46 protein-coding genes are annotated in these 57,509 nt (G+C 68.9%); 26 read left to right on the top strand and 20 right to left on the bottom strand.

Features of this window, described 5'->3' with window-relative positions; genetic code table 11:
- Positions 1-135: 135 nt before the first annotated feature.
- Positions 136-1,008, bottom strand: coding sequence for an aminoglycoside phosphotransferase family protein (locus tag ACX938_RS09745; RefSeq protein ID WP_459430897.1), 873 nt, complete (start codon positions 1,006-1,008; stop codon positions 136-138).
- Between the two features lie 529 nt (positions 1,009-1,537).
- On the opposite strand from ACX938_RS09745, the gene ACX938_RS09740 reads away from it, so the two are divergent.
- Entirely contained in the window at positions 1,538-1,792 is a 255-nt protein-coding gene (locus ACX938_RS09740; protein WP_232753638.1) for a hypothetical protein, read from the top strand.
- Between the two features lie 129 nt (positions 1,793-1,921).
- Here ACX938_RS09740 and ACX938_RS09735 read toward each other — a convergent pair whose 3' ends face one another.
- From ACX938_RS09735 to ACX938_RS09720, 4 genes are all read right to left on the bottom strand, one after another.
- Entirely contained in the window at positions 1,922-2,332 is a 411-nt protein-coding gene (locus ACX938_RS09735; RefSeq protein WP_459430896.1) for a hypothetical protein, read from the bottom strand.
- Between the two features lie 427 nt (positions 2,333-2,759).
- Positions 2,760-7,469, bottom strand: coding sequence for an alginate lyase family protein (locus tag ACX938_RS09730; protein ID WP_459430895.1), 4,710 nt, complete (start codon positions 7,467-7,469; stop codon positions 2,760-2,762).
- Positions 7,466-9,553, bottom strand: coding sequence for a glycosyltransferase (locus ACX938_RS09725; protein WP_459430894.1), 2,088 nt, complete (start codon positions 9,551-9,553; stop codon positions 7,466-7,468). Before ACX938_RS09725 ends, ACX938_RS09730 begins: the two co-directional genes overlap by 4 nt.
- 469 nt (positions 9,554-10,022) lie before the next feature.
- A complete protein-coding gene (locus ACX938_RS09720; protein WP_459430893.1) occupies positions 10,023-10,961 on the bottom strand; it encodes an ABC transporter ATP-binding protein in 939 nt (312 codons plus the stop codon).
- Positions 10,962-11,035: 74 nt separating this feature from the next.
- On the opposite strand from ACX938_RS09720, the gene ACX938_RS09715 reads away from it, so the two are divergent.
- From ACX938_RS09715 to polA, 3 genes are all read left to right on the top strand, one after another.
- The gene (locus tag ACX938_RS09715) at positions 11,036-11,221 is read left to right on the top strand and encodes a zinc-finger domain-containing protein (RefSeq protein ID WP_232753643.1); all 186 of its coding nucleotides are present in this window, start codon (positions 11,036-11,038) and stop codon (positions 11,219-11,221) included.
- On the top strand, positions 11,218-11,817 hold the full coding sequence (locus ACX938_RS09710) for a Pr6Pr family membrane protein (RefSeq protein ID WP_459430892.1): 600 nt from the start codon (positions 11,218-11,220) through the stop codon (positions 11,815-11,817). The genes ACX938_RS09715 and ACX938_RS09710 overlap by 4 nt, the downstream gene beginning before the upstream one ends.
- A 73-nt stretch (positions 11,818-11,890) precedes the next feature.
- Complete coding sequence (gene polA, locus ACX938_RS09705; protein WP_459430891.1) at positions 11,891-14,692, top strand: DNA polymerase I; 2,802 nt, start codon at positions 11,891-11,893, stop codon at positions 14,690-14,692.
- Between the two features lie 97 nt (positions 14,693-14,789).
- Here polA and ACX938_RS09700 read toward each other — a convergent pair whose 3' ends face one another.
- Both ACX938_RS09700 and nth read right to left on the bottom strand, forming a co-directional pair.
- Positions 14,790-15,779: an adenosine kinase gene (locus ACX938_RS09700; protein ID WP_232753646.1), complete on the bottom strand. Its 990-nt coding sequence runs from the start codon at positions 15,777-15,779 to the stop codon at positions 14,790-14,792.
- Positions 15,776-16,420: an endonuclease III gene (gene nth, locus ACX938_RS09695; RefSeq protein WP_459430890.1), complete on the bottom strand. Its 645-nt coding sequence runs from the start codon at positions 16,418-16,420 to the stop codon at positions 15,776-15,778. The genes ACX938_RS09700 and nth overlap by 4 nt, the downstream gene beginning before the upstream one ends.
- 102 nt (positions 16,421-16,522) lie before the next feature.
- Here nth and ACX938_RS09690 point away from each other — a divergent pair, with 102 nt between their 5' ends.
- From ACX938_RS09690 to ACX938_RS09680, 3 genes are all read left to right on the top strand, one after another.
- Positions 16,523-17,371: a methylated-DNA--[protein]-cysteine S-methyltransferase gene (locus ACX938_RS09690; protein WP_459430889.1), complete on the top strand. Its 849-nt coding sequence runs from the start codon at positions 16,523-16,525 to the stop codon at positions 17,369-17,371.
- Between the two features lie 117 nt (positions 17,372-17,488).
- Positions 17,489-18,151 carry an OmpA family protein gene (locus ACX938_RS09685; RefSeq protein ID WP_232753649.1) on the top strand — a complete coding sequence of 221 codons (663 nt, stop codon included), beginning with the start codon at positions 17,489-17,491 and terminating at the stop codon, positions 18,149-18,151.
- A 113-nt stretch (positions 18,152-18,264) separates the two neighbouring features.
- Positions 18,265-18,816: an NADPH-dependent FMN reductase gene (locus ACX938_RS09680; protein WP_459430888.1), complete on the top strand. Its 552-nt coding sequence runs from the start codon at positions 18,265-18,267 to the stop codon at positions 18,814-18,816.
- 99 nt (positions 18,817-18,915) lie between these two features.
- Here the strand turns inward: ACX938_RS09680 and ACX938_RS09675 are convergent, their stop codons facing one another.
- Positions 18,916-19,605, bottom strand: a complete 690-nt coding sequence (locus tag ACX938_RS09675; RefSeq protein WP_232753651.1) for a sugar transferase — start codon at positions 19,603-19,605, stop codon at positions 18,916-18,918.
- A gap of 731 nt (positions 19,606-20,336) precedes the next feature.
- Between ACX938_RS09675 and ACX938_RS09670 the strand changes: the two genes are divergently transcribed.
- From ACX938_RS09670 to ACX938_RS09645, 6 genes are all read left to right on the top strand, one after another.
- Positions 20,337-20,951 (top strand): ribonuclease D, encoded by a 615-nt coding sequence (locus ACX938_RS09670; RefSeq protein WP_459430887.1) that lies wholly within the window; start codon positions 20,337-20,339, stop codon positions 20,949-20,951.
- A 5-nt stretch (positions 20,952-20,956) separates the two neighbouring features.
- Positions 20,957-21,580 (top strand): hypothetical protein, encoded by a 624-nt coding sequence (locus ACX938_RS09665; protein WP_232753653.1) that lies wholly within the window; start codon positions 20,957-20,959, stop codon positions 21,578-21,580.
- A 16-nt stretch (positions 21,581-21,596) separates the two neighbouring features.
- A complete protein-coding gene (gene lptA, locus ACX938_RS09660; RefSeq protein WP_232753902.1) occupies positions 21,597-22,112 on the top strand; it encodes a lipopolysaccharide transport periplasmic protein LptA in 516 nt (171 codons plus the stop codon).
- Position 22,113: 1 nt separating this feature from the next.
- Positions 22,114-22,872 carry an LPS export ABC transporter ATP-binding protein gene (lptB, locus tag ACX938_RS09655; protein WP_232753654.1) on the top strand — a complete coding sequence of 253 codons (759 nt, stop codon included), beginning with the start codon at positions 22,114-22,116 and terminating at the stop codon, positions 22,870-22,872.
- Positions 22,873-23,113: 241 nt separating this feature from the next.
- Positions 23,114-23,683 (top strand): ribosome hibernation-promoting factor, HPF/YfiA family, encoded by a 570-nt coding sequence (gene hpf / locus ACX938_RS09650; protein ID WP_232753655.1) that lies wholly within the window; start codon positions 23,114-23,116, stop codon positions 23,681-23,683.
- A gap of 60 nt (positions 23,684-23,743) precedes the next feature.
- Positions 23,744-24,208, top strand: coding sequence for a PTS sugar transporter subunit IIA (locus tag ACX938_RS09645; protein WP_232753656.1), 465 nt, complete (start codon positions 23,744-23,746; stop codon positions 24,206-24,208).
- 262 nt (positions 24,209-24,470) lie between these two features.
- On the opposite strand, the gene ACX938_RS09640 is transcribed toward ACX938_RS09645, so the two are convergent.
- The 8 genes from ACX938_RS09640 to cysQ form a co-directional block, all read right to left on the bottom strand.
- Complete coding sequence (locus tag ACX938_RS09640; protein WP_459430886.1) at positions 24,471-25,892, bottom strand: sulfotransferase family 2 domain-containing protein; 1,422 nt, start codon at positions 25,890-25,892, stop codon at positions 24,471-24,473.
- A gap of 7 nt (positions 25,893-25,899) precedes the next feature.
- Positions 25,900-27,600 (bottom strand): DUF5927 domain-containing protein, encoded by a 1,701-nt coding sequence (locus tag ACX938_RS09635; protein ID WP_459430885.1) that lies wholly within the window; start codon positions 27,598-27,600, stop codon positions 25,900-25,902.
- On the bottom strand, positions 27,597-28,607 hold the full coding sequence (locus ACX938_RS09630) for a glycosyltransferase family 2 protein (RefSeq protein WP_459430884.1): 1,011 nt from the start codon (positions 28,605-28,607) through the stop codon (positions 27,597-27,599). Before ACX938_RS09630 ends, ACX938_RS09635 begins: the two co-directional genes overlap by 4 nt.
- A gap of 62 nt (positions 28,608-28,669) precedes the next feature.
- On the bottom strand, positions 28,670-29,815 hold the full coding sequence (locus tag ACX938_RS09625) for a glycosyltransferase family 4 protein (protein ID WP_459430883.1): 1,146 nt from the start codon (positions 29,813-29,815) through the stop codon (positions 28,670-28,672).
- Between the two features lie 55 nt (positions 29,816-29,870).
- Positions 29,871-30,857, bottom strand: a complete 987-nt coding sequence (gene galE, locus ACX938_RS09620; RefSeq protein ID WP_459430882.1) for a UDP-glucose 4-epimerase GalE — start codon at positions 30,855-30,857, stop codon at positions 29,871-29,873.
- 3 nt (positions 30,858-30,860) lie between these two features.
- Positions 30,861-31,748 (bottom strand): UTP--glucose-1-phosphate uridylyltransferase GalU, encoded by an 888-nt coding sequence (galU, locus tag ACX938_RS09615; RefSeq protein WP_459430881.1) that lies wholly within the window; start codon positions 31,746-31,748, stop codon positions 30,861-30,863.
- Between the two features lie 87 nt (positions 31,749-31,835).
- Positions 31,836-33,065: a glycosyltransferase family 2 protein gene (locus ACX938_RS09610; protein ID WP_459430880.1), complete on the bottom strand. Its 1,230-nt coding sequence runs from the start codon at positions 33,063-33,065 to the stop codon at positions 31,836-31,838.
- Between the two features lie 3 nt (positions 33,066-33,068).
- Complete coding sequence (cysQ, locus tag ACX938_RS09605) at positions 33,069-33,866, bottom strand: 3'(2'),5'-bisphosphate nucleotidase CysQ (RefSeq protein WP_459430879.1); 798 nt, start codon at positions 33,864-33,866, stop codon at positions 33,069-33,071.
- A 123-nt stretch (positions 33,867-33,989) separates the two neighbouring features.
- Between cysQ and ACX938_RS09600 the strand changes: the two genes are divergently transcribed.
- Positions 33,990-34,820: an ABC transporter permease gene (locus ACX938_RS09600; RefSeq protein ID WP_459430878.1), complete on the top strand. Its 831-nt coding sequence runs from the start codon at positions 33,990-33,992 to the stop codon at positions 34,818-34,820.
- Positions 34,821-35,302: 482 nt separating this feature from the next.
- Here ACX938_RS09600 and ACX938_RS09595 read toward each other — a convergent pair whose 3' ends face one another.
- Complete coding sequence (locus ACX938_RS09595; RefSeq protein ID WP_232753666.1) at positions 35,303-35,920, bottom strand: alpha-ketoglutarate-dependent dioxygenase AlkB family protein; 618 nt, start codon at positions 35,918-35,920, stop codon at positions 35,303-35,305.
- 270 nt (positions 35,921-36,190) lie between these two features.
- Between ACX938_RS09595 and dnaK the strand changes: the two genes are divergently transcribed.
- The 4 genes from dnaK to ACX938_RS09575 all read left to right on the top strand — a co-directional run bounded on the left by dnaK (position 36,191) and on the right by ACX938_RS09575 (position 43,085).
- Positions 36,191-38,113 carry a molecular chaperone DnaK gene (dnaK, locus tag ACX938_RS09590; protein WP_459430877.1) on the top strand — a complete coding sequence of 641 codons (1,923 nt, stop codon included), beginning with the start codon at positions 36,191-36,193 and terminating at the stop codon, positions 38,111-38,113.
- An 83-nt stretch (positions 38,114-38,196) separates the two neighbouring features.
- Positions 38,197-39,348 (top strand): molecular chaperone DnaJ, encoded by a 1,152-nt coding sequence (gene dnaJ / locus ACX938_RS09585; RefSeq protein ID WP_232753668.1) that lies wholly within the window; start codon positions 38,197-38,199, stop codon positions 39,346-39,348.
- Between the two features lie 112 nt (positions 39,349-39,460).
- Positions 39,461-41,485 (top strand): FAD-dependent oxidoreductase, encoded by a 2,025-nt coding sequence (locus ACX938_RS09580; RefSeq protein WP_459430876.1) that lies wholly within the window; start codon positions 39,461-39,463, stop codon positions 41,483-41,485.
- A gap of 250 nt (positions 41,486-41,735) precedes the next feature.
- Entirely contained in the window at positions 41,736-43,085 is a 1,350-nt protein-coding gene (locus tag ACX938_RS09575) for an aminotransferase class III-fold pyridoxal phosphate-dependent enzyme (RefSeq protein WP_459430875.1), read from the top strand.
- Here the strand turns inward: ACX938_RS09575 and def (ACX938_RS09570) are convergent, their stop codons facing one another.
- The gene (gene def / locus ACX938_RS09570; RefSeq protein ID WP_459430874.1) at positions 43,086-43,580 is read right to left on the bottom strand and encodes a peptide deformylase; all 495 of its coding nucleotides are present in this window, start codon (positions 43,578-43,580) and stop codon (positions 43,086-43,088) included. It abuts the gene before it with no gap.
- Positions 43,577-44,098 (bottom strand): peptide deformylase, encoded by a 522-nt coding sequence (gene def / locus ACX938_RS09565; RefSeq protein ID WP_459430873.1) that lies wholly within the window; start codon positions 44,096-44,098, stop codon positions 43,577-43,579. Before def (ACX938_RS09565) ends, def (ACX938_RS09570) begins: the two co-directional genes overlap by 4 nt.
- 1,119 nt (positions 44,099-45,217) lie before the next feature.
- Here def (ACX938_RS09565) and ACX938_RS09560 point away from each other — a divergent pair.
- The 7 genes from ACX938_RS09560 (at position 45,218) to ACX938_RS09530 (ending at position 54,179) form a co-directional block, all read left to right on the top strand.
- Entirely contained in the window at positions 45,218-46,390 is a 1,173-nt protein-coding gene (locus ACX938_RS09560; RefSeq protein ID WP_459430872.1) for a MalY/PatB family protein, read from the top strand.
- Between the two features lie 540 nt (positions 46,391-46,930).
- Positions 46,931-48,703, top strand: coding sequence for a heparinase II/III family protein (locus ACX938_RS09555; protein WP_459430871.1), 1,773 nt, complete (start codon positions 46,931-46,933; stop codon positions 48,701-48,703).
- Positions 48,700-50,289, top strand: a complete 1,590-nt coding sequence (gene purH / locus ACX938_RS09550; protein ID WP_459430870.1) for a bifunctional phosphoribosylaminoimidazolecarboxamide formyltransferase/IMP cyclohydrolase — start codon at positions 48,700-48,702, stop codon at positions 50,287-50,289. The genes ACX938_RS09555 and purH overlap by 4 nt, the downstream gene beginning before the upstream one ends.
- Before the next feature lie 25 nt (positions 50,290-50,314).
- On the top strand, positions 50,315-50,833 hold the full coding sequence (gene lspA / locus ACX938_RS09545; RefSeq protein WP_459430869.1) for a signal peptidase II: 519 nt from the start codon (positions 50,315-50,317) through the stop codon (positions 50,831-50,833).
- Positions 50,834-50,883: 50 nt separating this feature from the next.
- Positions 50,884-51,399, top strand: a complete 516-nt coding sequence (locus tag ACX938_RS09540; RefSeq protein ID WP_232753677.1) for a DUF3035 domain-containing protein — start codon at positions 50,884-50,886, stop codon at positions 51,397-51,399.
- A 93-nt stretch (positions 51,400-51,492) separates the two neighbouring features.
- A complete protein-coding gene (locus tag ACX938_RS09535) occupies positions 51,493-52,866 on the top strand; it encodes a M16 family metallopeptidase (protein WP_459430868.1) in 1,374 nt (457 codons plus the stop codon).
- A complete protein-coding gene (locus ACX938_RS09530) occupies positions 52,863-54,179 on the top strand; it encodes a M16 family metallopeptidase (RefSeq protein WP_459430867.1) in 1,317 nt (438 codons plus the stop codon). The genes ACX938_RS09535 and ACX938_RS09530 overlap by 4 nt, the downstream gene beginning before the upstream one ends.
- Positions 54,180-54,262: 83 nt before the next feature.
- Here ACX938_RS09530 and dapA read toward each other — a convergent pair whose 3' ends face one another.
- Entirely contained in the window at positions 54,263-55,138 is an 876-nt protein-coding gene (gene dapA, locus ACX938_RS09525) for a 4-hydroxy-tetrahydrodipicolinate synthase (protein ID WP_232753680.1), read from the bottom strand.
- A 143-nt stretch (positions 55,139-55,281) separates the two neighbouring features.
- Between dapA and ACX938_RS09520 the strand changes: the two genes are divergently transcribed.
- A complete protein-coding gene (locus ACX938_RS09520) occupies positions 55,282-57,231 on the top strand; it encodes a lytic transglycosylase domain-containing protein (protein ID WP_459430866.1) in 1,950 nt (649 codons plus the stop codon).
- The last annotated feature ends 278 nt before the right edge of the window (positions 57,232-57,509 follow it).

The raw sequence follows: 57,509 nt of genomic DNA, 5'->3' as shown, positions 1-57,509 counted from the left end.
CAAGCCTGGGGGTTTGGCGCGCCGGGGGTGAGGGGGCGGCGCGAATGGCGGGCCTTTGATTTTCTTGGGGGGGGAGAAGCGGGGTGCGGGCCGGGCCGCTCCGTGCCTGCGCCTGATCCGAGGCTCTGCCTTTTGTCAGCCCCTCGGCACTCTTTCGTAGGCGTCCAAAAGGCTCGACAAGCGCGTTTCGGTCTTCTGGTGCTGCTCGCTGTCCTCGGGCCGCGCGAGGATGTCCATCGCGAGCTTGTTGGCGGCGAAGGTGACGCCCCAGGAGAGGACGCGGCTTGGGTTCAGGCCGGTGCGGGCGTGGATGCGCTCCGCCATGCGGATCTGGCGGTTCGGGTCGTTCGCGATGCGCGGCATGTGGCTGGGGTTGGAGAGGGCGAGTGCGTATTCGGCCTCGGGCTCGCCGAATAGCGGCAAGGGGTCGATGGTGCACCAGTGGCGCGGCGCGCCGATGATATTGGTGTGGTGCAGGTCGCCGTGCAGCATGCCCCTGTCGCCGCGCGCGTCGCGGTCGAGCGCCGCCGTCGCGATGCCGAGCGCGGTCTTGAAGGGGGCATTCGAGAGCACCGCGCTGGCGGCCGGATCGGCCATGAACATGGCGCTGAAGCGCTTGTCGAGGCGGCGCTGCGGGGTAAAGGCCCGGCGGCGCGCGCGGATCGCCTCGGCGACGTCGATGATGATCTCGGTGGCCTCCGCATCCCCTCCGCGCTCGACGATATGGGTCAGGAGCGCGCCGTCGAGATGTTCGAGAAGCAGGGCCTTCTCGGAGGCGCGCAGGAGCCGGACGCAGCGGTGGCCCGCCATGACCGCCAGAAGCTCCGGGGCCTCGGCCTCGTAGCCCGGCGTGCCCGCGTGGTAGACCTTGAGGATCGCCGGGGCGCCGTCCGCCTGCGCGACCTCGTAGATCTGCGCCCGCGACCGCGAGGGGCCCGCGGCTTTCAACGTCAGGTCCCATTCCGCCAGAATCTGCGCAATGTTGGACTCTTCGAGATCCCTTGCCATGAGGCAAGGCTATCCGAGACCGCGTGAAATGCCAGAGAATTCGCTTTTAGGTGGTGGTGGGTGGGATGCGCAATTCAGCCGGGAATTGATGTGAGGTGATTCGCCCATTGCGAGTTTTCTGTAAAATGGGGGTCGGAGTCGCAATTGGGGCGGGAAGAGAAAGCCGGGTTGCGGAGCTCACGCGGAATCGTCCTTAAAGGCGATCAGCGCAGTCGGAAAGCACGCTTTAGGCGCTATGGGCGATATTGCGTGACATGTTTTCGCCGCAATTTGGGCGGGGGTAAAACCGCGTATTTAGCGCAGCTCTCAGAAAATCACCCCGCATATAGACAATTCACTCCCTTCACCTTCCAATTATGGCGGCGATACGGGGAAAACCGTTGAAATTTGGGCAAAAATTGGGCAAATTAATCTTTGTTACGGGACGCTGCACGGCTCGGGACAGAGACTGCCACCTGAAAACCGAACAGCGCACGTTGGAACGCCCGGTGCTCAATACGTTCATTCGGCGCCTCGGGGAGGGTGATGTATGCGTAGTAAGCTAAGCGTTGTTGCAGCTTTGGCCGCCATGTCGACAAGGATCGGCCTGCCGGACTCGGCCTTGGCCCAGGAAGCCATCGAATTGCGGGACAGATGCGAGACCTATCTCGAAATCGACGATCGCGGAATTCTCTTGAACGAGCTTGAAAACCTGCTGGAGCTCGATCCGGACGATCCCTGCATTCCCTTCCTGGTCGATCTTTTGGGTGGGAGTCCGCTGGCCCAGGCCACCTCGCCTTATTGACCTCGGGCGCACGGAACGCGCTGCGGTTCCATGTCCGGCGATATTGCGCCGGACATCTTCACGTCTTCTCAATCTTTGAGCGGTAGTCCTGATGGCAGTCGTGCGTGGCTCTGCAGTGCGGCGCGGGGCTTACGCGGTCCGGCAGGGCCGGAGGTATTGCGCGGCATAGGAATAATCCATGCGCTTCAGACGGGAGGAAAGGCCGCCCTGCTGGGAAATCCACTGACGCACCCAGGCGGGGTAGCGTTTCACGAGGTAGTCCGTGCCCCATTTGTTCATGTCGCTGCGGGCGCCGAAAGCACGGTGGAAATGAAAGGAGGCGCCGGGGGCGATGCAGGTCTGAGAGGGGCTCAGCGACAGGAACAGCGTGCAGGCCGAGGCGCAGGGGCCGTTGAAGGCGACAAGCGTCTGCTGGTTGCGCGCCCGGGCGACCCGCTGCGCGTATTCAACGACGCTGCCGCCGTTGTCGCGGCCGATCAGCAGCACCTGCCCGTTCGAGCCGGTGTTGGCAGCGGTCGTGGTGGCCGCCAGGCAAGTCAATGCAATTGCCGCAGCAATACCTTTTAGGGATAGCATGCTCGTACCTCGTTCCCGGCGACTCTGACGTTCGCCTTCCGCTTTCTTCAGCTGCCGAGACCGACCTCGGGGAGAACCCCTCTGGGCGATGGCGACACCTGTTGGGTGACGAACATGATGCGTCAGGGGACGAAATCAATACGGCATTCACGGGACCGGAGCGGGGCAAGCCCGGGGCGTCGGAGCCCGCCAAACGCGGGTCACGAGGGGTCTCACCGGGATTTCAGGGGCTTACAGAAGGCCCTCAACATGTTGTGGTTGTGGTGCCAAATCTAACCACATGGGGCGAGAGAATCGCCATCCTGACGTCAGGAGGCGGATTTTCACAACATGTTGTCCAACTGCCACGTTTTCCGCGCTGCAGCGTCCGCCGACGGTAGCGGAGACCCGCTCAGCCCGCCGGCGCGGCACGCACCGTCGAATCGACCGATACCCAGCGGCAGGGCAGCTTGAACAGGGCCTCGAGCTCGCCTTCGGTGGGCATGCGCCGCCGCCTTGGGTCGAACATCGCCTCGGAGCGCCCGGCGGCAGGGCAGAGCACCTCGAGCCCCTGGGCGGTGATCTCCGGGATGCCCTCGATCGGGATGCGCGCGAGGTAGGGATCGCAAAGCACCACGGTCTTCGCCCTGGCCTCCTGAAAGGCGCTGATCTGCTCGATCCGGCCCGCGTCGAGCAGCTCGCTGATCTGCGGGCGGAAGGTCAGGTCGGTGTCGTTCTCGTAGTCGGGCCAGTGGAAGATGCCGATCCGCCCGGCGCGGCGGCTCTCGGCCTCCACATGGGCGGCGATCCAGTCGATCCCCACCGCCTTGTTGGAGAAATCGGCGATGAAGAGGCACCTGAGCCGCGCCGGCCTGTTGTCACGCGGAAGGATAGGCCGGGGCGCCGGATAGGCGCGGCTGTCCTCGGCCTGCCAGGGCAGGGTGAGCTCCTCCGAGGGCAGCGCGGTTTGCCAGCGCCGATAGGTGCGGAAGTAATCCTTGCGCAGCCCGTGGAAGACCGTCTTCACATGCGTGACGCTTTGCTGGGTCAGCGAGTCCGGCCGCACCATGCTGAGGGCCAGCGGCAGGTCCCGGTCGGTCTCGGCCACGGCCCGCGCGCCGTAGCGCGTCTTGAAGCGCCAGATGAACTCATTGTCGCCGCCGGCGCGCACGTTGTCCCAGGGGCCGATCTCGGAGAGGACGGCCTTGGGGATCAGGAAGGAGGATTGGTTCAGGCTGATCAGCATCTCCTCCGGGCGCCAGTAGCCGACCGCGAAGAGGTCGTCGTAGACCCGCAGCCAGCGCGAGATGACGCCCACTGCCCCCTCGGCCTCGCGTAGGCGCTTGAGCTGCCATTCGATCTTCTGCGGATGCGACCAGTCGTCGGCGTCATGGACGGTCACGTAGTCCCCGCTGGCCTGCGCCATGCCGGCGTTCCGGGCCAGATAGGCGCCGCCGTTCCCGGGCATCCGGATCAGCGAGACCCGCGGGTCCTCGGCGGCGATGCGGGTCACGATCTCGCAGCTCTCGTCGCTGCTGCAATCGTCGACCACGATTATTTCCAGGTTGCTCCAGGTCTGCTCGCGCATGCTGCGGATGGCGTTGCCGATGGTCGCCGCGCCGTTGAACATCGGCATGACGACCGAGACCTTGGCTTGTTGTAGCTGGCTCTCCGGCGGGCCGTCGAGGATCGTCCCGCGGATGTTGCTCAGGCTCAGCGGCTGCTCGGCGTCGCGCTTCTCGATGCCGACCGCGCCTTTGGTCAGGAACACCCGGTTGATCCAGGCCAGCTGCTCCGCCTCGCCCTCGGCGGGCGCATCGGGCCCCGGGCCGCCATAGGTATTGGCGATCTGGAACAAGAGGTTGGGATCGTCGGGATTGCGGGCCAGCATCTGCAGCGCCAGCTCCCGCGCCGCCTCGGGCTGGCCGAGCTGGATGAGGCAGTTCGCCTCGGCCAGCACCAGCCCGCGCGAGCCCATCTTGCCCAGGGCACGCGCCTCGCGGATGAATTCGAGCGAGGTCTTGTAATCGCCAAGATAGCTGGTCCAGCGGCCGAGCCCCCAGGCCGCCAGCGCGCGCTGGCTGGCGGGCGCCTTCGGCGCGCGGAGCGCCAGTTCCAGCGCGTCCCGGGCCGGGCCGGAATACCCCCGCCAGAGCCGCCGCTCGAGCACCGCGGGCGCAGGTTTGGCCAGCGGCCCCTCGACAAGCGCGTTGCGCGCGGCGCGCTCGGCCTCGGCGATCACCTTGGTGAGCGCGCTCGGCGCCTCCTGCGCGCCGCGTGCATGCAGGCTCGCCGAGAGCATCCAGAAAGGCATGATCCCGTCGTGCGGATGGAAAATGGGCTTGCGCGCAAAACCCAGCGCCCGCTCGCTCCAGGCCTCGGGGGTGAACCGCGCCTGGGCGGCGTAGACCAGCGGCAGGATCCGGTCCTTGTCGAAGGCCGAGAGCTGCTTGTGCCCCCATTTCGGCTTCAGGTGTTCCGCCAGCAGCCAGCCGAAGGCATGGGCCAGCCCGCGCCCGTCCCGCGAGGTGAACTCCCAAAGCCGGTCGCCGCATTGCTTGGCCAGCGTCGCCAGATGCGTCCAGCACTGCAGGTTGAAATAGCAGTAGTGCCGGGTCTGGGTGCGCTGCAGCTCGTGCTTCTGGACGCCGTTGCCGTCGAACTGCCCGGCGATCCGCTCGCGGCTCCGGCGGAAGGTCTCGCAAAGCCTGGGGATGTCGCTGAGATAGGCCGCGATGGCGCCGACCTGCAGGTCGTAACAGGTGCCGTGGTTGTTGCGCGCCCGCGCCTCCTGCACGCCCTGGGGGCTTTCGAGAAGCCAGGTGAGATATTCCTCCAGCCAGAGGGTCAGCGCGGCCTTGTCCGCCTCCGGCCAGGCGCCGGCCCGTTCCAGCAGGCGGACGGCATCGAGCAGGAAGTAGAGGTCCTTCATCTCGATCAGCCCGCTCGCCGAGCGCGCCTCGCGCTGGGCCGCCGGGTTGACCTGGGCGAACTCCAGGTGCGGGGCCATGCGGGTCTCGGGGTCGATGAACCAGCACCTGAGAAGCCGGGCGGCGTGGTCGAAATAGGCGGTCTTGCCGCTCACCGTCCCGGCCAGCGCCAGCACGGTGGTGTCGTCGAAGAGCCGCTGCAGCCGCGTCCGGTCGTATTGGTCGCTCAGGGGCTCGTAGAGCACGGTGCCCGGCGCGCGCAGCCCGTCGCGGTAGGTGCCCGAGCGTCCGTCGGGGGCGTTGGGATCGGGCCACCAATAGGGCGCGGGGTGGTAATAGTCGTGCTTGTCGCCGCTGGGCGGGGTCAGCGTCTTGTCCGTGACCGAATAGGGCCCGCGCTGCAGCGCCAGCTCGGCCTCCTGCAAGAGCCGGTCGCGGATCAGCCCTTTCGAGGAGTCCTGCGGGGCCGCGCGCAGGGCAAGCAGCGTGTCTTCGTCGTAAGCGGTGAGGCGGGCGGCATCGAAGCCGCGGGCCAGCGCCTTGCGGTCGAGCTCGTCGAGGATGGCGACGATGGCCTCGGCCCGGGCGGCGCCGCGCCCGACCAGCGCCTCGGTCGACTGTTCGTCCAGATGCGCGCTCCCCGAGGAGAGCCGCGCCACCCAGCCCGCCTGACCGAAATCGCCGGCCTCCCGGGCGCGCGCCGGGCGCGGCAGGTCCCAGACGTCGTCCTGCCAGCTGTCCCAGGCACCGCGGACGCCCAGCCGCCAGAGCAGCTCGACCTTGGGGCGGCGCCCGTAGTGATAGCTTTCCTCGAATTCCTCCGAGGCGTCGCGGCGGAACAGGATCTGCGGCTCCTCGCCGGTCTCGGGGCGGTGGCCGCGCTTCAGAAGGTCGGCGTTGTCCAGCGTCCGCGCCATCGGCACGACGTGGTATTTCATGTAGGGCGCCTGCCGGACGTCGCGCAGGATCTGCGACCAGGCCGCCCGCGAGAGATAGCAGTTGCCGTCCCAGGGCAGCACCCATTTCGCCCGCGTCCGGCCATCGCGCAGCGCCGCGTTGCGCGCGCCGTTGTTGTTCATCAGGTATCGGTTCTTGTGCCGCCGCGCATGGGCCTCGGCGCGCATCTGGTCGGCCTTCTGCATGTCACCGTAGCTGCCGTTCAGGAAGAAGGTCAGCTGCGGGAAACTGTCGAGGTCCCAGTCGACCTGGGCGTAGTCCTCGAGGTCGAAGGGGATGTGCAGGTAAGGCTGCTTCTGCGCCTCCAGAAGCGCGAGGATCGCCGCCTCCTGGTCGGGGTCGGCGATCCGGTTGACCACCCAGCGCTTCTCGCAGCGGGTCAGCCGGGGTTCGTGCTCGAGGATGAACTCCAGGTTCGCCAGCGTCTGCCCGGCCTCGTGCCGGGGCGGCAGGTCGTTGCCGAGGATCCGGTAGAGGACGAAGGTGTCCGCCTCCTGGTCGAGCCCGGTGTCGAGGTATTCCGCCTTCAGCGCCGCGATGTCGGCGACCGCGGGCTCGGAGATCACCTCGGTCGGGCGGCGGGGATTGAACCGCGTGCCCGGATCGAGGTTCGCGCCCCGGAACAGGTCGTAATCCGCGAGCCGCGACCGCAGGAGACCGGGCTTGCCGAAATCGAGCATGTAGGGCGGTGCCCACTTGGCCCAGATGGTGCGGAAGCGCGCGGTCAGGCGGTCGCCCGAGGGGGCCGCGAAATAGACGCTGCGCGGGAAGAACTCGACGATGCCCTCGGGGTCGAGGCGCGCCATCTGGTCGGCGTCATCGGTCAGGAAAAGCGGCAGGATCGGCTTGGCCCCGCGCTGCATCCGGTCGATCTGCTTCAGCGCGGCGCAGAGCCCGGCGGCGTCGAGCCCGAAAAGCGCCACGGCGACCAGCGGCGGGGTGCCGCCCTGCGCCGGGGCCCGCGGCGCGAGCGGCCGGGCCTGCAACGCCTTCGCTGGCGGGCCCTCGAGGCACCAGCCGGCCTCCTCGGCCCAGCTCGGATCGGGCAGCGCGGAGGTCTCGACGCGCGGGGTTCTCTCGGTCTGCCAGGCGACGGTGATCGCGCGCGGCTCGCCCGGCGCTGCCGCTGCGACGGGCCCCGCGGCCCGCGCGGCTCCCTGGGCGGGACAGGGCACACCCGCGTCCATCTGATCCTCGTCCTCATGCGGCGGTTCTGGGGCGTCGATCTTGTTCATATCATCCGGACCACGCTTTGAATTGCCTCGGCCGCGTCCCCGGCTCCGTTGCCCTGGTACAGATCAAGGCACTGGTGACGCACGAAATCCTGCGCCGCCTTCTGCAGAAGCGCTTCGCAGACGGCGGGCAGGTGAAAAAGCTCCTCTTCCGGCAGGTCGAAGCCGGCGTTGTGGTCCTGGGCGAACTCCGCCCGCACCCCCTGGGCATCGAGCGAGGGGTGGCGGTTGGCGACGAAGATCGTCGGCAACCCGCTGGCGATGATCTCGTGGAAGGTGTTGTAGCCCGCCGCCGAGATCGAGAAGTCGAAGGCGTTGAAGTAGTGGCTGAGCGGGTATCCCTGCAGGTGCCGCGCGGTCTGCCCGGCCGAGAGCGCCAGCGCGCCGCTCTGGGCATCGGCCAGCACCACCTGCAGATCCGGGAAGCGCTTGAGGTGGTCGAGGATGTCCGAGGTCAGCCCCAGGACATCGCGGTTGCCGCTGGCCCCGAGCTGCACCAGCGCCAGGGCCTTGTCGCCTGGCAGCCCCAGCGCCTGGCGCGCGGCCTGGCGGGGCAGGAAGTCCTTCTGGTCGAGCAGCGTGACCGGCGCGACCTGCCGGGTCTCGTGGCGGCGCGTCGCCGTCGGCCCGTCGTCCCAGGCGCCCGCCACCTCGCCGGGCTCGATGATCAGGTCCATGAAGCGCGCATTGTCGAGATCCCGCGAGGGCGATTGCAGCATCCCGCGCCGCACCCAGACAAGCCGGCAGCTCCCGCGCGAGAGGACCGCCTTCACCAGGCCCGGGCTCGGGTTGTTGCCGTCATAGACCACGGCATCGGGCGCGTAGCGGTCGATCAAGCGCGCCAGCTCGACCCGCAGCCAGGCGTCCCAGGCCGCCCGGTCCGACCGGATCTTGGCCTGCGCCGGCAGGTATTCGGCGAGGTATCCGAAAGATGTGATGATCGGCACCGAGGGCGCCAGGGTCGCGAAGATCGGCTCGGCGGCCGTATCGAGGCGCCGCGCGATGGCCAGCGAGCGGGTGACATGCCCGAGCCCCGCCCCGTCCGCGGGCACGAAGAGGATGCGCTTGCCGGGCCGCTTACGCAGCCGCACCCGCCGCCTGGGGCCGCTCTCCAGGAGCGCCAGCACCCGCGCGCGGTGCGCCTCCTCCGAGAAGGAGTAGCGGCTGTGCGTCAGCGCCTCTTCGCGGGCCTGGGCCAGGGCGGTCTCGTCCTCGGCCAACTCGCGGACCCGCTGCCGGGCACTCGCCGCGCTGGCGTAGACCGGGCCCGGGCCGAAGTGCCGTTCGAGATGCTCGGGCAGGACCACGACCTTGCCCGAGGCCATGGCCGTGGCGATGGCGCTTTCGGGCAGCACCGGCACCTGGATGCCCGGGAAATACATGAAGACATCGAGCATCTCGATGAAGCGCGCGACGGAGATATCCGCGGCGTCGAAGCCGGTAAGCCCGGCGCGCGACCGGATCCCCTGCCAGACCTTGGCCGAGGGTTTGCCGAGCACGCGGAAATCCGTGCCATTGCCGATCGGATAGGTCGCCAGGATCTTCTGCGGGCTCGCCGGCCATTGCGCCGCGCCGGGCACGCTCACCCGTCCGAAGACCAGGGGCCCCGGCCGCCGCGTGCCCGGCTGCCGGACCGGCCGCGCCACCGGCCGCCAGTCCTCGGCCAGCATCGGCACCGGAAGATGCATCGCCGCCAGCGAGGCCCGCACCCAGCGGTTGGTGGGCGCCCAGTGCATCTCGCCGAGCTGGAAGCTGAACCACTTGCCGGCGTTCTCGATGGTCGATTTCTGGTCGTGCACCAGCACCACCTTGTCCGCGCGCACCGAGGTCAGATCGGCCACCGGCCAGTTCATCGTCGAGGGCGAATGGGCCACAGCGAGCTTGGCGCGGATGTCCTGGTCCGCCCTGAGCGGCTGGGCCAGCCCCTCGCGGAAGCAGGCCTGCAGGTCGGGCGAGACGAAGCGCTTCGCCGGGTCGGGCTCCACGTGGACGACGCCGACACGGCACCCCATGTCGCAATAGGTTCGGATTTCACTGGACAGCCGCAGCCCCGCGTCGCCCTGCCGCGCCAGGTCGGCAAGCAGCACGATATCCGGGGAACCAACCCTCACTGACCTAGCCGTAGTGAGACATGTCGCATGTCACTACCTCACTGATGAGGGTATATTCAGAATTTGCGATGCGGCAGTCAAGTCTCTGATTAGGCCGGAGTTTCCCTGGGGTTTTTGTGCCGCGGTTCCGGGTTCGGCCTGGGGTTGAGTCGTGGGGATTTTTGTTTAGCGGAGCGGGCGGCGGGGCCGCCCGCGCTTGGTGTCTCGTCCGGGGCCTTTCGGCCCCGGCCTCGGGTGTGCCTCCGGCGGGAGGTATTTTTGGCCCGGTCAAGCCTGGGGGTTTGGTGCGCCGGGGGTGAGGGGGCGGCGGGGATGGCGGGCCGGTTTTTTTGTGGGTTGAGTTTTTTGAGCGGGGCTTGGTGCGTCCTGGGCGGGTGGGCCTTGAGGCGCGCGGTTGCGTGGGCGCGCCGGGGTTTTGCGAGGTTTTGGCTGGCTTCCCAGCCGCTCAGCCGTGCGCACCCTTGGTGAGGGCGAGGAAGACGTCCTCGAGGTCGGGCTGTTCGGTGCGCACGTCGGAGATCCGGATCCCGGCGGCGCGGACGGCGTCGAGGACGTCCTCGGCGTGCATCTCGCGGGCGTGGTAGGTCAGCGCCAGGATGCCGCCCTCGCGGGTCTCGACCTCGCAGCCTTCGAGCTCGGGCAGGCTCGCGGGCGTCTCCTCGGGTTCGATCACCATGGTGCGGGCGTCGAGCTCGCCCAGGAGGTTGCGGGTGGTGTCGCGGGCGACCAGCGCGCCCTGGTTGATGATGGCGATCTCGTCGCACATCTCCTCGGCCTCCTCGAGGTAATGGGTGGTGAGGATGATCGTCATCCCCTCCTCGCGGTTCAGCCTGCGGACGTTCTCCCAGAGCATCTGGCGCAGCTCGATGTCGACGCCGGCGGTGGGCTCGTCGAGCACCAGGATATGCGGGCGGTGCACCAGCGCCTTGCCGAGCAGCAGCCGCCGCCGCATGCCGCCCGAGAGCGTGCGGGCATAGGCCTCGGCCTTGTCGGCGAGCCCCACCATCGAGAGGATCTCGTCGGAGCGGCGCTGGCCCTTGGGGACGCCGTAGAGCCCGGCCTGCACCTCGAGCGCGCCGCGCGGGGTGAAGAAGGGGTCGAGGTTCAGCTCCTGCGGCATCACCCCGATCGAGGCGCGCGACTGCCGCGGGTTCTTGTCCTGGTCGAAGCCCCAGATCTCGACCGTGCCGGCGGTCTTCACCACCAGCCCGGCGAGGATGTTGATCAGCGTCGACTTGCCCGCGCCGTTTGGCCCGAGCAGCCCGAAGACCGAGCCTTCGGGGATGTCGAGATCGACGCCCTTCAGCGCCTCCTTGGCGGGCGCGCCGCCCTGTCCGCCATAGGTCTTCTTCAGTCCCGCGATGCGGATCGCCTTGCCTGCCATGCCTGTCTTGCTCCTCGGTTCGTCATCCGACATAAGGCACCTAGTGCAAAGGCAAAGTGATGGGAACTCGCGCCATGGCTCCGGACGCCCCCGAGACCAAGATCGTCGACCGCTATCGCGTCGCCTGTGACGGCGGCGAAGGCGCGCTGGGCCATCCGCGCGTCTGGCTGCAGATCCCCGAGGACCGCGGCTGGGTCGAATGCGGCTATTGCGACGCGCGCTTCATCCACCGCGACTTCGAAGGCAAGGCCGGGGCGTGAGCCCCGCCCGGGCGAGCGCGGCGCTTCTGGCGCTGGCGGCGCTCGGCACCGTGCTGGCGCGGATCTGGCTGAGCGTGAGCGAGGACGAGAGCCTCGGCGCAGCGCTCTGGTCCCTCTTCCGCTACTTCACCCTCTGGACCAATACCGCCGTCGGTCTTTACGCCGCCTGGGTGGCGCTGACCGGACGCGGATCGGCGCGCCTGGCGGGCGGGCTGCTGCTGTCGATCCTGGCGGTGGGGCTGGTCTATCACCTGCTGCTGGCGCATCTCAGCGACCTCTCGGGCCTCGAGGCGCGGATCGACGACATGCTGCATACCGTCGTGCCGCTGGGCTACCTGGCCTATTGGACCGGGGCCGCGCCCAAGGCGGGGCTGGGGCTGCGCGACCTGGGGCTCTGGCTCGGCTACCCGCTGGTCTATTGCCTCTACGCGATCCTCCGGGCGCAGCTCGACGGGGTCTATCCCTATCCTTTCCTCGACATCTCCGAGGCCGGGCCGGGTGGCGTGGCGCTGAACGTCCTGGGGCTGCTGCTGGCCTTCGGGGCGCTGGCGCTGGCGATCCAGGCGCTGGCCCGCAGGATGGCGCGCGGCGCCTGAGCGCGGCTTTCCATGTGCCGCGCCTCGGGATATGCCGGGGGCGACAGACGATTTGACCCAAGGAGCGCGCGACATGAGCTTCGGCAAAGGCTCTCACCTGCATCTCATCGACGGCTCCGCCTTCATCTTCCGGGCCTTCCACGCGCTGCCGCCGCTGACGCGCAAGTCCGACGGGCTGCCGGTGGGCGCCGTGCAGGGCTTCTGCGACATGCTGCGGCGCTATATCGCCAAGGACCACGGGGCGGGGGCGCCGACCCATATCGCGGTGATCTTCGACAAGGGCAGCCACACCTTTCGCAATGATCTGTACGACCAGTACAAGGCCAACCGCGACGAGATGCCCGAGGACCTGCGCCCGCAGATCCCGCTGACCCGGCGCGCGACCGAGGCCTTCAACATCGCCTGCAAGGAGATCGAGGGATACGAGGCCGACGACATCATCGCCACGCTCTCGGTGCAGGCGCGCGAGAAGGGCGGCCAGGTGACCATCGTCAGCTCCGACAAGGACTTGATGCAGCTCGTCGGCGGCGGGGTCGAGATGTTCGACGCCATGAAGAACCGCGCCATCGACGCCGAGGGCGTGATGGAGAAATTCGGCGTCGCGCCCGAGCGGGTGGTCGACGTGCAGGCCCTGGCCGGCGACAGCGTTGACAACGTGCCGGGCGCGCCGGGCATCGGGATCAAGACCGCGGCGCTTCTGATCAACGAGTTCGGCACGCTGGAAGAGCTTCTCGACCGCGCCGAGGAGATCAAGCAGCCGAAGCGCCGCCAGACGCTGATCGAGAAGCGCGAACAGATCGAACTGTCGAAGAAGCTGGTGCAGCTCGACCGCGAGACGCCGCTCGACTTCGCGCTCGAGGACCTCGAGCTGCGCGACCCGGACCCCGAGACGCTCCTGGGGTTCCTGGCGGAAATGGAGTTCCGCAGCCTGTCGCGCCGGGTGGCCGAGACCCTGGGCGCCGAGGCGCCGGTCATCCCCGAAAGCGCCCCCGAGGCCGCCGCGGGCGAGGCCGAGGCGCCGGAACAGCCGGATTTCGCCGAGGCCGACTACAGCACGATCCGCGACGCCGAGACCCTGCAGGGCTGGATCGACGCGGCGCGGGAACGCGGCTGGATCGCGCTGGATACCGAGACCACGGGGCTCGACGAAATGCGCGCCGAGCTGGTGGGGCTCTCCTTCGCCGTCGAGGCGGGGCGCGCGGCCTATCTGCCGCTTCTGCACCGCGATGCCGCCGAGGGGGATCTCTTCAACTCCGACGCGCTGCTCGACGGGCAGATGGACCGGACCGAGGCGCTGGATCTCCTGAAGCCGCTGCTCGAGGATCCGGCGGTCCTGAAGGTCGGGCAGAACCTGAAATACGACATGAAGATCCTTGCCCGCGTCGGCATCGAGGTGGCGCCGATCGAGGACACGATGCTGCTGTCCTACGCGATGAACGGCGGGCTGCACGGGCACGGGATGGACCAGCTCTCCGAGCGCTATCTCGGGCACCAGCCGATCCCCATCAAGGAGGTGATCGGCACCGGCAAGAGCCAGATCACCTTCGACCGGGTGCCGATCGAGGCGGCGACGAAATATGCCGCCGAGGACGCCGACATCACCCTGCGGCTCTGGCAGGTCTTCAAGCCGCAGCTGCACCGCAAGAAGGTCACCCGCGTCTACGAGACCATGGAGCGGCCGCTGGTGCCGGTCCTGGCCGAGATGGAGCGCGCCGGCATCGCGGTCGACCGGGATGTGCTGTCGCGCATGTCGGGTGCCTTCGCGCAGAAGATGGCCGCGCTGGAGGAAGAGATCCACGAGCTGGCGGGGGAACGCTTCAACGTCGGCTCGCCGAAGCAGCTGGGCGAGATCCTCTTCGACAAGATGGGGCTCGAGGGCGGCAAGAAGGGCAAGACCGGGGCCTATGCCACCGGCGCTGATGTCCTCGAGGACCTGGCGACCGAACATGACCTGCCGGCGCGGGTCCTCGACTGGCGGCAGCTCTCCAAGTTGAAGTCGACCTATACCGACGCCCTGCAGGAGCACATCAACCCCGAGACCGGGCGGGTGCATACCTCCTACGTGATCTCGGGGGCGAACACCGGGCGCCTGGCCTCGACCGATCCGAACCTGCAGAACATCCCCGTGCGCACCGAAGAGGGCCGCCGCATCCGCGAGGCCTTCGTGGCCGACACGGGCAAGGTGCTGGTCTCGCTCGACTACAGCCAGATCGAGCTGCGCATCCTGGCGCATATCGCCGGCATCGACGCGCTGAAGGAGGCGTTCCGCGAAGGGCAGGACATTCACGCCGCCACCGCCTCGGAGATGTTCGGCGTGCCGATGGAGGAGATGACCCCTGAGGTGCGGCGCCAGGCCAAGGCGATCAACTTCGGGGTGATCTACGGCATCTCGGGCTTCGGGCTGGCGCGCAACCTGCGCATCCCGCGCGCCGAGGCGCAGGGCTTCATCGACCGCTATTTCGAGCGCTTCCCGGGCATCAAGGACTACATGTCCGAGACCACCGCCTTCGCGAAAGAGCACAAGCGGGTCGAGACGCTCTTCGGCCGGGTGATCCACACGCCCGAGATCTCCGCCTCGGGGCCGCGCGCGGGCTTTGCGCGCCGGGCGGCGATCAACGCGCCGATCCAGGGCACGGCGGCGGACATCATCCGCCGCGCCATGGTGCGGATGCCGGCGGAAATCGCCGCGATGCCTGCGAAGATGCTCCTGCAGGTGCACGACGAACTGCTCTTCGAGGTCGAGGAAGGCGCGGTCGAGGACCTGATCGCCGCGGCCCGCGGGGTCATGGAGAATGCCGCCGACCCGGTGGTGAAGCTCGATGTGCCGCTGGTGGTGGACGCCGGGCAGGGGCCGAACTGGGCCGAGGCGCACTGAGGGCGCGCCCCTCGGGCGGCCGCCCCGGCGGCGGCGCGCTAAGTCAGGCGCGGCCCCGAGCCCCGGGGCGCGCGCGGATCGCGGGGCGGGGCCTCTCTCAGACCAGGCCCTTGTCGCGGAAGAGATCCGGCAGCGAGGTCTCGGGGCGCGGGCCCATGTGGCCGATCACCTCGCGGGCGGCGGCATGGCCCATCTCGCCCGCGCGGAACATCTCGGCCCCGGTGACCAACCCGTAAAGGAAGCCCGCGGCGAACTGGTCGCCCGCGCCGGTCGCATCGACCGGGGTGATATGCTCGACCGGGACATCGGTCCGCGTGCCGTCGCGCAGGATGGTGCAGCCCTGGCCCGAGCGCGTGCAGACCACCAGCGGGCAGATCGCGGCGACCGCCTCGAGATCGGCCTCGAGGTCGTCTTTCTGGAACAGCGCGCGGATCTCGGCCTCGTTGCCGATCACGTAGTCGAGCTCGTTCTCGATGAAGTCCAGGAAGTCGGCGCGGTGGCGTTCGACGCAGAAGGGATCGGAGATCGCGATGCCCGCCTTGCCGCCGGCCTTGCGGCAGGCGCGGGCCATCTTGGCGAAGGCGTCCTTGCCCTTGTCCTTGTCGAAAAGGTAGCCCTCGAGGAAGACCACCTCGGCCTCGGCGGCGACCGCCTCGTCGACGTCGTCCGGGCCCAGTTCGGCGGAAATCCCGAGGTAGGTGTTCATCGAGCGCTCGCCGTCCGGCGAGACGAAGATCATCGAGCGCGAGGTCGGCAGCTCGCCGCCCGGGGCGGGCGGGTTCACGAAGGCGGTGCCGATCTTCTCCATCTCCTCGGCGTAGAAGCGGCCCAGCCCGTCGTCCTTCACCCGGCCGACGAAGGCGGTGCGCAGCCCGAGGTTGCCCAGGCCCGCCAGCGTGTTGGCGACCGAGCCGCCGGGCGCCTGCACCCGGCCTTCCATCGCGCCATAGAGAAGCTCGGCGCGTTCGCGCTCGATCAGCTGCATGATGCCCTTCTCGATGCCCATGTTGTCGAGGAAACTGTCCTCGGCGCGGGTCAGCACGTCGACGATGGCATTGCCGATGCCGGCAACCTGGTACTTCTTCATTCTGTCTTGTCCTCGAATTGGCAGAGGTCGCGGATCAGGCAGGCCCCGCATTTGGGCTTGCGCGCGACGCAGGTGTATCGGCCGTGCAGGATCAGCCAGTGATGCACGTGCAGCTGGTAGTCGGCGGGCACGTGATCCTCGATGGCGCGTTCGACCGCGGCCACGTCCTTGCCCGGCGCGATGCCGCTGCGGTTGCCGACCCGGAAGATATGGGTGTCCACCGCCTGGGCGGGGTGGCGCCACCACATGTTCAGCACCACGTTGGCGGTCTTGCGCCCGACGCCCGGCAGGCTTTCCAGCGCCGCGCGCGAGTTCGGCACGGTGCCGCCGTAGTCCTCGGCGAGGATGCGGCTGAGCTTGATGACGTTCTTGGCCTTGTTGCGGTAAAGCCCGATGGTCTTGATGTGCTCGATCAGCCCCTCTTCGCCGAGGGCGAGCATCTTCTCGGGCGTGTCGGCGACCTGGAACAGCGCGCGGGTCGCCTTGTTCACGCCGGCGTCGGTGGCCTGGGCCGAAAGCGCCACCGCCACCACCAGGGTATAGGCGTTGACATGCTCGAGCTCGCCCTTGGGTTCGGGCTCCGCGCCGTGGAACCGGGCGAAGATCTCGCGGATCGTGTGGTAGTCGAGCTGCCGTGCCATCGCGCATGTTCATGCCCGCCCCGCCCGGGATACGCAACAATCGGGTCGCGCGGCGGGCCGCCGGCGCGGTAAAAAGGGCCCAGAGAGACGAGGATGTGCCCCATGACCGACCAGAGCCCCATGCCCGGCCAAAGCGCCTATCACTTCGAGGTCATGCGCCGCGCCATTGCGCTGGTCGACGAGATGGGCCCGGCGGCGCGGCTCGACGAGCTGGCGCGCGAGATGTCGATGAGCCCGGCGCATTTCCAGCGGGTCTTCTCGGAATGGGCGGGCGTCAGCCCGAAGCGCTACCAGCAGTATCTGACGCTGGGCCACGCCAAGGCGCTGTTGCGCGAGCGGTTCACCACGCTCGAGACCGCCCATGCGGCGGGGCTCTCGGGCAGCGGGCGGCTGCACGACCTGTTCCTGCGCTGGGAGGCGATGAGCCCCGGCGACTACGCGCGGGGCGGCGCCGGGCTTGCCATCGACTGGGCCGAGGTCGACAGCCCCTTCGGCCCGGCGCTGGTCATGGCGACCGAGCGCGGGATCTGCGGCATCGCCTTCACCGCCGAGACCGGCCCCGAGGTCGCCATGGATGACATGCGCGGCCGCTGGCCCGAGGCGCATTACCGCGAAGCCCCCGAAAGGCTTGGCCCCATGGCAGGCGCGGTCTTCGGCGCGGGCGGCGAGGTGGCGCTACACCTCATCGGGGCGCCCTTCCAGATTAAGGTCTGGGAGGCCTTGATGCAGGTGCCCTCGGGCCATGTGACCACCTATTCCGAGATCGCCGGCGCCATCGGCCACCCCAAGGCGGTGCGCGCGGTGGGCACGGCGGTCGGGCGCAACCCGATCTCGCTGCTCATTCCCTGCCACAGGGCGCTGCGCAAGTCGGGCGGATTGGGCGGCTACCACTGGGGGCTGCCGGTCAAGCGCGCGATCCTCGCCTGGGAGGCGGCGCGTTCCGAAGCCTGAGCCCTTTCGGCGGCAAATCGCCGAGGATAACCGGAATGTTTTTGGATAACACGGAACCCCGCGCATATCGTCCGGCTTGTTCATGCGTAATCCAACGCGATCACGGACGAGGAAATAATGATCCGAGCGAAGTCTTCCCTTCTTCTTGCGAGCGCCGGTCTTGTCGCGCTGACCGCCTGCGCGCCGCTCAACGACCCCAACAACCCCAACCGCCAGGCCCAGACCGGGGCGCTGATCGGCGCGGGCGTGGGCGCGCTGGCCGGTGCCGCCGCCGGCAATGACCCCGAAGAGCGCCGCCGCAACGCCGCCGCCGGGGCCCTGGTCGGTGCCGCGGGCGGCGCCGTCATCGGCAACCGCCTCGACAAGCAGGAGGCCGCGCTGCGCCAGCAGGTCGGCAACGACAACATCGACATCCGCAACACCGGCGAGCGTCTGATCGTGACCCTGCCGCAGGATATCCTGTTTGCCACCGACTCGACCGCGGTCAGCCCCGGGATCCAGGGCGACCTGATCGCCGTGGCGCGGAACCTGCAGCAGTATCCCGACACCAACGTGCAGGTGGTCGGCCATACCGACAACACCGGCGATGCGGCCTACAACCAGGACCTCTCGCAGCGCCGCGCGCAGGCCGTGGCCTCGATCCTGACCTCGAACGGCGTGCCGGGCTTCCGGATCAACACCATCGGCCGGGGCGAGGACCAGCCGGTCGCCTCGAACCTGACGCCCGAGGGCCGCGCGCAGAACCGCCGCGTGGAAATCGTGATCCTGCCGACGGCCTGAGCGCCGCCGCAAAAGGACTGACGCGAATGGGATGCGCCGCGGCTTGCCGCGGCGCATTTTCGTTGTAGCTGGGCCCGGGACGGAAAACCGACGACCGAAAGGCCCTCCGACCCATGTCCGACCTCACGCTCCTGACGATCTCCGGTTCGCTGCGCCGGGCCGCCACCAACCGCAAGCTCGCCGCCGAGGCGGCGCGCCGCTTCGGCCCCGCCGAGGTGCAGGTGGCGGACCTCGATCTGCCGCTCTACGACGGCGACCTCGAGGAGGGGCAGGGCATTCCCGCCAAGGTGCAGGCGCTGGCCGATGCCATCGCCGCGGCGGATGCGGTGGTGATCTCGACCCCGGAATACAACAAGGGCATCTCGGGCGTCCTGAAGAACGCGCTCGACTGGGTGAGCCGCACCGAGGGCAACCCCTGGCGCGACAAGCCGGTGGCTCTGATGTCCTCGGCGGCGGGGCGCGCCGGCGGCGAGCGGTCGCAGAACATGGCGCGGCTCTGCCTCAACCCCTTCCGGCCCCGGCTCCTGCCCGGGCCCGAGGTGATGATCGGCAGCACCTCCAAGGCCTGGGACGACGAAGACCGGCTGGCCGACGAGCGGGCGGGCAAGCTGCTGGACGAGCTGATGGGTGATCTGCGCGCCCTGGCCGAGGCCGGGCGCGGCTGAGGCGCCTTTGCGCCCGGGCGGGCGGTCGGGCCGCATCGCCGGGGCGTTTGGTTGTGAAAAACGGACGGGATGTGCCGGGCCCCACGGCCCGGCGGCCCCTCAGTAACCGGTGCCGGTGATCACCACCCGCACCGTGCGGACCAGGATGCGCAGGTCGGTCCAGAAGGAGAGCGCCCGCAGGTAGGCGCTGTCGAAGGCCGCGCGGTCGACAAAGCTCGATTCGTTGCGCACCGAGGTCTGCCAGAAACCGGTGATGCCCGGGCGCATCGCGTAATAGGCCGAGCCCGGGTAGAGCCGCGCCTGCTCCACCATCATCGGGCGCGGGCCGACCAGCGACATCTCTCCCTTCAGCACGTTCCAGAGCTGCGGCAGCTCGTCGATCGAGCTTTTGCGGATCACCCGGCCAATGGCGGTGATGCGCGGGTCGCGGCGGAGCTTCTGGCTGCGCTCCCATTCGCGCGCGGCCTCGGGGTTCTGGGCGAGATAGGCGCTCAGATGGGTCTCGGCGTCGGGCACCATGCTGCGCAGCTTCAGCATCCAGAACACCCGGCCCTCGCGGCCGAGGCGCTTCTGGTAATAAAGCGGCGAATGGCCGTCGCGGGCGATCAGCAGCATCAACGGCAGCACGATCAGCAGCGCCGGCAGCGCCGCGACCAGCACCAACGCGATGTCGAGGCCGCGCTTGAGCAGGTGCCGGTAGAGCCCGCCATGTCGCGCCGCGCGGCGCGGGGTCAGCCGGTCGCCCTCGAAGTCGGAAATCGGAAACTGGTTACGCAGGTGAATCGTCACTGGAAAAAATCCCCGTACTTGCCTCGTGGCGAGGAAGAGCGCAGGCGGGACGGTTACGGCGCGTCCCGCGTCGATTGCGATCTCCATCGCGTGTCAGGTGAAGCACCGGCCCCCCAGGTGCGGATCGTCAAAGCGGCGACAATGTGGCGACCGCCTGTCCAAAGGTTAAAAGATTGGGGCGAAAATTAGTCAATAATGTCAGAACTGAGGCGGCGGCCCTCGGGTGCCCTTGGGGCAGGTCGACGCGCATCTTCAGGATGTGCGTTTGCGGGGCGAGACACGTCTTGAATGTGAGATGTGACGTCGTGCGACGCGCGGTCCGATCCGTCACGCAGCCCCGATCCGGGGCTCATTGTTTCCGAATTGATCTGAATAACGGGTGTTCTTCCCAAAAACCCGCCCCGATTGTTCTCGTATGCGGGGCAATCGCCCTGCGGCGGGCGAACGCGCAGCCCCGCCGCCCAACTCTGCGCCCCGCGCCGCGGGGCAAGCGCTGCCCCGGTATGCCAGTTGCCGAAACATTCACGAAAATATTTTCTCGTCCCGTGGAAGGATTTGCCCACTCTGCGCCGCGCGGCACCAATCCTCGCCTATCGGAGGCATTGTTCGCGTAGGCCCTGCCACAATTGATTTGATTCGCCGCGCGCCCGCCGAGGGCTTACATGGCGAGGAGTTGCGCCGGCCCCTTTGCGGCTCTATCTCCCGCCCGACGCGACGATATCGGAGGGTGCATGGCCATTCATCTCTACCAGGGCGATCTGCCCGACGGGCTCGACCTCGGCCGCGAGGTCGCCATCGACTGCGAGACCATGGGGCTCAACCCGCATCGCGACCGGCTCTGCGTGGTGCAGCTTTCGGGCGGCGACGGCGACGCGCACCTCGTGCAGGTCGCCAAGGGCCAGACCCGCGCGCCCAACCTCGAGCGGCTGCTGACCGACCCCGAGGTGCTGAAGCTCTTCCACTTCGGCCGCTTCGACATCGCCGCCATGCAGCATACCTTCGGGGCGCTCGCCGCGCCGGTCTATTGCACCAAGATCGCCTCGCGGCTGGTGCGCACCTATACCGACCGGCACGGGCTCAAGGCGCTCCTGCAGGAGCTTCTGGGCATCGACATCTCCAAGCAGCAGCAAAGCTCGGACTGGGGCTCGGAGAGCCTGAGCGCGGCGCAGCAGGAATACGCCGCCTCGGATGTCCTCTACCTGCACAAGCTGCGCGACAAGCTGAACGAGATGCTCGAACGCGAGGGCCGGAGCGAGATCGCCCAGGCCTGCTTCGACTTCCTGCCGATGCGCGCGCGGCTCGATCTCGAGGGCTGGCCCGAGACCGACATCTTCGCGCATTCCTGACGGCCATGGCGCGCGGGCAGGGCACCTATTCGCAGGTCGTGGCGGGGCTGAAGGTCCTTCTGCCGCTGATCGCGCTCGGGCTGCTGTCGACGCTCTTCCTGTTCTCCCGCGACACCGATCCGACCCGGAACCTGCCGGTCTCCACGGCTGAAAGCCTGAAGGACCGCGAGTCGCAATCGGCCAGCGGCGCGGTCTATACCGGCGTCGCCGAAAACGGCGCCGAGGTGACCATGCGCGCCGCCGCCGCCCGGCCCGACCCGGCGGGGCCGAACGGCATCCTGGCCGATATGTTCGACGCCACGCTGGCCTTTCCCGACGGCAGCCGGATCGACCTCTCGGCGCCCTCGGCCAGCATGGACAACGGCGCGGGCGCGGCGAAATTGACCGGCGGCGTGGTCATCGACAGCTCGGCGGGCTACGTCATGCGCACCGACAGCCTGACCTCGGCGATGAACCGGGTGGAGATCGAAAGCGGCGGCCGGGTCGAGGCCGACGGCCCCGCCGGCCGGCTCACCGCGGGGCGGATGCGGATCACCCCGGCCGAGAGCCCGGAGGCCGAAGAGGGTGATGTGCAACTGCTTTTCACCGACGGCGTTCGGATGGTATACGAGCCGCAACAACAGGAATGAGTGCGACCCGATGGTGATGTTCCGAGCCCTGGCCCTCCTGGCCTGCATCCTGCCGCTGCCGGCCCTCGGGCAGGGCGCCGAGGTGGCCTTCGGGACCATGCGGCAGGACAGCTCCCTGCCCGTAGAGGTCAGCGCCGACCAGCTTTCCGTCGACCAGTCGAGCGGCACCGCCGTCTACACCGGCAACGTGGTGATCGGGCAGGGCGACATGCGGCTGGCCGCGCCGCGCGTCCTGGTGGTCTACACCGAGGGCGCCAGCCAGATCGAACGGCTCGAGGCGACCGGCGGGGTGACCCTGGTCTCCGGCGAGGAGGCCGCCGAGGCCGAGCGCGCCGATTACAACGTCGCCCAGGGCACCGTGGTCATGGTCGGCAACGTGCTTCTGACCCAGGGCGAGAACGCGCTGACCTCCGAACGCATGGTGGTCAATCTCGACGACGGCACCGCCCAGATGGACGGCCGCGTGCGCACCGTCTTCCAGCCCGAAGAGGACACCACCGGCGAAGGTGGCGGCCAGGCGGGGGCGCAATAGCATGGCGCGACCCGAGCTGAGCGTCGCGGAGGGGCAGGCGGGCCTCTCGGTCGCGCATCTGCGCAAGAGCTACAAGAAGCGCGTGGTGATCCGCGACGTCTCCATGTCGCTGAACCGCGGCGAGGTGGTGGCGCTTCTCGGGCCGAACGGCTCGGGCAAGACCACGACCTTCTACGCCATCGCCGGGCTGGTGAACCCCGAGGGCGGGCAGGTCACCATCGACGGCCAGGACGCCACCTACCTGCCGATGTATCGCCGCGCGCGGATGGGTATCGGCTACCTGCCGCAGGAAATGTCGATCTTCCGGGGCATGTCGGTCGAGGACAACATCCTGGCCATCCTGGAAATCTCGCTCAAGGATCACTCGCGGCGGCGCGAGCGGCTCGAGGATCTTCTGGCCGAGTTCTCCATCGAACACCTGCGCCGCGCCCCGGCGCTGGCGCTTTCGGGCGGTGAGCGGCGCCGGGTCGAGATCGCCCGCTGCCTGGCCGCCGATCCGAAGTATCTGCTGCTCGACGAGCCCTTCGCGGGCGTCGATCCGATCAGCGTCGGCGACATCCGGCACCTGGTCGCGGACCTCAAGACCCGCGGCATCGGGGTGCTGATCACCGATCACAACGTGCGCGAAACCCTCGAGATCGTGGACCGCGCCTATATCCTGCACGACGGCCAGGTGCTGATGTCCGGCTCGCCCGACGAGGTGGTCCGCAACGAGAACGTCCGCAGGGTCTATCTGGGCGATTCCTTCCGCATCGGCTGAGCCCAGCGCGGCCCGTCCGTCAAGCTCCGGTTTCATTTGACAGAGCGGCCGAAGAAAGCCTCAAATGGGGCCATGACGCCGTGCACCTTCGCCACAACAGACCGAAGGGCCCCTGTAACAGGGACGGTCGACCACAAGCTGTCGGCACCGCGTCAACGTCCGGCCCGTCCGTCACCCGCGACCTAGCCCCCGGCGCCCTGCCGAGGGGGGACCGAGCCAATAACCAGAAGGACACGACTCCATGCGCTACCAGATTTCCGGAAAACAGATCGACATCGGTGCCGCCCTGCAAAGCCACGTTCAGACCGAGCTTGGCGTGACGGTGGAAAAATATGCCGGTCGGCCGACGGATGCTCAGGTGGTGTTTTCGAAGGCGGCGCACGAGTACATCTGCGAGGCGACCGTGCACCTTTCGACCGGGCTGACCTGCACGGCCAAGGGCCGCGCCACCGAGATCTACGCCTCCTTCGACGCCGCGACCGAGAAGATGGACAAGCAGTTGCGCCGCTACAAGCGCCGGCTGAAGGACCACCACAAGGAACGCACGAGCCCGGTTGAACTCATCGGGGCGTCCTCGTATATCCTCGCCGGCAACGAAGACACGGCAGAGGAGAGCGCGGAGCCCGACTCGCTCCAACCGATCATCGTCGCCGAGATGGAGACCAAGATCCCGTCGCTCTCGGTCGGAGAGGCGGTCATGCAGATGGAACTGGCCGGGGCGCCCGTGCTGGTGTTCCGGAACGACAAAAAAGATGGTGTTAACGTTGTGTATCGCCGGGATGACGGAAACATCGGCTGGATCGATCCGTAAGGCGACAGAACCAGGTTCACTCCCAGGGCGGCAGGCCGCCTGAGCAGAAAAGTCAGACAGATGAAATTCGTTGATCTCCTCGTGCCGCAGGCGGTGAAGGTTATGGGTGCTTCGTCCAGCAAGAAGCGCGTCATGCACGACCTCGCCGATGTTGTCGAAAGCGCCTATGGCATCGCCGCGCCGCAGGTGGTCGAGGCGCTGATGGAGCGCGAAAGCCTGGGCTGCACGGGCGTCGGCCATGGCGTCGCGCTGCCGCACGCCCGGCTTCCGGGCATCCACGAGGTCAAGGGTGTCTTCCTGCTGCTCGAGAAACCGGTGGATTTCGACGCGGTCGACCGCCAGCCGGTCGACGTGGTCTTCGGGCTCTTCGCGCCCGAGGATGCGGGCGTCGAACACCTCAAGGCGCTGGCGCTGGTCAGCCGCACGCTGCGCGACGCGGCCTTCTGCGGCAAGCTGCGCGCCAATCCCGACGCCGGCAAGCTCTACACCATCCTGACCGAGGCGCAGTCGGTGCAGGCCGCCTGAAAGCCCGCGCCTTAGAGACAGATCGCCCCGGCCGCGCGAGACGCGGGCCGGGGCGATGCTTTTCTGGGGGGTGGTTTTGGGGATCGTGGCGCCGCTCTAGCGGCGGTGTCCGTGTGGGACGTGACGCGGCGTTTGAACGCTGTCGTGCTCGCGAAGGCGCTGCTTTTGAGCGGATTGCTCCGCAGGCAGTGGTGATGCTTCTGATGCGTCGCAGCGCAGGCGGCGAGGATACGCTTCTAGTCAGCGCCACTCCGCACGCGCCTCACCCCCAGTCGGAAAACCCGAACATCGTGTAGTCGCGGGCATAGGCCTCCTGGGCCAGGGCCTCGAGCGTGTCGTCATAGACCTGCGCCAGCCCGAAGGGTGCCTGGGTGGGCCGCGGCTCGGGGTCGGGCGCGGCCTGGCAGCCGACCTGCAGCGCCAGGGCGGGCAGATAGGCGGCCATCTCCTCTTCGCGGATCACCATGTCGGGAAAGGTGAACTCGGCCATGCCCAGGAGCGTCTGCGATTGGCTCGCCCAATGGCCGTCGGTGCGGATCGGCGTCTGCCCGGCGAGGTTCGCCTTGCAGAAGCGCAGGAAGCCGGTGAATGCCTCGCGGTGATCCTCGAGGCTGTAGTCGGCGGGATCCTCCTTCAGCGGCAGCCCGTAGGTCTTGACCAGATGGGCGCGGATCTTGCCGAAACTGCCCGGGCCCGTTGCCAGGATCTTGGTGCAGAAGGCGTCATGGGCGCGGGCCAGCGGGTGGCGGATCACCGTGAAGCTGCGGTGCCCGGGGCGCGCGCGCTTCCAGTGCCGGAGCGTGTTCTGGCTGAACTTGGTGACCAGCGCGTCTTCCTCGACACCGTCGAGCGCGGCGAGCCAGGCCGTGACCGCCGCCTCGGGCCCCGAGCGGATCGGCATGTAGAGCAGGTGAGCGCGCGCCGCGGCGACATAGCTCGGCACCAGCGGGCCGCGCCGGGGCTCGAAATTCGGCGTCCGCGCGAGGTTGAACCCGTCGAGCCGCACCAGCGCCTGCTCCATCTCGGCGTAGTTCTCGACCTTCTCGGAGAGCGGCTTGGGGTTCTGCACCTTGAGCGAGCGGTCCAGCGCCTCGAGCCGCTCGGGCACCCCGAGCCAGGCCGCGAGGCCGTTCATCACCTCGAGGTCCTGCAGGTCCTCGTAGGCGATGTAGAAGGCGGTCTGCCCCGAGCGCTGCAGCGCGTTCAGAAGCCGCACCTGGAAGCCCTGCTGGGCGGCGAGATGCGCCTCGAACTCGCGCGGGTCGAAGCGGGCCTTCTCCTCGCGGCGGCGGCGGACGTTGGTCAGCTTCCACTGGCCCGTCTGCTGGGCGATCTTCCAGCTCACGTAGGAGTCGACCGGGTTGCGGGTCAGCACGATCTTGGCGCAGCGCGGGTCCTCCAAAAGCGGCGCCAGCACGCGGGGGTCGTGGTCGTGGAAGTAGCGGAAGCCGCCCAGCCCCTGGGTCGCTTTGCGGATCTGCGCGAGCAGGCGCTCGGGCTTGGCGTCGCGCTCGGCGCGGGTGATGCCGAGGATGTCCTCGGAGTTCGGATAGCCGATGAAATGCGGGTTGAAGGCCTCGCCGTGGCAGGTGACCGAGGGCAGGGCGTTCAGGTTGGTCTCGAGGAAATTCGACCCGGTGCGCATCTCGGCGAAGACGACGAAATAGTCGAAGGCGGCGGGCATCGCGGGGCTACTTCCTGACCAGGTAGGGCTTGCGCGCCGGCCGCTGGCCGTGGCGCGGGGCGGGATCGACGGGGAAATCCCCCATCAGGTAGGGGTGCATCCCCTGGTTCTTGAGGTTCTGCAGGAACTGCCCGAAGCCGCTCAGATCGGCGAGCCGGGGCGCCTCGGCCAGCCGCCGGGTGGCGCGCTGGCCGATCTCGTCGATGATGATCTGCAGGGGCTCCATCGGGGCCTCGATGAACTCGGCCATGGTCCAGATGCGGATCCGCGCCTTGGCGTCGGGCGAGCGCAGCTCATCCAGCATCCTGGCCTCGATCTTCTGCAGCGCCGCCGCCTCGGTCCGCAGGTCCGCGAAATCCCGGTTCGACTGGAAGAGCGGCACCGCCCAGGCGCCCGAGATCACCGAGATCTGGGCATTGGGGTCCTGGGCGAAATGCCAGTTGATCTTGGGGTTGTCATGCGGGCCGTATTGAAAGCACTGCCGCTCGCCGCGGGTGTTCCAGACCAGGTTGGTGAGGAAGGCGCGCGGGTTGTAGTCGCGCAGCGCCGCGCTGTCGGGCAGCGCGCCGTTCAGGATGCGCTGGCCGTTGACGAATTCGGCCCGCTCGGGGGCGTAGAGATGGCCGTGCACCTGCGCGCCCGTCGCCCGCGCGAGCCAGGGCTCGAAGTCCTGGAACAGCTCGGTGAAGCCCTGGAAGACCGAGTATTTCCCCGCCGTGCGGCCGTTCTCCCAGCCGTGGTTGGGAAAGCGCGACTGCATGTAGAGGCCGGCCCGCCCGCGGGTCCGCCGCTCCACCGCCTTGGCGAAGATGCGGTCGATCTTGCCGGGGTTGGGTTCGGTGGCGCTGGCCCCGCGCGCGCCTTCGCCCAGGAAGACCTGGTAGAGCCGTTCCGCATGCGGCCAGATCTTCCGGGCGACAAAACAATCCGAGCGCCGCAGGAGCTGCAGGTGATCGTCGTAGAAGATGTGTGGCTTGCCCTGGAAATCGAACTTCGACAGCGTCAGCGAGCGGCTTTCGATATTGGTCGAATAGAGCCGCGCAAGGGTCTGGAAGTAGCTCTCGTCGGGGATCCAGACCGAGCGGAAGTAGCGGTCATGCGCGGCGCGGCGCGGGTCCTGCAGGATCGCCGAGAGCGTCTGCCGGGTCAGGCACCACCACTGGCTGCCCATGTGCGGGGTGAGGCCCTCGGGGATGCGGCGGCGGTAGCCCACCGCGCGCTGCAGCTCGACGAAGCGGTCGAAGAGATACCGCTGCCGCCGCCAGGAAAACGGGAAATGCATGGTGAAGCGCTCTTCGTCCAGGCCGCCGACGGTCCAGGGCACATCGGCGGTGGTGGCGCTTTCGATGAAATCGGTGCGCGGGCGCTCCTCGAGATAGGCGATCAGCTCCTCGACCGGACGCAGCGGCAGGCAGGAGCCCGAGGCCAGGTAGACATGGCGCACCTCGGGATGCGCCGAGAGCATCAGCTCGCTCGCGTCCTGGCTGGCGCGGACCAGCGCCCAGCTGCCCCAGTTGCAGGTGTGCCGGCGCGAGAAGCGGATCAGCCCGTCGTCGGCCAGCGCCTCGCGGAAAGCCGCGAAGGCGCGCTGCGGCACCTTGCGGTCGACGTGGATGACCACCGGGCAACCCGCCCGCGTCCAGTGCCGCGCCACCTGTTCGGCGCGCCCCAGCGCGGTGTGCACCAGCATGACGATGCCGACGCTCATGCCCAGTTGCCCTTGGACATGAGGCCCAGGATCTCGAGCTGGCGCCAGTTGATGTATTTCTCGCTCCACTTGCACCAGAGGTCGGGGTTGTCCTTCAGCCCGTCCGCATAGGCGAGGTATTCCTTCGAGCCGCCGTAGTGCTGGCGGCGGTCCAGCTCCTCTTCGGCCTTGGCCGAGAAGGTGTCGAGGAACTTGGTGTGCAGCAGGATCCCCGAGGCCTTTTCGCCGCCCCATTCGTCGTAGACGAGGTTCAGCCCGCGCGGCAGCAGGTTGTGGGTCGAGCTGACATAGGCATAGCGCCGGTCCCATTTGACCAGCGGGATCTTGTTGAGCGCCGGGGCCCGGGCGGGCTCTTCGGTGAAGAACATCCGCGCCCGCGGCCCGCCCTGGATCCAGAGGTTGCCGAACTTGGGGTTGCGGGTGATCGCGTAGTTGCCCGCGTCGAACCAGGAGGCGATCTCGAGCGGGTCCTGCCCGGGCGCATAGGGTTCGGCGTCGATCCGCCCCTTGGGATACATGTCGAGAAGCATCGCCCCGAAGGACTTGATCGAGGAGGCGTCGAGCCAGTCGGTCAGCGCCCGGATCGGCCGGGTGTCGCAGAAGGGGTACAGAAACAGCTCGTCGGGATCGACCACCAGGCACCAATGGCCGTGCCCGTATTTCATCTGCAGCCAGTTCAGCCAGTCCACCCCGAAGCGCGCGCGCTTGTAGCTCTTGGGCGTGGTCCAGACCGAGACATCGGGCTGATCGGCGAGGTAGTCGAGCGAGCCGTCGGTGGAATCGTTGTCCACGATCAGGAAGTGATCGACGCCCATCTCGCGGTAGTATTTCAGGAAATACGGCAGCCGCAGCGCCTCGTTGCGCTGGGTCGAGAAGAGCAGGATGTCCGAGGGGTTGATCCGGTCGGTGCGGTTGGCGATGGCGCGCAGATCGCGGCGCTTGCGGAAGGCGCGGATGCGCCAGCGCCGCCGCTGCAGCCTCAGCCGGTATGATTGCCAGACGCCCAACTGCTGCCTCGCCTTATGTCCCGTGCCTCGTGACGGCCTGGCCGTCCGCTTATCGGCGGCTATCAGACGTGGGTTAAGACGATCCTGAAATGGTCGTCCCAGCCGGGCGGGCGCCAGGCCCCCGGCCGGTCATCCCGGTCGCCGTTCCGCGTCGCGGCCCCTTGGGCCAGCCGCATTATCTTGTCGTGCCAAAGATAACCCTCTGCCACATCTGCGTAAACGGCCTTGTCGCCCAGGACCTCGCGCAGCACCGGCAGGCTGTTGCAGAGAACCGGCACCCCGAGGGCCGCGGCCTCGGCGGGGGGGAGCCCGTACCCCTCGGCGAGGGAGGGGAAGAGAAGCCCGCGGCTCTCAACCAGCAGGGCCGCGACCGCACCGTCGGGCAGGGCGCCCAGCTCGTGCACATGCGCCGGGCGGGCGTCGAGCCGGGCGAAGACCTCGGCGTTGCGCCAGCCGCGCGCGCCCAGGATCAGGAGGTGCGGCGCCTCGGGGCCATGCTCCTCGGTCAGCCGCGCCCAGAGGTCGAGCAGGAAGCCGTGGTTCTTGCGCGGCTCGATGGTGCCGAGCGCCACGAAATAGGGCCGTGTGGTCCAGGGCCCCTCGGGCGCCTGCCCCGGGCGCGGCAGGGTGACGCCCAGAGGGGCCGTCACCACGTTCTCGCGCCGCCCGGTATGGCGGGCGATGTCTTCGGCGGTGGCGTGGGAATTGGCGATCAGCAGGTCCGCCTCGGCGCAGGCCCGGTCGAGGAGCGCCTGGAAGCGCGGCACCGTGCCGTCGCGCTGCATCTCCGGCAGGTCGAGCGGGATCGTGTCGTGGATCATCACGGCAATGCGCAGGTCCCGCACCGCGCGCAGCCCCGCGACGGTCGCAGCCGTGAGGTTGCTGTGCCCGACGTTGAGATAGGCGCTGCCCACGGGCAGATGCCGCGCCAGCATGGGGCCGAGCGCGCCTTTCCGCGCGCGGTCGAGGGCCAAGGCGCGATGCGCCTCCTCCGCCGCCGCGCGGGCCGGGTCGCCGCGCCGGGCGAGCCGGGCCAGAAGGCCGGGCCGGACCTCGGGCGGGGTGTCGAGCCGCGCCGCGAAGGCCCGGCAGCCGGCCGCGTCCAGAAGCAGATACCCCAGCGCCGTCCGCACCAACCCGAAGAGCGGCACCGGCGCGGCCAGGAGGTGATCGAGATAGGCCCGTTCGACCCGGTCCACGCCGGTCATCTGCCGCCCCGCGCGGCTGGTCAGCCGCGTGAGGTCGAGGCACCGGGCCGGGGGCTCAGCGCGTGTAGCGGCCGTGTTGCTGCCAGCGCCAGGCATCTTCGATCATCCGGGTCAGGGTGGAGCGCCGCGGGGTCCAGCCCAGTTCCTCGCCCGCGCGCCGCGAGCCCGAGACAAGCTTGGTCGCATCGCCCGCGCGGCGCGGGCCTTCGGTCATCGGCACTTCGCGGTTGGTCACCGCGCGGGAGGCCTCGACCACTTCGCGGACCGAGAAGCCCGAGCCGGTGCCGAGGTTGAAGACCCGGCTGGCGCGCCCCTCGAGAAGCCAGTCGAGCCCCAGGAGATGCGCGTCCACCAGGTCCGAGACATGCACGTAGTCGCGGATGCAGGTGCCGTCGGGCGTGTCGTAATCGGTGCCATGGATGGTCAGCGCCGGGCGTTTGCCCTCGATCGCCTCGAGCATGACCGGCACGAGATGCGTCTCGGGGCGGTGGTGCTCTCCGATCTCGCCCTCGGTGTCGGCGCCGGCGACGTTGAAGTAGCGGAAGATCACCGAGCGCAGCCCATGCGCGGCCTCGAAATCGCCCAGCATGTCCTCGATCGCGCGCTTCGACTTGCCGTAGGCGTTGAGCGGCTCCTGCGGGGTGTCCTCGTCCAGCACGACGTTGTCATGCTCGCCGTAAGTGGCGCAGGTCGAGGAGAAGACGATGCTGCGGCAACCGTGGTCGACCATGGCCTCGAGAAGGTTCAGCGCGCCCAGCGTGTTGGTGCGCCAGTAGCGCCCCGGCTCCTGCATCGCCTCGCCGACAAGGCTGAGGGCGGCGAAATGCAGGACCGCGCTCGGGCGATGGGTCTCGAAGGCGCGGTCGAGTCTGGCCCGGTCGAGAAGGTCGCCCTCGGCCAGCGGCCCGAACTGCACCGCGTCGCGCCAGCCGGTGGCGAAATTGTCGAAGGTTACCGGGGTGTGGCCGGCCCGCGCGAGCGCCTTGCAGGCGTGGCTGCCGATGTAGCCCGCGCCGCCGGTGACAAGAACCGTCTCACCCATGGATCAGCCGATCTTGCCGTCGGCGACCATCCCGTCGAGGAAGCCGCGCAGATCGTCCTTGAGGTCGGGGCGGCTGAGACCGAAGGCCACCGTGGCCTGCAGGAAGCCCGCCTTCGAGCCGCAGTCGTAGCGCTGGCCCTCGAAGCAGAGCCCGTGCACGCCCTCGCCGTCGATCTCTTGCGCAATGGCATCGGTGAGCTGGATTTCCCCGCCCGCGCCGGAGCCCAGCTCGTTGAGATTGTCGAGCACCTTGGGCGTCAGGATGTAGCGCCCGATCACCGCCAGGTTCGAGGGCGCCTCGGCGGGCTTGGGCTTCTCGATCATGCCGCGCACCGAGACCAGCGGGCTGTCGCCCCGGTCGGCGTCGAGGATGCCGTAGGCGCCGGTCTTCTCCTCGGGCACCTCCATGGCGGCGACCATGTTGCCGCCGGTCTCGGCATAGGCCTCGACCATCTGCTGCAGGCAGGGGGTCTTGGCCGCGATCACGTCGTCGGGCAGCATGACCGCGAAGGGTTCGTCGCCGATCAGCTTGCGCGCGCACCAGACCGCGTGGCCGAGGCCAAGCGCCTTGTGCTGGCGGGTATAGGCGATCTCGCCCGACTCCATGTTGGTGGCCTGCAGGATCTTCAGGAGTTCGTCCTTGCCCTTGGCCTCGAGCTCCTGCTCGAGCTGCGGGGCGGCGTCGAAGTAATCCTCGAGCGCGCCCTTGCCGCGCGAGGTGATGAAGATGAACTCCTTGATCCCCGCCGCGCGCGCCTCGTCGATGGCGTATTGCACCAGCGGGCGGTCGACGAGCGTCATGATTTCCTTGGGAACGGATTTGGTGGCCGGCAGGAAGCGGGTGCCGAGCCCGGCGACGGGAAAGATCGCCTTGGTAACGCGGTTCGTCATGAAAGTCTCCTGAACAAATTCACCGATACTTTAGACAGGCTGCAGGCGCATTGCAGCTAGGAACGGCGCCCGCGCGCGGAAAACCTCTCACAGGTTGCGGCGGGTTGCGAGCGCCGCGCGCAGTGTGCCCACGCGGGGGGCAAAGCGCGTCCAGCGAAAGCGCGGCTCGTCGCGCCGGGCGCGGCCGAAAAGCCCGCCGCTCTGCCGCCAGATCCCGTCCGCGCCGAAGCTCATCTGGTGATAAAGCGCGGTCGGGCTGAGGGTGAGCACCGTCGCGGTCGCGCCCTCGGCAAGCGCCCGGCGGGCCTCGGCCTCGCGGGCGCGGCGCTGCCAGGGGCGCCCGGCAAAAAGCCGGTGCGGCGCGCCGGGGCGGGCGGTGAAGGGCAGGAAGCCGGCGCTGGCGCGCGGCAAGGGGCGCAGATGCGGGATTTCGCGGGTCGCACCTTCGCGGATGCCGCGTTCGAGCCCGCGCATCAGCGCCCAGACATCGCCGGGATCAAGCGTGCCGGCCTGCATCGCCCGGAGGAGCCGCTGGCGCTGTTCGGCCCGCAAGCGTTCAAGTGCCGCGGCATGTTTGGCCTCGGGAAGGTGCTTGCGCAGGAAGACCATGGTCGAGGCGCCGATCTCGGTCAGGTCGCGCGGCGTGCGGTCGGCGCGGCGGCGCGGGCTTTCCGCCATGCCGTGATGCACCAGCGCCCGCGGCACCAGCGCGGTGGCCCGGTCCTCGGCGGCGAGCCGCAGGTTCAGGTCGGTCTCGTCGAGGTAGAAGCGGAAGGCATGGTCGAAGCCGCCCATGACCGCGAGCAGATCGCGGCGGAGCGCCATGTTGGTCCCCTCGGTCTTGATCGCCCGGCCCTCGCGCGGTGCCAGGACCACGGGCGCCTCGTCGGCGAGCCGCAGCGGATGGCGGCGGCCCGCGCCGTCCACCGTGGCCGCGCCCCATTGCAGCGAGATGCCGTTGCGCCCGATCACGAAGCCGCCCGCCGCCGCCACCTCGAGGTCGCCGAAGGGCGCCACCAGATGCGTCAGCCAGGAGGGTTCGGGCACCGCGTCATCGTCGATGAAGGCCAGGATCTCGCCCGCCGCGGCGGCGATGCCGCGGTTGCGCGCCGCTGAGATGTTGGGCTGGTCGTATTCCAGACCTTTGACCTCGGCGGCCTTGGCATGGGCCTCGACCGCGCGGAGGCCCGCCGGGCAGGCCACGACCACCACCTCGAGGGGGGCGTAGTCGAGCTGCGCGAGCCCGGTGAGGCAGCGCGCCAGGGCCTCGGGGCGGCCCCGGCTCACCACGATCACGCTGACGGGCAGGGCGGCCATGGCTCAGCCCTCCTTCAGGTCGACCCCGGGCGCATAGGCGATGAAGAAGGGGTTGGCGAAGCCCGGCTTGCCGTAGGTCAGCGGCGTATGGTCGTCGAAGCGCACCACCCGGCCGCCGGCGCCCGCGAGCACCGCCTGGCCGGCGGCGGTGTCCCATTCCATGGTGCGCCCGAGACGCGGATAGAGGTCCGCCTCGCCGGTCGCCACCAGGCAGAACTTCAGCGAGGAGCCGGCCGAGCGCGAATCCTTCACGCTGTAGAGGCCGATGTAGTCGTCGGTCGCCGCGTCGCGGTGGGACTTCGAGGCCACCACCATGAGCGCCTCGTTGTCGGGCTCCGAGACCTTGAGCGGCCGGGTGGTGCCCGGGGTCTCGTGGTCGAAGGGGCCCTCTTCCTCGAGGCTGTTGCCGACGCTGTCGGTGTAGAACATGCGCTTGCGGGCCGGCGCATAGACCACGCCGCGCACCGGCAGGCCGTTCTCGACATAAGCGATGTTCACGGTGAAATCGCCGCGGCGATTGACGAATTCCTTGGTGCCGTCGAGCGGGTCGACGATCAGGAAGGTCGAGACCTCCTGGTCGTGGCTGGCCGATTGCTCCTCGGTGACCAGGGCGACATCGGGGAAGGCCTCGGTCAGACCCGCCGAGATCAGCGCGTCGGCGGCCTCGTCGGCCTCGGTCACGGGGCTGGCGTCGGCCTTGGTCTTCACGTCGAAGTCGTCGGACTCGTAGATCTGCATGATCTTTTCGCCGGCCTCGAGCGCGAGGCGCCGCATCACCTGGGTCAGTTCGGAATAATTCAAACTCTCGCCTTTCCCGCGGCACAATTCCCGCGTTCATTGATTTGAAATCGCCCGGACCTTATGCTCGCCCGCGCCGGGCCGGGCAAGCGTCTCAGCCCGGTTTGAGGAGGCAAGGCAGGCCCCATGTTCGACAAGATCCAAGCGCGCAGCCGCACCGCCGGCGCGGTCCAGATCGCCGAGCTGGTGTTCCACAACGCGGTGCGTAGCGTGCGGCAGGGCCACAACAACGCCATCCTCGCCGTGGTCACCAACATGCTGCAGGCGGTGATCTTCACGCTGGCCTTCTATTTCATGTTCCGGCTCCTGGGCATGAAGGCCTCGCCGATCCGCGGCGACTACCTGATCTTCATCATGTCCGGCGTCTTCCTCTACATGACGCATATCAAGACCATGAGCGCGGTGAAGGCGGCGGGCAACGCGCTGGGTCCGATGATGCAGCACGCGCCGATGAACACCGCGGTGACCATCCTCTCGGCGATGCTCTCGACGCTCTACATCCAGACGCTGTCGCTGATGGCGATCCTCTTCGTCTACGACGCGCTGGTCGAACCGGGCGCGCTGGCCTCGATCCACGATCCGCTCGGCGCCTACGGGATGCTGCTGATCGCCTGGGCCTCGGGGGCGGTGATCGGCATGATCTTCATGGCGCTGGCGCCCTGGGCGCCGACGCCGATCGGGATCCTGACCACGGTCTATTCGCGCGCCAACATGATCGCCTCGGGCAAGATGTTCGCCGCCAACATGCTGACGCCCAAGATGCTGGCGATGTTCTCCTGGAACCCGCTGTTCCACGCCATCGACCAGGCCCGGGGCTTTGCCTTCCTGAACTACTGGCCGCGCAACTCCTCGATCTCCTATCCGCTCTGGGTGATCGTGACGCTCCTGATGATCGGGCTGATGCTGGAGTTCTACACCCGGCGGCGGATCTCGGTGTCCTGGAGTGCGCGGCGGTGAGGGGGCTGCGCTGGCGGTGTTGGGCCCGAGTCGAACAGAGCCCAGGCCGTGGATCTTCTCCCGAAGAATGGAATTTGCGCCACTTGCGCCCGAATAGCACCGAAGGTGCCGGGCGCGCGCCGGACCGGCCCCTTGGGCCGGCGCTCTTGTGGGTGGCGCGCCTAACTCGCCTCTAGCCCTGACCTTGTTGCCATTAAGCGCCTCGCTCAGAGGTCGGCAGCGCCGGCCCCCGGTCCGGGGCGCGCCCTCTGGTGGGCTGGGTGAGAGGGCAGTGGGTACGGAGTGGGGGCTGTCGATGCGGCTTTGCGGGGTGCGGGGCAGGTTGCCGTCGCTTTGCAGAGAGGGAAGTTTGAGCGGCTCGTCGGAGTGGCGGCTGGTTTAGCGGTTTGGCGGGGTCAGATCGGCGCGACGTCGTGAAGCTGGGTCGGTGCGGCCCTAGGGAAATCAGCCCGCCATTACCTCAGACCCCGCCAAAGCCCCCCTCACGTCACCACCCGCAGCGTCAGGTTGATCCGCCCGCCCTTCGGCAGGAGCGTCGAGGAGCCCGGCTTCACCCGGTCCACCCCGTGGTAGCGCAGCCGCGCCTCGCCGCCCATCACGGTCACATCCCCGGAGTTCAGCCACAGCGACTCGGTCTTCCCGCCCCGGGTCTCGTTGCCGATCCGGAAGAGCGCCGCGTCGCCGAGCGAGATCGAGACCACCGGCTGGGAGAAATCGGCCTCGTCGCGGTCCTGGTGCAGGCCCATCTTCGCGCCCTCGCCATACCAGTTGATCAGGCAGCACTCCGGCGCCCGCGCGCTGCCCGAGACGGCCTCCCAGACCGCAAGCACCTCTTCGGGGATCGGCGGCCAGGGCTGGCCGTCCGGATGGCGCGGCTCGTAGCGGTAGCCCTGCCGGTCGGTGACCCAGCCGAAGCGCCCGGCCGCCGACATGGCGACCGACATCTGCCGCCCGCGCGGGGTCACCGGCCGCACCAGCGGCGCGGCGCGCAGGCAGTCGCGGAGCCGCTCGACCAGCAGCTCCTGGGCGGCGCGGTCGAGGAAACCGGGGTAGACGGACATGCCGCGCAGCATCAGGGGCGCGGGTCGGGGATCGCTCATGGCGGGCAGTCTCGCGCCTCGGGCGGCGATTGAAAACCGCCCCTGGCGGCCATGGCCCGCCCTTTCCCCGGACACAGCCCGCCCAGACCCCGGGCGGGAAACTTTGCGCCCCCGCCCGCTTGCAGGCCCAAAACCCCCTTCTTATATACCGCACGACCGCGTGATCGGGGGCGGTGACGCCCCGGGTCAGCGACCGCTATCGGGGCGCGGGGTGCCACAACGGGCCTTCGCCTCGGGTTATCGCCTTGAATTGAAGAAGGGATCGAAATCATGGGTAAAGTGATCGGCATCGACCTCGGGACCACCAACTCCTGCGTCGCCATCATGGATGGCAGCCAGTCGAGGGTGATCGAGAATGCCGAGGGCGCGCGGACGACCCCGTCCATCGTCGCCTTCACCGAAGACGAGCGGCTCGTCGGCCAGCCGGCCAAGCGCCAGGCGGTGACGAACCCCGAGAACACGATCTTCGGCGTGAAGCGCCTCGTCGGGCGCCGGTTCGACGATTCGGACCTCGCCAAGGACAAGAAGAACATGCCGTACGAGATCATCGACGGCGGCAACGGCGACGCCTGGGTCGAGGCCCGCGGCGACAAGTATTCGCCCTCGCAGATCTCGGCCTTCATCCTGCAGAAGATGAAGGAAACCGCCGAGAGCTACCTCGGCGAAGAGGTCGACCAGGCGGTCATCACCGTCCCGGCCTATTTCAACGACCAGCAGCGCCAGGCCACCAAGGACGCCGGCAAGATCGCCGGCCTCGAGGTGCTGCGCATCATCAACGAGCCGACCGCGGCGGCGCTGGCCTATGGCCTCGACAAGAAGGACAGCAAGACCATCGCGGTCTACGACCTCGGCGGCGGCACCTTCGACGTGACCATCCTCGAGATCGACGACGGCCTCTTCGAGGTGAAGTCCACCAACGGCGATACCTTCCTCGGTGGTGAAGACTTCGACATGCGGATCGTCAACTACCTCGCCGACGAGTTCAAAAAAGAGAACCAGGTCGATCTCACCCAGGACAAGATGGCGCTGCAGCGCCTGAAGGAAGCGGCCGAGAAGGCGAAGATCGAGCTCAGCTCGGCCAGCCAGACCGAGATCAACCAGCCGTTCATCTCCATGGGCTCCAACGGCCAACCGCTGCACATGGTGATGAAGCTGACCCGCGCGAAGCTCGAGAGCCTCGTCTCCGACCTGATCAAGGCCTCGATCAAGCCCTGCCAGGCGGCGCTGAAGGATGCGGGCCTCTCGACCGATGACATCGACGAGGTCGTGCTCGTCGGCGGTCAGACCCGGATGCCCAAGGTGCTCGAGGAAGTGACCAAGTTCTTCGGCAAGGAGCCCCACAAGGGCGTGAACCCCGACGAGGTCGTCGCCATGGGCGCCGCGATCCAAGCGGGCGTGCTTCAGGGCGACGTGAAGGACGTGGTGCTGCTCGACGTGACCCCGCTGTCGCTCGGCATCGAGACGCTGGGTGGCGTCTTCACCCGCCTGATCGACCGCAACACCACGATCCCGACGAAGAAGAGCCAGATCTTCTCGACCGCCGAGGACAACCAGGGTGCGGTGACCATCCGGGTCTTCCAGGGCGAGCGCGAGATGGCCGCCGACAACAAGATGCTCGGCCAGTTCAACCTCGAGGACATCCCGCCGGCACCGCGCGGCATGCCCCAGATCGAGGTGACCTTCGACATCGACGCGAACGGCATCGTCTCCGTCGCGGCGAAGGACAAGGGCACGAACAAGGAGCAGAAGATCACCATCCAGGCCTCGGGCGGCCTCTCGGACGACGAGATCAACAACATGGTCAAGGACGCCGAGGAGAACGCCGAGGCGGACAAGAAGCGCCGCGACCTCGTGGATGCGCGGAACCAGGCGGAAAGCCTGATCCACGCGACCGAGAAGTCGATCGAGGAACACGGCGACAAGGTCGACCCCTCGACCGTGGAAGCGATCGAACTGGCGGTGGCCGCGCTCAAGGACGAGCTCGAGAACGACGATGCCGAGAAGATCAAATCGGGCATCCAGAACGTGACCGAGGCCTCGATGAAACTGGGCGAGGCGATCTACAAGGCGCAGTCCGAAAGCTCCGAGGACAGCACCCCGGAGGCCGACAGCTCCGAGAACGGCAACTCGAGCGACGAAGACATCGTCGACGCCGATTTCGAGGATCTCGGCGAAGATCGGAAGCAGGGCTGAGCCCGGTGCGAAACGCATGATCGGGGGCCGGTCCGGATGCCGGGCCGGCCCTTGGCGTTTTACACCGCGTGAAGGAGGCGTGTATGTCCAAACGCGATTACTACGACGTGCTCGGCCTGGCCCGGGATGCGTCGGGGGACGAGATCAAGAAAGCCTACCGCCGCAAGGCGAAGGAGCTGCACCCCGACCGCAACGCCGACAATCCCGAGGCGGAGTCGCAGTTCAAGGAAGCCAACGAGGCCTATGACGTCCTCAAGGACGCCGAGAAGAAGGCCGCCTACGACCGCTTCGGCCACGCGGCCTTCGAAGGCGGCATGGGCGGCGGCGGCGGCCGGCCCGGCGGCGGCTTCGGCGGCGGCCAGGGCGATTTCGCCAGCGCCTTCTCGGATGTCTTCGACGACCTCTTCGGCGACTTCATGGGCGGCGCGCGCGGCGGCCGGGCCCGCGCGGCGCGCGGGGCGGACCTGCGCTACAACCTGCGCATCACGCTCGAGGAAGCCTTCCAGGGGCTGCACAAGTCGATCCAGGTGCCGACCTCGGTGCAATGCGGCTCCTGCAGCGGCACCGGCGCCGAGGGCGGCGCCGAGCCCACCACCTGTCCGACCTGCTCGGGCATGGGCAAGGTGCGCGCGACCCAGGGCTTCTTCACGGTGGAGCGCAGCTGCCCGACCTGTTCGGGTCTCGGCCAGACGGTCAAGAACCCCTGCGGCACCTGCCATGGCGCCGGCCGCGTCGAGAAGGAGCGCGCGCTCTCGGTGACCATCCCCAAAGGCGTCGAGACCGGCACCCGCATCCGGCTGGCCGGTGAAGGCGAGGCGGGGATGCGCGGCGGCCCGCCGGGCGACCTCTATATCTTCATCGAGGTCACCGCCCATCCGATTTTCGACCGCGACGGGGTGAACCTGCAGTGCCGCGTGCCGGTCTCCATGGCCACGGCGGCCCTGGGCGGCGACATCGAGGTGCCGACCATCGACGGCGGCCGCAGCCGGGTGAAGATCCCCGGCGGCTCGCAGTCCGGTCGGCAGATGCGGCTGCGCGGCAAGGGCATGCCGGCGCTGCGCGGCGGCGGCTCGGGCGACATGTTCATCGAGCTGGCGGTCGAGACGCCGGTCAACCTCACCTCGCGCCAGAAGGAGATTCTGCGCGAGTTCGAGGAGATGAGCGAGGACAACAACCCCGAATCCAAGAGCTTCTTCAAATCGGTGAAGAGCTTCTGGGACAGCATGAAAAGCTGACACTGCTTGCGGGCGAGGGGGCGCGGGTGCGCGCCTTCGCCCGTGACGCCACGTTGGGGCTGACAGGCTCCGCCCGGTCATGTGAACTCCGCCGCGACAAGGGAGGCCCAGCATGACCGATTATCCCCATCTTCTCGCCCCGCTCGACCTGGGCTTCACCACGCTGAAGAACCGCGTGCTGATGGGCTCGATGCACACCAACCTCGAGGAGCGCGGCGACTGGAACCGCGTGGCCGAGTTCTACGCCGCCCGCGCGCGCGGCGGAGCCGGGCTCATGGTCACCGGCGGCATGGCCCCGAACGAGGAAGGCGGCGTCTTCCCCGGCGCGGCGGGGCTTTTCACCCCCGAGGACATCGCCAACCACCGGGTCATCACCGACCGGGTGCATGGCGACGGCGGCAAGATCGCCATGCAGATCCTGCACGCGGGCCGCTATGCCTACGGGCCGAAATGCGTGGCGCCCTCGCCGGTGAAATCGCCGATCTCGCCTTTCCCGCCGAACGAGCTCGACGAGGCGGGCATCGAGAAGCAGATCGCCGACATCGTGACCTCCGCTGTCCGCGCCCGCGAGGCGGGCTACGACGGCGTCGAGATCATGGGCTCCGAGGGCTATTTCCTGAACCAGTTCCTGGTCACCCATACCAACCGCCGCGAGGACCGCTGGGGCGGCGCCTACGAGAACCGCATGCGCCTGCCGGTCGAGGTGGTGCGCCGGGTGCGCGAAGCGGTCGGGCCCGATTTCATCCTGATCTACCGGCTCTCGATGATCGACCTGGTGCCCAACGGCTCGACCTACGAAGAGGTCGTGCAACTGGCCAAGGCGGTCGAGGCCGCGGGCGCCACGATCATCAACACCGGCATCGGCTGGCACGAGGCCCGGGTGCCGACCATCGCCACCTCGGTGCCGCGCGCGGCCTTCGCCTGGGTGACCAAGAAGCTCATGGGCCAGGTCTCGGTGCCGCTGATCACCTCGAACCGGATCAACACCCCCGAGGTCGCCGAGGAGGTCCTGGCCGAGGGCTGCGCCGACATGGTCTCCATGGCGCGGCCCTGGCTCGCCGATCAGGATTTCGTGGTGAAGGCCGCCTCGGGCCGCTCCCGCGAGATCGCGCCCTGCATCGCCTGCAACCAGGCCTGTCTGGACCACACCTTCCAGGGCAAGGTGTCCTCCTGCCTGGTGAACCCGCGCGCCGCCTTCGAGACCGAGATCGTGATCGAGGCCGCCCCCGCGGCGAAGCGCGTCGCCGTGGTCGGCGCGGGCCCGGCCGGGCTCTCCGCGGCGCTGACCGCCGCAGAGCGCGGCCATGCGGTGACGCTCTTCGACCGCGCCGAGGAGATCGGCGGCCAGCTCAACATGGCCAAGGTCATCCCCGGCAAGGAGGAGTTCCGCGGCCTGGTCGACTGGTTCGCCCATATGGTCCAGCTGCGCGGGATCGAGACCCGGCTCGGCACCGAGGCCACGGCCGAGATGCTGGACGGTTTCGACGAGGTGGTGATCGCCACCGGCGTCACCCCGCGCGACCCCGAGATCCCGGGCCAGGACGGCGCCAACGTGCTGGGCTATGTCGACGTGTTGCGCCACGGCAAGCCGGTCGGCGAGCGGGTCGCCGTGGTCGGCGCGGGCGGCATCGGCTTCGACGTCTCGGAGTTCCTGGTGACCGAGGACAGCGCCACCGAGGACTTGCCGGAATGGATGCGCGAATGGGGCGTGACCGACACCGCCGCCGCGCGCTCGGGCCTCGCGCCCGAAGGCCCGCAGCCGCATCCCGCCCGGCGGCAGGTGACGCTTCTGCAGCGCAAGTCCGAGAAGCCGGGCAAGCGGCTCGGCAAGACCACCGGCTGGATCCACCGCGCCGGCCTGCAGATGAAATCCGTCGAGATGCGCGCCGGCGTGAACTACGAGCGCATCGACGGCGAGGGGCTGCATGTCTCCTACGGCGAGGCGCGCGAGCGCCCCGAGGTCATCGCCTGCGACACGGTGGTCCTTTGCGCGGGCCAGCTGAGCGAGCGCAGCCTGGCCGATGCGCTCGAGGCGCGCGGGGTGAGCGCCCATGTCATCGGCGGGGCGGATGTGGCCGCCGAGCTCGACGCCAAGCGCGCGATCGACCAGGGCGTGCGGCTGGCGGCGAGGCTGTAAGGCCCGGGGGCGCGCGGCTTTGGGTCCGGGCAAACTGCTGGCCCGCGTGCTGCGGGGCTGCCCCTCGGATTCTTCTTACTTCGAGGTCATGCGCCGAAGCGCGTGCCTGCGGCACGCGCGGGCGAGGGGGCCAGCCCCCTCGCGCTCCCCCGAGGTATTTTTGCCAAGATGAAGGGGTGAAGGAATCTCTTTTGGCCGGACCCGTGGCGCGCTAGGATTTGATCAAATTCCAGCAGCGGAGGGCCCCGCCGTGAAAGACCTCAACTACCTCAAGGAAGAGAACGCCCGCCATCTCTGGCACCCGATGGGCCATCCCGGCGCCCTGCGCGAGAGCCCGCCGCGCATCGTGCGCAGCGCCTCGGGCGTCTCGATCACCGATGTCGACGGGCATTCCGCCATCGATGCGGTGGGCGGGCTCTGGTGCGTGAACCTGGGCTATTCCAACGACCGGGTGAAAGCCGCCATCGCCGATCAGCTGGGCGAACTGCCCTATTACTCGGCCTTCGCGGGCACCACCAATCCCGCCGCCATCGAGGCCAGCCAGGCGGTCTGCGACTTCTTCGCTGACGACGGCATGGCGCGGGCCTTCTTCACCTCGGGCGGGTCGGATTCGGTCGACACCGCGCTGCGGCTCGCGCGGCAGTATCACCGGCTCAGGGGCGCGCCCGGGCGGACCAAGTTCCTGTCCTTGAAGAAGGGCTATCACGGCACCCATTGGGGCGGCGCCTCGGTCAACGGCAACAACCGCTTCCGCATCGGCTACGAGCCGCTGATGCCGGGCTGTTTCCACCTGCCGAGCCCCTACAGCTACCGCAACCCCTTCGACGAGCGCGACCCCGAGGAACTGGCCCGCAAGATCGCCGCCATGGCCGAGGACGAGATCGTCTTCCAGGGCCCCGAGACCATCGCCGCCTTCATCATGGAGCCGATCCAGGGCGCGGGCGGGGTGATCGTGCCGGGCGAAAGCTTCATGCGGCGCATGCGCGAGGTCTGCGACAGGCACGGCATCCTGATGATCTCGGACGAGGTGATCACCGGCTTCGGGCGCACGGGTCATGGCTCGGGCGCGCGGCACTGGGGCGTGAAGCCCGACATGATGTGCACCGCAAAGGGCATCACCTCGGGCTATTTCCCGGTCGGCGCGACGCTGGTCTCCGCCGGCATGGCCGAGGTCTTCGAGAGCGCCGGCGCCGAGGGGGCGATCTGGCACGGCTACACCTATTCCGCCCATCCCGTCGGCGCGGCAGCGGTGGTCGCTACCCTGGAAGAGACCCGCCGGCTGGGCGTCGAGGCCAATGCCGCCGCGCGCGGGCGCCAGCTCTACGAGGGCGTGAAGGCGCTGGCGCAGCGTCACGAGATCATCGGCGACGTGCGCGGCGGCCACGGGCTGATGACCGGGGTGGAGCTGGTCTCTGACCGGCAGGCGAAGACGCCGCTCGATGCCGCCAGCATGGCGCGCATCCACCAGGCCACCTACGAGGCAGGCGCCATGGTGCGGCTCGGCATGCACAACATCCTGATGTCGCCGCCCCTGGTGATCACCGAGGGCGAGGTCGAGGGCATCCTCGCGGCGCTCGACACCGGGCTCGCGGCGGTCTGATCAGACGCGCTTTTTGGCCCGGCGCAGCAGCATGTCGCGCCGGGTCTTTGACAGAAGGTCGAAATACATCCGCCCGTTCAGGTGGTCGATCTGGTGCTGCACCGAGGTCGCCCAGAGGCCGACGAAGTCCTTTTCCTCGGTCTCGCCCTCAGCGTTGAGGAAGCGCACCGTCACCGCCCGGGGCCGGGAGACCTTGGCCGAGACGCCGGGCAGGCAGGGGCTGGCTTCCTCGTGTTCGCGCGGAGTGACGCTGGCGTGCAGAACCTCGGGGTTGGCCATGCGGATCGCCTCGCCCCGGGCCTCGGAGGCATCGACCACCGCGAGCCGCAGCATGACGCCGATCTGCACCGCCGCCAGCCCGACGCCGGGCATGGCCTCCATGGTGTCGATCATGTCGTCCCAATGGCCGCGGATCTCGTCGGTGATCTCGTAGACCGGCGCGGCGGAGGTCTTCAGCCGCCGGTCGGGCCAGCGCAGGATCGGCCGGGCGGTCACGCGCGGGCCTTCTCGCGCTTCAGCTTCTGCATCTTGCGGGTGATCATCTGGCGCTTCATCGGGCCGAGGTAGTCGATGAAGAGCTTGCCGTTCAGATGGTCGATCTCGTGCTGCACGCAGGTTGCCCAGAGGCCGTCGAAATGTTCCTCCTGGCGCGCGCCGTCGCGGTCGAGCCAGGTCACGGTGACCTCGGTCGGCCGTTCGACCTCGGCGAATTGCTCGGGGATCGAGAGGCAGCCTTCCTCGTAGGTGCCGGTCTCTTCCGAGGCCGAGAGGATCTCGGGGTTGAACATGACGATCGGGCGCGGCTCGGCGTCCTCGTCCTTCACGCAGTCGAGCACGATCAGCCGCAGCATCTGCCCGATCTGCGGCGCCGCAAGGCCGATGCCGGGCGCGTCATACATGGTCTCGAGCATGTCGTCGGCGAGCTCACGCAGCTCGTCGGTGACCGCCTCGACGGGCGGGCAGACCTTCTTCAGGCGCGGGTCGGGGTGCAGGATGATCGGTCTCAGTGCCATGGGGCGCGATGTAAGCATCTCGCCGGGCGGGCGCAACTGAAAGCGGGGGGAGGGGGAGGTGTTTGGGCGTTGGGCTTTTTGGAGGGACTGGGGAGGGATTGATTGTGCGGGTGCTTGGAATGGTGTGTCGGTTGCCGAGGGAAGGTGATTGCTGAAGGGAGGCCCGCAAGCCCCGCAAGGCTCGGGGAGGGGACGCGCTCAAGCCGCTCTCCTGCGCCACTCTTGCCTCCCCTTTACCACGTTCACCACTCACGCCTTTCCAATGCCGCTGGCACCCAACTTTCACCGCGCTCGCAACAGCCGCACTTGCCTCAACGCGCACCGCTTCCAATGCCGCCCCTCAACCAACCTCACCGCCCGCACCCACCATCTGCCCAATGCGCCACGTCACCCTCTTGCGCCCGAAGAGCACCGAAGGTGCCGGGCGCGCGCCGGACCGGCCCGATGGGCCGGCGCTCCTTGGGGTGGCGTGCTCAGATCCCCGCTTGTCCTGACCTTGCTGGGATAAAGTGCGCCGCTCGACCGTCGGCAGCGCCGGCCCCCGGTCCGGCGCGCGCCCTTCCTTCGAGGCCGGACAAAGGGTCGTCCTTGGGATCAGCCGTGTTCTCAGTCTCGATTGGGAGGCAGCGATCCTGTGCGCAAGCAACCAAACCCTACCGTCCAAACCGACAATCTGCCCAAGGCGCCACGCCTTCCTCTTGCGCCCGAATAGCACCGCAGGTGCCGGGCGCGCGCCGGACCGGCCCGATGGGCCGGCGCTCCTTCGGATGGCGTGCATAGCTCACAGCCAGCCCTGACGTGGCTGGGATAAAGTGCGCCGATCGACTGTCAGTAGCGCCGGCCCCCGGTCCGGCGCGCGCCCTTTCTTTGACGGTGGGCTTGCCTCGCGACCCGGCGTCGGGCGCGGGTGTCCTCGGGATGGCACCTTCTGGGCTGGCGGCACGCCACTCCTCGCCACAACTGGGCGCAAGGCCTCCGGGTCCGCAGCCCGACGCGCGCCCCCAGGCCCCACAGCCGAGGCGCGTCACCTCCACGCCCAACCCCCACCCCCCCCTCTTTCGCCTTGAGCCCGCCGTGCGTTCTGGCAGTCTCGCGCGGGACGCCAGCAAGGAGAACCGCATGAGCTTCGACGAGATCATCGACCGGGTCGGGACCGGCTGCATGAAGTGGGACGGGATGGAGAAGCTCTACGGCGTGTCGCCCGAGACCGGCATCGCCATGTGGGTGGCCGACATGGACTTCCGCCCGCCCGAGGGGGTGACCCAAGCGCTCCGGGGGCTCGCCGATCACGGCATCTACGGCTACCCGGGCCCCGACGAGGCCTACCGCGAGGCGATCTGCTGGTGGATGCAGACCCGCCACGGCTGGTCGATCGAGGCCGACTGGATCTTCTCGACCCACGGGCTGGTCAACGGCACCGCCATGTGCGTCGACACCTGGACCGAGCCGGGCGACGGGGTGGTGCTCTTCACCCCGGTCTACCACGCCTTCGCCAAGGTGATCCGCGCCGCGGGCCGCGAGGTGGTGGAATGCCCGCTGACCTCCGAGAACGGCCGCTACGGGATGGATTTCGACGCCTATGACGCCCAGATGACCGGGCGCGAGAAGATGGTGATCCTCTGCTCGCCGCACAATCCCGGCGGCCGCGTCTGGTCCGAGGCGGAGCTGCGCGGCGTCGCCGACTTCGCCCGGCGCCACAACCTGATCCTGGTCTCCGACGAGATCCACATGGACCTCGTCATGCCCGGCCAGCGTCACCGCGCCTTCGACACCATCGACCACGGCATCCGCGACCGGCTGGTGATGATGACCGCGGCGACCAAGACCTTCAACATCGCCGGGGCCCATATCGGCAATGTCATCATCCCCGATCCGGCGCTGCGCTCGGCCTTCGGGGCGCGGATGGCGGCGCTCGGCATGTCGCCGGGGCTCTTCGGGCTCGAGATGGTGAAGGCCGCCTACAGCGCCGAGGGCGCGGAGTGGGTCGACGGGCTCTGCGCCTATCTCGAGGGCAACCGGCAGGTCTTCGACGCGGCGGTGGCGGAGATCCCGGGGCTCGCCTCGATGCCGCTCGAGGCGACCTACCTGGCCTGGGTGGATTTCGCCGGCACCGGCATGGCGCCGCGCGAGTTCCGCGCCCGGGTCGAGCAAGAGGCCGGAATCGCGGTGAACCACGGCGAGACCTTCGGCAGCGGCGGCGAGAGCTTCCTGCGGTTCAACCTCGCCACGCCCCGCGCGCGGGTCGAGGAGGCCGCCGAGCGGTTGGCGAAGGCTTTTGCGGATCTGCAGTAGGGCGCGCACCGGACCGGGGGCCGGCGCTTCTGCCCTACGAGCGAAGCGCTTTATCCCAGCAAGGTCAGGGCTAGCGACACACTAAGCACGCCATCCCAAGGAGCGCCGGCCCAAGGGGCCGGTCCGGCGCGCGCCCGGCATCTTCGATGCTATTCGGGCGCAAGGGGTGGCGCTTCGGGGGCAGGTGGCGTGTCAGTTGAGCGGAGTGTCGGCGGTGCTCTCGGGCAGCCCGTCGATACCGAGTACGCTGCCGTGGGAAATCTATTGCGAATGGGCCGCGATGCGCGAAGCTTCGGGGGCAGGTGGTGCGCCATACCCGCGCGGGCAGGGGGCCGTTTCCGTCACTCCGCGTCCGGAATCGACCGCACGGAAGCGCCCATTGCGCCCCATTCACGACGCCAGCCTTCGCCCAACCCCGCACCACCACCCCCAAGCCCACGCCTCGCCCCCGCACCCCACCCCTTTCGCGGGTGACTTGCCCCCTCCGCGCAAGTATCACTGTCCCAACGATGCGCCGGAACGGCCGCGAGGGGCAGGACCATGTCGATGCTAGGGGCTTGGAGAACCCGGGCCACGAGCCTTCTCAACCGATACCACGCGCGGCGGGCGGCGCGCGCCCGGGGGGCGGCGGGCTTCGTCTCGCGGCCCGAGCCGCGCACCGTCGGCAGCCTGGCGCGCGGGCGGCAGCTCGCCGCCGGCAACCTGTTGTTCGCGGGCCACCTCGTCGAGGCGCCGGGCCATCTGCCCTGGGACCTGCGCGCGCCCGACGCGGCCTTCTCGGAAGACCTGCACGGTTTCGGCTGGCTCGACGATCTCGCCGCGGTGGGCGACGCCAAGGCGCGGCGCGCGGCCCAGGACTGGGTCTGGGGCTGGCAGGCGCGCTACGGGCGCGGCAGCGGGCCGGGCTGGACGCCGGACCTCGCCGGGCGGCGGATCATCCGGCTGGTGCACCACGCGCTCTTCCTGCTCTCGGGGCGCACGCCCGAGCAAAGCGCCGCCTTCTACCGGATGCTCTCGGCCCAGGCGCGCTTCCTGTCGCGGCGCTGGCGGGCGACCGGCCCGGGCCTCGCGCGCATCGAGGCGCTGACGGGCTTTCTCTACGCCGGGCTCTCGCTCGAGGGGATGGAGGCCGAGGCAGAAACCGCCCGCGCGGCGCTTGCCCGGGAATGCGACACCCAGGTCGACGCGCAGGGCGGCATCGCCACCCGCAGCCCCGAGGAGCTGCTCGAGGTGCTGACCCTGCTGACCTGGGCGCAGAGCGCGCTCTACGAGGCCGACCGCCGCGCCGGGCCCGAGATCGCCGCCGCCATCGACCGCATCGCGCCGACGCTCCGGGCGCTGCGCCACGCCGACGGCGGGCTCGCGCGCTTCCATGGCGGCGGGCGCGGGCTCGAAGGGCGGCTCGACCAGGCGCTGGCCGCGAGCGGCAGCCGCAAGCGGCGCCCCGAGGGGCTGGCCATGGGCTTCGCGCGGCTCTCGGCGGGGCGCACCAGCCTGATCCTCGACGCCGCGCCGCCGCCCGGCGGGAGGGCCTCGCTCAACGCCCATGCCTCGACGTTGGCCTTCGAGCTGACCTCGGGGCGGCGCCCGCTGGTGGTCAACTGCGGCTCGGGCGCGGTCTTCGGCGATGCCTGGCGCAAGGCCGGCCGGGCGACGCCCTCGCATTCGGCGCTCTGCCTCGACGGCTATTCCTCGGCCCGGCTTGGCGCGCCGGGGCAGATCGGGGCGGCGCAGCGGGAAAGGCTGACCGATCTGCCGCGCGAGGTCCCCGCCGAGATCAGCCGCGCGCCGGACGGGCTGAGCGTCCAGGCCGGCCACGACGGCTATGTCGCGACCCACGGGCTGACCCACGCCAGGACGCTGGAGCTGACCTTCGACGGGCGGGCGCTGGCGGGCGAGGACATGCTTTTTGCCATCGAGCCCGCCCACAAGGCGCTCTTCGACCGGCGCATGGACGCGGTCTCGCTGGCCGGGCTGCCCTTCCAGATCCGCTTCCACCTGCACCCCGAGGTCGACGCCGAGGTCGACCTCGGCGGCACGGCGGTCTCCATGGCGCTGCGCTCGGGCGAAATCTGGATCTTCCGCCACGACGGCAGCGCCGAGATGTCGCTCGATCCCTCGGTCTACCTGGAAAAAGGCCGTCTCAGGCCGCGTGGGGCGCAACAGATCGTTTTATCCGGCCGCGCGATGGAGTATGCGACCCGCGTCCGCTGGTCGCTGGCCAAGGCGCAGGAGACGGCAACCGCCATCCGCGACCTGGTGCGCGACGATGAGGACGACGCATCGACCGATCCAAACCAGGACTCCTCATGACCGATCTTCATCCCGTCCGCCGCGCGCTGCTTTCCGTTTCCGACAAGACCGGCCTGATCGAGCTGGCCCAGGCGCTGGACGCGCGCGGGGTCGAGCTGGTCTCGACCGGTGGCACGGCCCGGGCGATGCGCGAGGCCGGGCTGACGGTGCGCGACGTCTCCGAGCTGACCGGCTTCCCCGAGATGATGGACGGGCGGGTCAAGACGCTGCACCCGGCGGTGCACGGCGGGCTCCTGGCGCTGCGCGACGAGGCCAGCCACACCGAGGCCATGGAGGAACACGGCATCGCCGCGATCGACCTTCTGGTGGTGAACCTCTACCCCTTCGAGGAGACCGTGGCGAAAGGCGCCGATTACGCCGAGGCGATCGAGAACATCGACATCGGCGGCCCGGCGATGATCCGCGCGGCGGCCAAGAACCACGGCTTCGTCAATGTCGTCGTCGACACCGAGGATTATCCCGCCCTTCTCGAGGAGCTGAAAGCCAATGGCGGGCAGACCTCCTATAGCTTCCGCCAGCGGCTGGCGCTGACCGCCTATGCGCGCACCGGGGCCTATGACGCCGCGGTCTCGGGCTGGATGGCAAAGGCGCTGGGCGAAAGCGCGCCGCGCCGCCGCGTGGTCGCGGGCAAGCTCGCCCAGACCCTGCGCTACGGCGAAAACCCGCACCAGTCGGCGGCCTTCTACACCGACGGCAGCGCGGCCAGCGGCGTGGCCACCGCCCGCCAGCATCAGGGCAAGGAGCTGTCCTACAACAACATCAACGACACCGATGCGGCCTTCGAGCTGGTCAGCGAGTTCGCCCCCGAGGACGGCCCGGCCTGCGCGATCATCAAGCACGCCAACCCCTGCGGCGTGGCCCGCGGCACCAGCCTGAAGGACGCCTATGCCCGCGCCTTCGACTGCGACCGGACCTCGGCCTTCGGCGGCATCGTGGCGCTGAACCAGCCGCTCGACGGCGAGACCGCCCGCGCCATCGCCGAGATCTTCACCGAGGTGGTGATCGCCCCCGGCGCCGACGAGGCCGCCCGCGAGGTCTTCGCGGCCAAGAAGAACCTGCGGCTCCTGACCACCGACGGGCTGTCGGACCCCGAGGCCGCGGGCCTCACCCTGCGGCAGGTCGCCGGCGGCTTCCTCGTGCAGGACCGCGACAACGGCCGCCTCGGCGAATGGGAGCTGAAATGCGTGACCAAGCGCCAGCCCACCGCCGACGAGATGCGCGACATGCTCTTTGCCTGGCAGGTCGCCAAACACGTGAAGTCCAACGCCATCGTCTACGTCAAGGACGGCGCCACCGTGGGCGTCGGCGCGGGCCAGATGAGCCGGGTCGATTCGACCCGCATCGCCGCGCGCAAGAGCCAGGACATGGCCGAGGCGCTGGGTCTCTCGGCGCCGCTGACCCAAGGCTCCGTGGTGGCCTCGGACGCCTTCTTCCCCTTCCCCGACGGCCTTCTGAGCGCCGCCGAGGCCGGCGCGACCGCGGTGATCCAGCCCGGCGGCTCGATGCGCGACGACAAGGTGATCGAGGCCGCCGACGAGGCCGGGCTCGCCATGGTCTTCACCGGCATGCGGCACTTCCGGCATTGAGCCGGAGAGCACGGAGGCAGGCGCGATGAAACTCCTGGGACTCGTGGCGACGCTGACGCTGCTCCTCGACCAGCTGTCGAAATGGCTGGTCGTGCATGTGATGAGCCTGGCGCAGAAGGGCGAGATCGCGGTCTTCCCGCCCTTCCTGCAGTTCCGCATGGCCTGGAACTACGGCATCAACTTCGGGCTCCTGTCGGGCGAACGCGACGCCACGCGCTGGGTGCTGATCGCCGTGGCGGTGGGCATCGTGCTCCTGGTGCTGGGCTGGCTCCGGCGCGATCCGCCGGGGCGGCTGGGATTCGTCTCGGCGGGGTTTCTGATCGGCGGCGCGGTGGGCAATGTGATCGACCGCATCCTCTATGGCGCGGTCGCGGATTTCCTGAACATGTCCTGCTGCGGCATCGACAATCCCTTCGCCTTCAACGTCGCCGACATCGCGATCTTCGCGGGCGCCATCGGGCTCGTGCTCTTCTCGGGGCAGGGCGAGGACGCCAAGAGCGCGGAAGACGGCGGCTCCGGGAGCAGTGGGAAAAACGGCTCGTGACCTTGCCCTCCTCTTGGGCTAATCAGGGGCGAGTGAGACGGAGGTGGTCCATGCGCCGCGCGCATTTCGCAATGCTGTTCACCGCTCTGACGCTGGCTGCGTGCGGAGACGGGACCCTGCGCAATCTCAACGACAGCTCCGGCAGCCCCGAGGAGTTCGACATCGTGCCGAACCGGCCGCTGGAAAGTCCGGCGAATTTCGCCGAGCTGCCCGCGCCGACGCCGGGCGGGGCGAACCGCGCCGACCAGCAGCCGCTGGGCGACGCCGTGGCGGCGCTGGGCGGCAATCCCGCCGCGCTGAGCGCCGGCAGCGTGCCGGGCTCCGAGGCCGCGCTGGTCAATGCCGCGAGCCGCTTCGGCCGCTCGGACGGCATCCGCCAGACCCTGGCCCAGGAGGACGCGGCCTTCCGCGCCCGCAAGAGCCTGTTCAACTGGCGGCTGGTGCCGGACAACGAATACAACCGTGCCTACAGCGCCCAGAGCCTGGACCCCTACCTCTGGCTGGACCGCGTGCGGCGGCCGGGCAGCGACGTGGCCACGCCCTCGGCCCGTCCCGACGGGAGCTGACCCGGACACGGGCGATTACATTTCCGCAAGTTTCATTGATCTCGCCGGGGAAGGCCGTAGCTTGCCCCAATGTCGATCCGAGGAGGCCAGGACATGAGATCATTCGCGGCGCTCTGCGTGGCGGCCGCCCTTTGGGCGTTGCCCGGACAGGCCCAGACCATCGACGACGCGGTCACCACCTTCACGCTGGACAACGGCATGGATGTGGTCGTGGTCGAGGATCACCGCGCCCCGGTGGTCACCCATATGGTCTGGTATCGCGCCGGCGCGGCCGACGAGCAGCCCGGTGTCTCGGGCGTTGCTCATTTTCTTGAGCATCTGTTGTTCAAGGGCACCGAGACGCTGGAGCCCGGCGAGTTCTCGGAAACCGTTGCGGCCAACGGCGGCGACGACAACGCCTTCACCAGCTACGATTACACCGGCTACTTCCAACGCGTCGCCGCCGACCGGCTGGGCCTGATGATGCAGATGGAAGCCGACCGCATGGTCAACCTGCAGCTCGACCAGGAGGACATCCTGACCGAGCGCGACGTGATCATCGAAGAGCGCAACCAGCGGGTCGAGAACAACCCCTCGGCGCTGTTCTCCGAGGAGCGCAACGCCGCGCAGTTCCTGAACCACCCCTACGGCACGCCGATCATCGGCTGGAAGCACGAAGCGGAGAACCTCACGCTCGAGGACGCGCTGGCCTTCTATGACCGCTTCTACGCGCCGAACAACGCGATCCTGGTGGTCGCGGGCGATGTGACCCCCGACGAGGTCCGCAGCCTGGCCGAGGAGAACTACGGCCCGCTGCCCGCCAACCCCGAGCTTGGCCCCCGCGAGCGCCCGCAGGAGCCGCCGCAGAACGCCCCACGCCGGCTGACCTACGCCGATCCGCGGGTCTCGCAGCCCTATGTGATCCGCAGCTACCTCGCGCCCGAACGCGACCCCGGCGCGCAGGAGCGCGCGGCGGCGCTGACGCTCCTGGCCGAGGTGCTGGGCGGCGGGCAGACCTCGGTGCTGACCCGCGACCTGCAGTTCGACGAGCAGATCGCGGTCTACAGCTCGGCCTTCTACTCGGGCACCTCCTACGACGACACCAGCTTCGGGCTGATCGTGGTGCCCCGCGACGGCGTGAGCCTCGAGGAGGCCGAGGCCGCCATGGACGCCAGCATCGCGCGCTTCCTCGAAGAGGGCGTCGACGCCGAGCAGCTCGAGCGCATCAAGTTCCAGCTCAAGGCCAGCCAGATCTACGAGCTCGACAATTCCAACGGCATCGCGCGGCGCTACGGCGCGGCGCTGGCCTCGGGCCTGACGGTCGAGGACGTGCGCGCCTGGCCGGGGCTCCTGCAATCGGTGGGCGAGGCCGAGATCCTCGAGGCCGCCCGTGCGATCTTCGACAAACGCCGCTCGGTGACCGGCTACCTGGTCGCCCCCGAAGAGCCCGCCGCCGCGGCGGAAGGTGACAGCGAGGTGACGCAATGATCCGGGCCATTCTGACCGCCACGGCCTGCCTCTGGGCGGGCATCGCCTCGGCCGCGGTCGACATCCAGGAGGTGACGAGCGGGGCCGGCCACGCGGCCTGGCTGGTCGAGGAACCCTCGATCCCCTTCGTCTCGCTGGAGCTGCGCTTCGAAGGCGGCGCCTCGCTCGACCCCGAGGGCAAGCGCGGCGCGATCAACCTGATGACCGGCCTTCTCGAAGAGGGCGCGGGCGAGATGGACGCGCGCGCCTTCACCGCCGCCCAGGAAGGGCTGGCGGCGCGCTTCTCCTACGACGTGGGCGATGATTCGCTCTCGGTTTCGGCGCGCTTCCTGACCGAGAACATGGACGAGGCGGTGGCGCTTCTGCGCAAGAGCCTCGTTGACCCGCGTTTCGACGAGGATGCCATCGAACGGGTCAAGGCGCAGGTCCTGGCCTCGATCCAGTCCGACAAGACCGACCCCGACGTAATCGCCGGCGAGACCTTCTCTAAGCAGGTCTTCGGCGAGCATCCCTATGGCTCCTCGATCGAGGGCACGCCCGAGAGCCTGGCCGGGATCACCCGCGAGGATCTCTTTGCCGCCCGCGACGCGGCGCTGGCGACCGAGCGCGCCTTCATCGGCGCGGCGGGCGACATTTCGGCCGAGGAGCTGGGCGCGCTGATCGACCGGCTCTTCGCCGATCTGCCCCAGGAAGGCCCGGCGCTGCCCGAGGACATCACCGTGCAGACCGAGGGCAAGACTGAAGTCGTGTCCTTCGCCACGCCGCAGTCGGTCGCGCTCTTCGGGCACAGCGGCATCGACCGCGACGACCCGGATTTCTTCGCGGCCTTCGTGATGAACCAGATCCTCGGCGGCGGCGGCTTCGAGGCCCGGCTGATGACCGAGGTGCGCGAAAAGCGCGGGCTGACCTACGGCGTCTATTCCTATCTCGCCGACAAGAACCACGCCGAGCTGATGATGGGCCGCGTCTCCTCCTCCAATGACCGCATCGCCGAGGCGATCTCTGTCATCCGCGAGGAATGGCGCCGCATGGCCGAAGAGGGCGTGACCGCCGAAGAGCTGGAGGCCGCCCAAACCTATCTGACCGGGGCTTATCCGCTGCGCTTCGACGGCAACGGGCCGATCGCGGACATCCTCGTGGGGATGCAGATGCAGGGGCTCTCGGCGGATTATGTCGAGACCCGCAACGACAAGGTCGAGGCGGTCACCCTGGAGGACATCCGCCGCGTCGCGGGCCGGCTTCTGAAGCCTGAGGAACTCTATTTCGTGGTGGTCGGCGAACCCGAGGGGCTGGACGCCACGGTCACCCAGTAGGGCCGCAGCCCAGACATGAAAAAACCCGCGCCGGGGCAGCCTGGCGCGGGTTTTCTATTTTCAGACCGTCGCCTGCAGCGGGATCAGTTCAAGAGCCCCGCGAAGCGCAGCGCGTGATCCACCTTGGCGCGGGTCTCGGGCGTGATCGGCACCAGCGGCGCGCGCACCTCGTCGTCGCAGAGGCCGAGCTGCTTCATGGCGTATTTCGCGCCGCAGAGCCCCGGCTCGGTGAAGATCGCGTGGTGCAGCGGCATCAGCCGGTCCTGCAGCTGCAGCGCATGGGCGTAATCCCCGGCGGCGCAGGCGTCCTGCAGCTCGGCGCAGATCTTCGGCGCCACGTTGGCGGTCACCGAGATGCAGCCGACGCCGCCCTGGGCGTTGAACCCATGCGCGGTCGCATCCTCGCCCGAGATCTGCAGGAAGTCCGGCCCGCAGGTGATCCGCTGGGCGCAGACCCGCGCGAGATCCGCGGTCGCATCCTTCACGCCGACGATGCGCGGCAGCTTGGCCAGCTCGCCCATGGTCACCGCCGACATGTCCACCGCCGAGCGGCCGGGGATGTTGTAGATGATGATCGGCAGGTCGGTCTCGTCGTGCAGCATCTTGAAATGCGCATAGAGCCCGGCCTGCGTGGGCTTGTTGTAATAGGGCGTCACCACCAGCGCGGCATCGGCGCCGACCTCCTGGGCGTGGCGCATGAAGCGCAGCGCCTCGACGGTGTTGTTCGACCCCGCACCCGCGATCACCGGCAGACGGCCCGCGGACTGGGTCACCACCGTCTCGACCACGGCCTCGTGTTCCTCGTGGCTGAGCGTCGGGCTCTCGCCGGTGGTGCCGACCGGCACCAGCGCGTCGGTGCCCTGCTCGACGTGCCAGTCGACCAGGCGTTTCAGCGTGTCGAAATCCACCGCGCCGTCCTTGAACGGCGTGACGAGGGCAACCATAGACCCCTTGAACATGACACGCTCCTTTCGTTTCGATGCGGGCTCCGGGCCCAATTCGGCGAGGCAGGCGAAATCCCGCGAAAGTGAGTTGCGAGTGCTGTCGCGGGCCATATCCTCGGAGCGTGTCTATCGTGTCTCAGCGCGGAAATTGCAAGACGATGCTCGGACGGATCGTGACGGCCTGCGCGGCCTTCTGCTTTCTCTCACTGCCCCTCGATGCCCGCGCCCAGGAGGCGCTGGAGCGGGCCATGGGCCTTCTGCGTGACGGCAACTGGGCCGCCGCGATGATCGAGGCGCGGGCCGACGGCCAGGCGGCGGTCGACGTGGTGCTCTGGCACTACCTGCGCGACGGCCAGGGCGATGCCGCCCAGGTCCGCGACTTCGTGGCCCGCAACGCCGACTGGCCGGGCATGCCCTACCTGCGCGAAAAGAGCGAAGAGGCGATCACGGCGGCAAGCCACGAGGATGTCCGGGATTTCTTTGCCGAACAGCGTCCTCAGACCGGCGCCGGGGCGCTGTCGCTGTCGCGCGCCTACCGCCATTTCGGCGAGGGCGGCGCGGCGGATGCCGAGATCGTCCTGGCCTGGCGCACGCTCTCGATGTCCGACGAGGAACACGCGGCCTTCACCGTGAACCACGCCGAGCTTTTGAAGCCGCATAACGCCGCGCGGCTCGACATGGCGCTCTGGCAGGGCTGGACGATCAACGCGAGCCGCCTTCTGCCCATGGTGAGCCCTGGCCAGCGTGCGCTCGCCGAGGCGCGGATCGCGCTTTACGACGGCGCGCCGGGGGTCGACGCGCTGATCGAGAAGGTGCCCGCGGCGCTGCAGGACGACCCGGGCCTCGCGCATGCGCGATTCGTCTGGCGCGCCCGCAAGGGGCGGGACGCCGATGCCATCGCCATGCTGCTCGAACGCTCCGACAGCGCCGTCGACCTGGGCGAGCCCGCCGCCTGGGCCGACCGCCGCGAGACCTACGCCCGCACCCGGATGTATGACGGCGCCCATCGCGAGGCCTATGAGATCGCCTCCTCGCATCATCTTCTGGGCGGCAGCGATTTCGCCCAGCTCGAATGGCTCGCGGGCTATATCGCGCTGACCTTCCTCGACGACCCCGAGGCCGCGAGCCGGCATTTCACCGCCTTCCGCGGCGCGGTGGACACGCCGATCTCGCTTGGCCGGGCGGGCTACTGGCTGGGCCGCGCCCGCGAGGCGGCGGGCGATGTGACTGGCGCGGATGACGCCTATGCCTTCGGCGCGCAGTATCAGACCAGCTTCTACGGGCTCCTGGCCGCGGAACGCGCGGGGCTTCCGCCCGAGCCCCGGCTCGACGGGCAGGAGGAGTTTCCCGACTGGCGCGGTGCCTCCTGGACCGAAACCTCGGTCTATGACGCGGCGATGCTGCTCATGGCGGCGGGCGAGGACTGGCTGGCCGAGCGCTTCCTGACGCATCTGGCCGAGCGGCTCGACCGCGAGGCGATTGGCTCGATGGGCGACATGCTGGCCGAGCTCGACCGCCCGCATATCCAGGTGATGCTGGGCAAGCGCGCGGCCCAGGCCGGGCACGAGGTCTACGGGCCCTATTACCCGCTGCATCCCCTGGCCGAGGTCGACCATCCGGTGCCGACCGAGCTGGTCCTGGCCATCGCCCGGCGCGAATCGGAGTTCGACCCGGTGGTGGTCTCGGGCGCCGGGGCGCGCGGGCTGATGCAGCTCATGCCGGGCACCGCCGAGGAAGTCTCGGGCTGGCTCGGGCTCAACTATTCCCGCGCCGGGCTGACCGCCGATCCGGTCTACAACGCGCGGCTGGGCGCGGCGTATCTGGCGGACCTGGTGGAGACCTTCGACGGCAATGTCGTGATGGTCTCGGCGGGCTACAACGCCGGCCCCTCGCGCCCCGAGCGCTGGATGCGCGAGCGCGGCGATCCGCGGGCGGGGGAGATGGACGTGATCGACTGGATCGAGCACATCCCCTTTGCCGAGACCCGCAACTACGTGATGCGCGTGGCCGAGAGCCTGCCGGTCTACCGCGCCCGGCTTGGCCGGGATCCGCATCCGGTGCCGTTTTCGGAGGAGCTGGCGGGCGCGACGCTGGGGTCGGGGTCGTAAGGGGAGGCTGTCGGCTTTGGGGTCGGAGGGCGCGGTCGGCTTTGTGCTGATTGCGGGCCCGCGCCAACGGCGCAAACGTGCCGCCCATCCGGGATCTTGCCCGAAGCGCAGGATGCACCCCCGCCACCCTCTCACCCCTCGCAACAGAGGGCGCGCGCCGGACCGGGGGCCGGCGCTGCCGACCTCCGATTGAGGCGCTTTATCCCAGCAAGGTCAGGGCTAGCGGCGATCTATGCGCATCACCCACAAGAGCGCCGGCCCAAGGGGCCGGTCCGGCG

This window comes from Roseivivax sp., assembly GCF_054552075.1.
Note: the sequence above shows the minus strand (reverse complement) of the source record. Positions and strands in the feature narration are given on the sequence as shown.

Bases quoted from the DNA above. Each gene is read 5' to 3' on its own strand.
- hpf (WP_232753655.1), top strand. From the start codon at position 23,114: ATGCGCTACCAGATTTCCGGAAAACAGATCGACATCGGTGCCGCCCTG.
- ACX938_RS09610 (WP_459430880.1), bottom strand. From the start codon at position 33,065: ATGGCCGCCCTGCCCGTCAGCGTGATCGTGGTGAGCCGGGGCCGCCCC.
- lptA (WP_232753902.1), top strand. From the start codon at position 21,597: ATGTTCCGAGCCCTGGCCCTCCTGGCCTGCATCCTGCCGCTGCCGGCC.
- dapA (WP_232753680.1), bottom strand. From the start codon at position 55,138: ATGTTCAAGGGGTCTATGGTTGCCCTCGTCACGCCGTTCAAGGACGGC.
- ACX938_RS09680 (WP_459430888.1), top strand. From the start codon at position 18,265: ATGTCCGACCTCACGCTCCTGACGATCTCCGGTTCGCTGCGCCGGGCC.
- ACX938_RS09720 (WP_459430893.1), bottom strand. From the start codon at position 10,961: ATGGCAGGCAAGGCGATCCGCATCGCGGGACTGAAGAAGACCTATGGC.
- ACX938_RS09635 (WP_459430885.1), bottom strand. From the start codon at position 27,600: ATGAGCGTCGGCATCGTCATGCTGGTGCACACCGCGCTGGGGCGCGCC.
- nth (WP_459430890.1), bottom strand. From the start codon at position 16,420: ATGGCACGGCAGCTCGACTACCACACGATCCGCGAGATCTTCGCCCGG.
- ACX938_RS09690 (WP_459430889.1), top strand. From the start codon at position 16,523: ATGACCGACCAGAGCCCCATGCCCGGCCAAAGCGCCTATCACTTCGAG.
- ACX938_RS09685 (WP_232753649.1), top strand. From the start codon at position 17,489: ATGATCCGAGCGAAGTCTTCCCTTCTTCTTGCGAGCGCCGGTCTTGTC.
- ACX938_RS09715 (WP_232753643.1), top strand. From the start codon at position 11,036: ATGGCTCCGGACGCCCCCGAGACCAAGATCGTCGACCGCTATCGCGTC.
- ACX938_RS09740 (WP_232753638.1), top strand. From the start codon at position 1,538: ATGCGTAGTAAGCTAAGCGTTGTTGCAGCTTTGGCCGCCATGTCGACA.
- dnaJ (WP_232753668.1), top strand. From the start codon at position 38,197: ATGTCCAAACGCGATTACTACGACGTGCTCGGCCTGGCCCGGGATGCG.
- ACX938_RS09535 (WP_459430868.1), top strand. From the start codon at position 51,493: ATGAGATCATTCGCGGCGCTCTGCGTGGCGGCCGCCCTTTGGGCGTTG.
- ACX938_RS09595 (WP_232753666.1), bottom strand. From the start codon at position 35,920: ATGAGCGATCCCCGACCCGCGCCCCTGATGCTGCGCGGCATGTCCGTC.
- def (WP_459430873.1), bottom strand. From the start codon at position 44,098: ATGGCACTGAGACCGATCATCCTGCACCCCGACCCGCGCCTGAAGAAG.
- ACX938_RS09540 (WP_232753677.1), top strand. From the start codon at position 50,884: ATGCGCCGCGCGCATTTCGCAATGCTGTTCACCGCTCTGACGCTGGCT.
- ACX938_RS09645 (WP_232753656.1), top strand. From the start codon at position 23,744: ATGAAATTCGTTGATCTCCTCGTGCCGCAGGCGGTGAAGGTTATGGGT.
- ACX938_RS09730 (WP_459430895.1), bottom strand. From the start codon at position 7,469: ATGAACAAGATCGACGCCCCAGAACCGCCGCATGAGGACGAGGATCAG.
- lptB (WP_232753654.1), top strand. From the start codon at position 22,114: ATGGCGCGACCCGAGCTGAGCGTCGCGGAGGGGCAGGCGGGCCTCTCG.
- ACX938_RS09745 (WP_459430897.1), bottom strand. From the start codon at position 1,008: ATGGCAAGGGATCTCGAAGAGTCCAACATTGCGCAGATTCTGGCGGAA.
- ACX938_RS09530 (WP_459430867.1), top strand. From the start codon at position 52,863: ATGATCCGGGCCATTCTGACCGCCACGGCCTGCCTCTGGGCGGGCATC.
- ACX938_RS09665 (WP_232753653.1), top strand. From the start codon at position 20,957: ATGGCGCGCGGGCAGGGCACCTATTCGCAGGTCGTGGCGGGGCTGAAG.
- ACX938_RS09560 (WP_459430872.1), top strand. From the start codon at position 45,218: ATGAGCTTCGACGAGATCATCGACCGGGTCGGGACCGGCTGCATGAAG.
- ACX938_RS09700 (WP_232753646.1), bottom strand. From the start codon at position 15,779: ATGAAGAAGTACCAGGTTGCCGGCATCGGCAATGCCATCGTCGACGTG.
- dnaK (WP_459430877.1), top strand. From the start codon at position 36,191: ATGGGTAAAGTGATCGGCATCGACCTCGGGACCACCAACTCCTGCGTC.
- purH (WP_459430870.1), top strand. From the start codon at position 48,700: ATGACCGATCTTCATCCCGTCCGCCGCGCGCTGCTTTCCGTTTCCGAC.
- polA (WP_459430891.1), top strand. From the start codon at position 11,891: ATGAGCTTCGGCAAAGGCTCTCACCTGCATCTCATCGACGGCTCCGCC.
- ACX938_RS09580 (WP_459430876.1), top strand. From the start codon at position 39,461: ATGACCGATTATCCCCATCTTCTCGCCCCGCTCGACCTGGGCTTCACC.
- ACX938_RS09625 (WP_459430883.1), bottom strand. From the start codon at position 29,815: ATGACCGGCGTGGACCGGGTCGAACGGGCCTATCTCGATCACCTCCTG.
- ACX938_RS09600 (WP_459430878.1), top strand. From the start codon at position 33,990: ATGTTCGACAAGATCCAAGCGCGCAGCCGCACCGCCGGCGCGGTCCAG.
- ACX938_RS09520 (WP_459430866.1), top strand. From the start codon at position 55,282: ATGCTCGGACGGATCGTGACGGCCTGCGCGGCCTTCTGCTTTCTCTCA.
- lspA (WP_459430869.1), top strand. From the start codon at position 50,315: ATGAAACTCCTGGGACTCGTGGCGACGCTGACGCTGCTCCTCGACCAG.
- ACX938_RS09670 (WP_459430887.1), top strand. From the start codon at position 20,337: ATGGCCATTCATCTCTACCAGGGCGATCTGCCCGACGGGCTCGACCTC.
- ACX938_RS09555 (WP_459430871.1), top strand. From the start codon at position 46,931: ATGTCGATGCTAGGGGCTTGGAGAACCCGGGCCACGAGCCTTCTCAAC.
- galU (WP_459430881.1), bottom strand. From the start codon at position 31,748: ATGACGAACCGCGTTACCAAGGCGATCTTTCCCGTCGCCGGGCTCGGC.
- galE (WP_459430882.1), bottom strand. From the start codon at position 30,857: ATGGGTGAGACGGTTCTTGTCACCGGCGGCGCGGGCTACATCGGCAGC.
- ACX938_RS09640 (WP_459430886.1), bottom strand. From the start codon at position 25,892: ATGCCCGCCGCCTTCGACTATTTCGTCGTCTTCGCCGAGATGCGCACC.